This window comes from Eubacterium sp. BIOML-A2 (genome assembly GCF_009680135.1).
GTDB lineage: Bacteria > Bacillota > Clostridia > Lachnospirales > Lachnospiraceae > Faecalicatena > Faecalicatena contortus_B.
Genome location: NZ_WKZK01000030.1, coordinates 1 through 57,012 on the forward strand (window position 1 = coordinate 1; position 57,012 = coordinate 57,012).

The window sequence follows — 57,012 nt, forward strand, 5'->3', positions numbered from 1 at the left end:
AAATGCTTGCATTCTCTATTAATCATTATGGACTGAGTTTTAGGGCAACGCAATCCGTCGAATTATTTTGCGCTTACTATCAATATGCTCTCGCTTTATGATTTTATTCATATAATCATAGGCAGCCGAATGCTTACCCTTATAACCTTTTTGAGCAGATGACAATAGACATCTTTTCTGCTCACACTTGCGTTCAGCTCTTTTACGATATCATCGTAAAATCAATCCATACCGCTCCTAAAATCTCTATTGCATAGGGATTCATAGTCGCCATTAAGATACTTGTTGACTGTATTACGGCCACAATGCAAAATTTTAGCGATTTTTCTTTTACTATATCCGGCAGCGGCGTATTCTCGAATGCTGTTATATAGTTGTACACTTTTAGGATTATACTCTATTAAATTATCCACAGCCTCAGGCATTTTTTTACCTCTCTCCACAAGAGGAGCCGAAACTGCTGCTTCTGCATAAGTTAAAGAAGCATCTTTGGGAATTTTTATGTCCACTGGCACTGTTGAATTTATTACACTCTTTACTGCCTCCAGAAGATTTTGATGCAAGTGGAACCGGTCTGCACTCTGCATACAATCCGGCAAGATTTCTTCCACAGCCTTCGCAGATGCACGATCACGAGTTACTGTTGTTACCTGCTTATTATGAGTCAGCCATGCTTTTAGGGCAGATCCCTCCCGTCATACCAGAACAGCAACAGGAATATGGGAATTTTCATCGACAATAATCGTTCCATAAGTATGCCGTTTTTTTAAGCAAAATCATCCACACCAACATGGCTTCCACTTGGTATCTCCATCACTGAATGTTATATCAAATGTATTTCATAAATTCTTCTTAAGAGAATATAAAAATCTCATTGGCTTATTACCGAATATTGCTAAAACAATTAAAATCTTATTCACTATTTTTACATCGCCGTCTTTTATAACTTCTTTACCATATTTCTTCAAATTACTTTTTATTAATAAATATTCTTTTTTATACTTTCTTTTATCTGTAATCTGCATATAAACATGTAAGTTTGACCATAAAAAACGTGCTTTAGCGGCAGTTGAAATTTCGGGATAATTATTATCAACAAATCTATATAAACTGTATGTATTTTCAACATAGTCCATTTTACTTAAAGTAAATTTAGCCCTCACTATACCATTCTCGCGTTGATAATAGCAATATTTAATCCCCTTTCCAAATGCTATTGTATTAGCCTTGGAAAACACTAAATAAATTATTGCAATGTCTTCATATAATTTACCATATGGAAATCTTATGTCTTCAAAACATTTTACATTATATAATTTAGCGTATGCAGAAGATGTATAATCTTTTTGATAGCATAATTTTTTAATTGCTTCTTTGGAATCCATTATAACTATTTCATCATTTGTTTCACAAAACTTATAAGTTTCATCAGACGTTTCTTTACTAAGACATATAGATATTTCTGCATTATTATCTACAATAAGTTTATAGAGATATTCTATATAGTCATTTGCTATAAAATCATCACTATCTACAAAAGTTACATATACACCATGGCAACTATTTAGACCTTTATTTCTAGCATCAGACAAACCACCATTGGTTTTATGAATAACAAGGATTCTATCATCTTTCTTTTTATAAGCATCACAGATAACCCCGGAATTATCCGTTGATCCATCATCGATTATAACTATTTCTATATTTGTATATGTCTGTGATAAAATTGAATCTAAACATCGTTCAATATAAAGTTCAACATTATAAACAGGAACAATAATGGATATTAACGGTTTTAACTTTTTATCGTTCAATTTTATTAATTCCTCTCTTACTAATCATAATGATTTTGAAAAAATTCTCTAATTTTATCAGCAAGTATTTTGCTTGATCCTACAGGAACAAAGATATGCTTTGAATCTTCTTCAAATAATTCATGATTCGCAACTGTATCGCCTAATACCATTGGTTTATTCATAGCTTCATAAATATAAGCTTTGCCTGGTATTGTTCTTTTAGCCTTGTTTACATTTGCAGAAAAATGTCCTGCTAAACATAGATCAGAAAATGCAATATAATTTGCAAGTACATTCTGTTCCAACCATGGGATATATGTTACTGTATCGTAATCTACGGTTTTAACTTTATTTTGTACTGGTCCAATTATAATAAAATGTATTTGCTTTATATATCTAAGTTCAGAAATTGTATTCATTACAACGTCAATGCCCTGAACTGGAAGAATTGAACCGAAATATAATACAATTTTTTTTCCCTTCCACATAATCGGTTTTTCTATTTGCATTGGGTAATAAATATCTCTGTCTGCTTCTAAGTAATTAACGTAACAATTGTCTTTAACTGCTCCTAATTCTTTACAAAAATATAATGCATGAGCTACGGTATCAGTAATAATCCAATTAGATTTTTTTATTGTAATCATGTCTATTTTCTTTAGGATAAGTGCTATTAATGAATTTACTTTGATTTTTTTTCTATCATCTACTATAGTGTCATATATAGATATAAAAAAATCTGTTAATACATCTTTTTTATTCCATTTCCATGATAAAAAAGGAAGTATCATTTGAGCCATAAAACCCACAAAAACCATATCACAATCTTTAAAACTAGTTGTCAATATAGATTTATAGACCTTTAAAATACGACTAAAATATTTTTTGTCCGAATAGCATATAATTTTATATGATGAAGCTAATCTCTTAACCATTAGTATTTCTTCATTTATTCTTATATAATCACTATTCTTAGTAGCTATATAAACAATATTCTTATTTTTTATCATCTGTTGTAAATCATCTTTTTTCTTCATAAACTATACCTTATTGTTTGTTATTCGGATAAAGGACTTAATCCATCTTTTCATGTAACCATATTCAATTCCAAATCTAGATCCCTTTAATCGCTGTAATAAATTCCTTTTCTCTGGATAGCAATATTTTTCAATGACATACTCGTACCCCAGTTCAAAAAAGTCATTCCAAAATGCCTCTCTTAATTCAGGTTTTTCGAAACTTTTACTTAAACAAGTATTTCCAGCTACCGCTTCTTTTATATTTTTTTTATGTGAAACAAGTCCTTCAATTATTTCATTGTATAAACTTCTCCCCTTTTTTGAATTTATTATACACATAGAAATACCTTTATCATTATCTCTGGCTTTCCAGCTATCTCTTCTATATCCCCAAAAATCAGCAATTGTTAAATCTGATATTCTATCTACATTTGTGTATATACAATCATAGCAAGAATTCCTTAAATAAAGGTTTCGTAAAAACCCTCTAATGTAAACATCTTTATATGTAGATTCTTTATAAACCATTCCAGTACTAAACTGAATCTTCATACAAAATTCTTCCCAACCTTTTGTTTTATCTCGAAACCATAACCTTTGTGGAGTTCCTTTATACTTTTTCTCCATATACATAAGGTATTCTTTAAAAATTTTAGGTGAAGGGACTCCATGACAAACAAGATCACAACATATTAAATCCTCATAGTCTTTTCCTAGATAATTTCTTAAACCTGCAACTTGACATGGTGTACCAGTAAATAAAACTGGGGTTTGTCCTTCAAGATCCCTTTTCACTTGTTGAAAGCATGTCCCTATTTCACTTTGAACATATTTAGAACCTCGCATATTTTCTAAATCATTTAAACAAGTTCCTCTAAAATGTACAACCCTCCCATCCGCCTCTACTTTAGCGCCATACACCCTACCATTTTTCTCTAATATCTTAGTAGCTAATACTGTAAACACTCCTCCTGATGAGCTTTTAAATCTTATGCCTTCATCTTTACACCAACAAGCATAAACTTCTTTTGGAAAATTGTAAGGCTTTACCCTTTTTAAAATAGGGCATACATTTTGGCATGCTCCACATTTAATACAACTTTCCTTATTGATATTTGGATGTTTGAATCCTTCCTCATCATCCACTATACTTATTGCAGAAATCGGACATTTATTAAAACATGCCATACACCCTGTGCATTTACTTTTTTCACACAAATATGTCATTTAATTTCACTCCTAAATCTATTCCAATAATTTTTTTAGCTTGCTATAATAGTTTTCATCAAAATAATCTTCTAACTTATAATCATATTTCGTTTCGAGCATTTGTTCGGCATATTCATATGCCTCATTTAATGATCTTGCGAATTTTACATATGATGAAAACGACTCAGGAAACCATTTTACTCCCGACTCTAATTTATGATCAGTTGATGCTAGTACAATAACTGGCGTTCCAGCGACTAACGAAAAAATAGTTCCATGATATCTATCAGTTATTACCAACTTGTACCCAGCATAACTTGTCCAAAGTTCATTCAAAATTTCTTCTCTATTCATCCTAATTTTTCTTATAGGAATCTCTAACGTCGTATCTGTTATATCTGTCTCTTCCTTCTTTTCTATTTGTTTTCTCAACTGCTCTATTTCTTCTGAACTATATAGCCCTTCTTTGTCATTTCTCATACAAAAAAGAACTTTTTTGCGTTCTCCCCCCCAATATCTTTTACCTATTCTACTAGTAACAATATCTGGAAATAATAAAGTTTTGACCCTCGGAAAAATATCATTTGCTGTTTCATACGAAGTTATATCCCTACACAACATCACCAAATTATGATGACCATTATAGATTTTTTTTGCTTTTTCTAATTCTAACTCATTACTATAATAAATAGTTTGTGGAAATGCTATCAGCTTATTATTTCGAAATTCCTGGACTACTTTTCTCTGTAGTTTTTCTTCTAACATGTACAAATCCGTTGTATGATAACCACTGTGCAGAAATACTAAATCTTGCGAATGTATGTATCTTTTTACTATATTAACAAATTTAAAATCACATTTATTCGCCATTAATGTTTCTAAAATTATGATAGTATATTCAGGATAAGTTCTTTCTAGCCATTGTCTAATACACAGTGTCTGTGCCTGATCCCCCATATTAGAATGATATGGAGCTCCAAATACAAATATCTTCTTATTTTTTCTAGATTTTAAAATTTGAAAATAAGTTTTTAAATAAAACTGTATACTAAATATTTTCTCAAACATATTCTAACCTCTTACTTTTTCCTGATAAGCTCCAATATTGATTTTCTGTCCTTTTTACTAAATAATATAATAAAATTAATTGGCATTGTTATTATTACTGAAATACATGCAGAAAATATAAAATTCACCCAAGAATTACATATAATAAATTGTTTTATAATTATACATATTATGCACATAGTGATAGTGCAAAATATTCCTTTTATTATTGCAATATAAAAACTATACCATTTAATTTCTAAACATTTTGCTGCATAAAGTGGTGTAAATATTGTATTTCTAATTATTCCAACAAGTGCTGCCACTAAAGGTATTGCAAATATCCCCAAGTTTGTAAATCTTAATAATAAAAGTACCGCACTAACATTAAAAATTCCACTTACTAACAATACAAGTGCTGGCGTTTTCAACTTACCTGTCACAGTATACACATTAAAAATAGTGTTTACACTGCCTGTAATAATCATAGGAATAATAGTGAGCAATGATAATTTATGTAACAGTATAGCGTCTTCACCTGGCACCCACAGCATAAAAAATTCTTTTCCGTTTATCATCAAAAATGCAATAGGCAAAGTTATAAGCCACCCCATAATCTGCACGGAAAAATTTACGCGTTCTGAAAGTTTTTCTTTTTCATTCTTAGCATATAAAATAGTAAATTCTGGAATGAATATAGAGACTAAAACACCAACCAAGCTTTGTATTAATGTAGGTATATTTTTTGCAATCGAAAATTGTCCTCCTGCTGTTGCTCCCAAACAAACATTTGCTATTAATAAATCTAACGAAGTCAATAAAACTACACTTAATTGATTTATAGAATTCCAAACCCCTAACATCAAAAGCTCTTTTATGGCCGAGATCTTAAAAAACTTTCGCTTTATTTTAATCTCTGGCAATAATCTTTTAGTATAATATAAATTCCCCAGTGTCAGAATCGCTGTCGAAACTATAGCGCTCAGTGAGACATAATATAAGTGTGGCTTAAATAGCACAAACAAAACAATAATTAAAAGAACCCTAGCCAAATTCCCTTGTATTGTTTTAAGTGAACTTAAATACAACTTGTTTTTCGCAAATGTTGCTACTGAAAACACATTACCTATCAATGATATGACTAGATTAATCCCTACAAAGGTAAAAGTTATTTGCACATCTGAAAGAACCTCTATCGGTACATTTAAAATACTGTCTATATATAAAACCATCAAGATCCCGGGTATGGTTAAAAACATGGACAATACGGTATTCGCAATCAAAACCGATGTGAAATATTCATTTGCCCCGTGATTATTATTTTTTTGCAATTCAATAGTAATAAATCTACTAGCCATTGCATTTAACGCAGCTGTAAAAATACTTATATACTGGATAAAATTATTAGCTATTGGTATAAAACTATAAGCCTCACTACCTAGTTTAGCTATAATATATGGCGTAAGCAATAAATTTATCCCCAAATTTACCCCAAATGAAATCAATGATGATATCATATTAATAAAAAGCTGTTTGTTTTTCATAAAAATCCCTTATTAATTTATCTATTCATGCAATTGCATTACTTCTATCCCTAAATTTTCTATAATATCTAAATTTTCTTTGCCTTTTACATAAATATATTCGTTTTCATCAATCTGACCATAATATATATCTAAATCTCCTATTGCATTTGTATTATCCAGAAATTGCGAGAATAAAATAAATTCATCTGCATAATTAATATCTGTTTTAATTAAGCTTTCTTTTAAAAGGAATTGTAGTTCTTCCTTTAATGCTCTATCGCCTTGTACATAAATTTCTTTAATATTATTGCAGATATCTTTATGTTCATCTACAACTTTAGCAAATCCATTTATTGACTGATAATTATCCTTCTCTATATTTAAAACTGTAATTCCTGTATAAATATACTTATAAATAAAGAACAATGAAAATAGAAATATTATAGATTGGTATGATTTTTTGTAGTGTAAAACTATAATTACATATACAAATAGTATAATAGAAACTACAACTGCAGGAAAATATGTTCGCATGCCACTTGTAATATCAAATATACTTTGAAATGAAAAAGGTCTAAAACTTGATGCCGCCGTAACAGCTGATATGATGTATGGAAAAATAAACGCAAACCAAACTACACATAATAGTACTTTTGCCCATATAATATATGGGACATATTTTTTGTTTTCGTGCCACTTTTCTTTTAAATAAATAGATCCTAAAAGAAGCATAGGTCCTACATAAGACATATAATATCGTAAATATGTTACCCCTCTATATGCATCAGCATTGCTACTTCTTCTTTCCATAGCCTCTTTTACTCCTTGAAGCCAATTAACAGATTGCCCACCAATCGTAATCGCTACGCAAACTAAAGTAAACACGAACACTATAAACATAATCGTATCTTTTTCTGTTTTTTCACTCTTGCAAAATACTTTATAAATAAATACAACTGCTATTATAAAAAGGAAAATTAATAACCCTCCTGTAAAAACATCTCCAGTAAAAAGTTGACCTAAAATAATACTTATCCAGGCTTGCCAATATTCCGGTTTTAGGATATTTAATAGGCCACCGTTATAAACAGCAGTATTTCCTAAATTTTCAGAAGAGGTTATCCATAACCACTCAACTTGATGTTCTATAAATATATTAATAAGGATATATACTATTATCCCCATTATAGAGAATACTTTCCAATTGACTATCCATTTTCTATAAGCAATAAAATATAAAATTATAACAAATACTACAGCTATCCATAAAGTAATTGCCCTATTATGTATTAACATTGCATATGTTAATATAGTTAATAGTAAAACCGTATATAACATCACTTTTTTCTTGTTATCTTGATTTGCATCCAATAATAACAATAATAGTAAGACACACCAACATATAAGTACGTAAATATGCTCGTTATAGATATATGTTACTGGAAGTATAACAAAATATGAAGCGAGCACAGCCATAGGAATACGGAGGCCTCGCTTCTTTATATTGCTGAAGTTTATAAGTATAAAATATGCGATTATAGAAATAAGCGAATTCATAATTACACATATAAATAAAATAGAGCGGTATAAAACCACCGGACTATCGATCATTCTAAACAATGGGAAGAATAGAGAATAAAAACCCATACCATAATATCTTCCACCATCTAAAATTCCTGTCCAATCGAAACCTGCTATTTTGGCAGCGCTGGCCAAAGTCCAAATTTCATCTCCGATTATGTTAAAAGGGTATGCATAAAATACTAATACCAATTTAGGTATTATCGATAAGGCACTAATTAAAAGAATTTCATTAATCCGTTTATTACTATTTTGCATCTAACTAATCATCCTTTGTTTTAAAATAGAATATATTGGTTCAAAATAATAAAACATACTATATTTTAATTTCTTCTTTTTCGGCATAGGACTTAAATACACGTTTTCTTTTAGATATCCTTTATATACTTTTTTCAACTTCCTAGCCTCAACCTTTTTATTTATTGTCTTTAAACCCAAAATGTTTCTAGAGAGAGCACTCATCAAATACTGTAATGACTGAATATACAAAATTTCATTTTCTTTTTTAAAATAATTCATTCTTTCCTCAAATGCTTGGATTACATCTTTAGTTCTGATACTATAACCTTGTCCTATAATGCTTTCTTGTCTTTGGTAATAATAATAAGTTTTAGCTTTAGAATAAACACATCTAGACATTGCATACAAGATTTTATATGTTACATATTCATCTTCGTGTATACGTCCTTTTGGATACTTTAGATCTTGAAATACTGATTTCTTATATAATTTATTCCAAGCGACAACAATATCGATATAGTTATCTTTGTCTTGTTTGATTAATAATTCCTTACCAGATATTATCTCAATATCGTTATCTAATACACCCCATTTAAACTCTTCACAATATCCTTTAATATGTGAAGCGATTGAAATATCTGCATTATTTTCAACAAGGTTTTTATATAATAACAGTATTGTATTTGGATGTATATAATCATCAGAATCTAAAAGGTATATATATTCTCCCTTTGCAGCTTCAATACCTGCATTTCTGGCATCAGAAAGTCCGCCATTTTTTTTATGAATGACTCTTACCCTCAAATCCTTTTTTTTATAATTATCACATATTTGCCCACATCTGTCTAAACTTCCATCATCAACTAGAATTATTTCTAAATACGAATAACTCTGTTTCATTACAGAATTTATACAACGATCAATTTCTTTTTCTACCATATAAATTGGAATTATTACACTTATCAATTCCATAATACACCACCATAATTAATATATTATTTTTATTATTTTATCAATTATCCAAAAACAATGTCCTTTTGCTAAAATCCCCATAAAAATTAATTGAGGTTTTAAATTAAAAAGATTAGCCTTTTTAATACATTCCATAAAAGGTTCCGTATTTATTAACTTTTTTGCCTCTTTACTTCTTATACTATAAGATAATGTATTATTCTTATGAAAAATATCTAGTTTTAACGCATATAAATACTGGCGAACTCCCATTTTATAATACGCATCCATAACTTCTGGTTCATTAACTACTATTCTATGCATCATAGTCATAAGTTCTAACATTTGTTTACTCTTATTTGGTTTATATGAATTCATTATAGATTCATTATTTTTTCTATAATAGTATCCTATTGTTTCAACATACATAAGTTTGCTTACATATCCCAAAATTATATAATTGAAGTATATATCTTCCCCCCAACTAAGATTCTCTGGAAATCTAACATTATTAGAAATAATCACTTCTCTTTTATAAAACTTTGCAACAGGACCATGAAAAATAAAGCCTCTTTTTATATATTTATTAATATATGTACTATCACTATTAAGCAGCCCCATTTTGACCTTATATGGCAAAAATTCCCCACATGCTTTGCCGTCCTTATAATCCAGTATTTCTTTTTCCTCCTTTACATATTCCGATGTAAAGTAAAATATATCAATATCATCACTTACTTTTTCTAATACTTTAATATAGGTTTCACTACAAATCCAGTCATCGGCATCTACAAACGTTATCCACTTCCCTCTAGCAATTTCTATACCTCTATTTCTTGCTGAAGAAGGTCCACCATTTTTTTTGCTAATATATATATAACTACTATGTTTTTTTATATAATAATTACATATTTCTACCGATTGATCTGTTGACCCGTCATCAACCATAATAATTTCAGCTTTATCAGCTAATCCTTCCAAAGATTTAAGGCAATAATTTAAATATTTTTCTGCATTAAATATAGGTATAATTATAGATAATTGGATATCTTGCATTATACTTACCTCTCATTCTTTTTACATGCTTTAGCCTCTTCATGTCCTTTACCATAATCCATCTTACGCAACTCAAACTGTATTTCTTCTAGCAATTTTCTATTAGCTGAAATAACATCTCCTAATAATCCGATTACTCCACATAGAACAGCTATAATAATCAACATACTCCCTAGTATTAATGATTGTACATGTCCAGATCCAGCTCCCATACACATAAATACAATAAATCTAATTCCCAATGCTAATCCAGCAACTCCGAATACTGTTGCAATGCACGCGAAACAATATAAGGGCTTATACATCATTAATGCCCGTCCTATTGTTAGCATTGATTTTTTTACATATCCGAACATGCTACTAAAAAGTCTTGACGGTCTGAGCTCTGCATTCGTCCGTATTGGCACTGAGGTTACGGCCATTTTCTGCCTTCCTGCTTGTACAATAGTTTCTAGCGTATAAGTATACTCGTTTATAACATTCAATCTCATAGCAGTATGGCGACTGTAAGCTCTAAATCCACTTGGTGCATCTGGTATATCTGTTTTAGAAGCTTTCCGTACTACCCAACTTCCTAAATGCTGCAACCTCTTTTTTAGCGGTGAGAAATGTTCAGTTTTATCAATAGGACGTTCCCCCACTACCATCCCCGCCTCACCACGCAGAATAGGCTGAATCAATTTTTCAATATCCGCCCCACAATACTGGTTATCAGCATCCGTATTAACAATGATATCTGCACCATTCCTTAAACATGCATCGAGACCTGCCATGAAGCCCCTGGCAAGTCCCTTATTATTTCTGAAATTAACGACATAATTCACGCCCCAGTTTTTAGCGACTTCTACCGTATTGTCTGTGCTCCCATCATTAATAATCAAATATTCTATTATATCAACACCCTCGATATGTTTAGGCAGATCGTTTAATGCCACTTCTATTGTTTCCGCCTCGTTAAAACAAGGAATTTGAATAATCAATTTCATAGTTTTCCCCTCGTGTTTCATATATTTTTAAGTAATTCCTGATTTACAGCACTTCTGCCTATAGAATCATAAACTACTTTTGTATTCTTCATTTGTTCTAATGTGTAGCAGTTTCTTCCGTCCAGAACAATTGCCTTATTCATCAATGCCTCATATTTTCGGACATCAAACTGTTTCACTTCATCCCATTCCGTCAATATCAAACATAGATCCGCACCTAAAATAGCGTCTTCTATGCTATTGCAGTATTGAATCTTTTCCGGAAAATACTTTTTAAAATTCTCCATTCCAACTGGATCCCATACTCGTACATGCGCTCCATCTTCTAATAGCAACGGAACATTAACCAAAGAAGCCGCTTCCCTTAGATCATCAGTCCCTGGTTTAAATGTACATCCCAAAACAGCAACATTTAAAAACAGAAAATCATCATAATACTTTTTCGCCTTTTTTATCAGTTTAAACTTTTGATTTTCATTCACTTCTATTGCAGCACGAATGGTTCTTATTTCGTTATCATTAAAATTAGCAAGCCAATTCAAAGCCTTCGTATCTTTTGGAAAACAGGAGCCACCATAGCCAATGCCAGAATTCAAAAATTTATTTCCTATCCTGGCATCATAACCCATTCCATCAGTTACTTCTTCTATATCTGCCCCAACAATCTCGCACAGATTAGCAATCTCATTAACATAGGATATTTTCAAAGCAAGAAAATCATTAGATGCATACTTAATCATTTCCGCACTTCTTCTCTTCACAACAAGTTTAGGCGCATCAAACTCCTTATATACCTTCTTTAATATTTCCCCAGGGACTTTATCTTCTACGCCGATTACGATCCTGGCCGCATGTAAAGTGTCCCTCACAGCAGTTCCCTGAGAAAGAAATTCCGGATTAGATGCCACATAAATCTTCACATCATTTTTCTGTTTGTCGTGAATATAAGCTTCGATCTTATCATTCGTTCCAATCGGCACGGTCGACTTCACGACAACAACACAGTCCTGCTTCGCACTTTCTGCTATTTGCTTAGCAACTTTATATACATAGGATAGATTTGCTGAACCATCCTGCTTCTCTGGAGTCCCCACCCCTATAAAAATCACTTCGGCATCTTGATATGCCTCTTGATAATCTGTCGTAAATGTAAGATGCTCTAAGCTTTCCGTCATCAATTCCGACAACCCTGGCTCATAAATGGGAGAGTTTCCCGTTTGCATGATCTCCACCTTTTTTTTATCTATATCCACGCACGTAACATCATGTCCTTTACTAGCCAGACAAACTCCTGTAACAAGACCTACGTACCCAGTACCAGCAACCGCTATCTTCATTTCACCTTCCCCATTCTTCATTTGTTTTTTGGCAAATTTCGACATGCTCTTAAATAATATAACACACTTCCGTCATAATTTCTACCCTTAATAACCGGCTGTCAATGTTATACCAGTTTCTCCTATCTTTTCCTTTAGTTGATCTCCGAGCACATAAATGTATTCATGCTCTGCTATCTTACCACATAAATATCCCTCATCTATAAGTTTCGACCATTCCTTTGGATTCTGACACAAAAAGATAGCTTCCGTCTCATTTTTTGGCGGTTCAGCAGAAACTACAGGCTTGTCTAATAAATTGAATTGATATAGATATTTTGTCTGCTGTCCAATTCCTCCTACACGGCCATCCTCAACATATATCTTATCAGGTAAAACCGCTTCTTTCTTAAGGTCATTAAGAAGCTGTACGCTATCATCTACATAAGTATAATTTTTTTGCCCCCGGTATCCCTCATGATACAAAGCATTGAAACAATAACAATAAATAAGCATAATGCATAATAAACCTAGTATTATATGTGTTTTATTATACCTGTATAAAATATAACTGATAAGCAAAATAAGGAATACTATAAATGTACCTGGCAGATAAGTGCGAAGCCTAATCACATCTTCAAATCCTTTGGTTAATGAATAAGGTGCAAAATCCCAGCAGGAACCGTTAAACTCACTGATAAAAGGCAAGATACACACAACCCAATACCCCTGCAGCAATGCGGCAGTCACACAGACAACCGGATATAATTTGCCGAGTGCTTGTCTTTTATGATAAAAATAGGCGATACCTGCCATCAGCAACGGACCAACATAGGCCCCATAATAGCGGAAATAAGTTATTGCACGAAATGCATCAGGATCCCCCTCATAAAACATTGCACTCGTCACACCACCAAGCCAACTAATTGATTGTCCTCCGATTGTAACAATTACAGCAGCCATAAAAATACTTCCAACTACCATATATGGACTCATTTGATAAACTTCTGCCATATTACTTTTTGCTCTTATTAGGCCTCTCCACAAAAGAATCAGAATGGCAATGACCGCAAATATTGCCAAACCACCGGTTACAATAACAGCTTCGTTCAACTGTCCTATAATAATATTAACCCATGCCGGCCATGATTTTATGTCTTCCAGCAAATATCCTATTGAAAAAGAAACTCCTGTATTAGCAATACCAGAACTGGATGCTTTCACGAAATAATCTAACACAGCCTCCATCCCTTTTTGGCTAACAACAAAGGCTCCTGTCCCCATCACAAGGCACACTGGAATTGATACTAAAGTTTTCCGATAAGCCCACCCATAATAAACAACCCCAAATGCCACAGCCATCCAAACAGCCGTTGCGCGTGAATGTACAGTTGAAGCATAGAACAGAACCAAAACCAGAACAACTGTATATATAATCTTTTTCTTATAATCATCTACACATGAATTCATCCGCAGCAGCACCCAAGCCAGCAGCCACATTACCAGAACATAGATGAACTCTGGATAAGTATATACAGCTCTCACAGCTACCAGATAGGAACAGCATATAGAAGAAACGCATAATATTTTTTCATTGTCCACATGAAAATACTGCTTCATCAAATGATATGAGATTGGTGCACTGACGCTCTGAGCTAAAGCCATCAGTAAAACGATCATTCGATACAGTAAGATCGGATCATGTATCAATTTAAAAAATGGAACCAGCAGCACCGTATACCCATACCCATAATAGCGGTAGTCCTGCATAACCCCACTCCAGTCATATCCAACCAGCTTTGCCGCCGGCCCCATTGCAAAGATTTCATCCCCGCCAATAGATACTGGTACGGATTGAAGCACAAAAGGAAGCCTCGGTAAAAATGCTATGGCAAATGCCAGCCATATATATTTATTTCTGCAAATCGACTGAAGAGTTCTCTTGAACCATCCTTTATTATGCTGTTCCATTTTCTATCTCCTGTTCAGTTTATTCCTTATCATTTGATAACTGCTTTCTAATATCTCACATACAAAACTTTCCTTCTGCATTACGAGCATTCCCCCGTATATCCCGAAAAACACTACTGCCGATACGAACAGCTCCAAAAATAGATTCTTAATATTCAATAATTGTACAACCACACCACCAGCCATTGCAAGCGCAGACGCGACCAACACTTTCCGTATACTGATATCTTTTACAATTTTAGAAAGCGTATCCTTCAAATAGACGCATTGTACCAACAGCACGACAAATTCTGCCACGGTAGTTGCAATTGCTGCACCGTCTGACGCTATATAGGGGATCAACACTAAATTTAAAACAAAATCAGTTGCTGCACCGACAAGGATAGAATATAGGACTTTCTGTTCCCGCCCTGTAGGTATAAGCACCTGTATCCCCGTTATATTAGAAAGTCCAATTAAAATCACCGTAGGCATCAGATATTTCATGGGTGCAATAGCTCCGTAGAAATCTGTTCCGGCCAGCAGTAGGATAGACTCCTTTGCATACATCCAGAAATAAATAGTTACCCCAGTACCTAATAGTACAACAAAGTTACAGGCTTTTGCTATAATCTTGTAGAATTCTTCTTTATTTCCTGTTTCTGCATAGTAGGATAACCTGGGCAAAAGTACCGTCCCTAATGATGTAATGAGAGTGGTCAAAACTGTTTTCACTTTAATGCCTGCATTGTAATATCCTACATCTACATTTGTCTTCATCATCCACAGCATAACGGTATCCAGATTCGTGTATACACTGATTCCCGCTGAAGTGGCGAAAAAAATCATAATCGGTTTTAAGTGCTCTTTAAAACGGTAGCGCTGTGTCTTTTTTAAATCCACATATCTGCGTAAACGCAGGAAATTCAACACATAAGAACCGCCTCCCGCAAACACGCTGATAGCGCCGTAGACAATATAATCATCCGGGCTCTTTACCATCAGGAACATGAATACGATTGATATCACTTTAAAAATCAAAGTTCTGCTTGCAATGTACCCATACTCTTCCAATGCACTGTAAAGCCATGACACTCCTATAACATTAAGAAACAGCGATACACTGTTAATCAGAAGCAGTTCTCTTTCTGCTGCAAATTTAGGGACAACAGCCAGGAGAATTAAGAATGCAGCATACGTCAGCACCGTTGTTACCGTATTGATGATAAGAAGCTCCTGAACGGTTCTTGACAGTTCTTCCCTATTATCCCGTACTCTTGCACAGGCACGGATTCCATAAGTTGGGATCCCAAGCGATGCAAACATCGCGAAATATGTCAGCACCGATGCTGCCGACGATACCGCTCCGCTTCCTGCCGCTAAAAGTGTCCTGGATATATAAGGAAAGGTAATTAACGGAAATAAAATAGAAGATGCCGTCAGTATGAAATTCATAATGAAGTTAAACTTCACCGAATTTACCTTCAGGGCCATTATGCTTCCTCCATCCCGTTTCTCTTTTTCCCCATTTTCACTATCGTCTTATATCCCTTAAACCCCGTCCGCCGCAAAAGACTTAACGTTCCGCTCTCCTGCCCCGCCAGTCTGTATATCTCAGGATTTTTAGAGAGCAGTTCTTGGTCAAACTCTATAAACTTCTGCTTCATCTCCTCATTCTCAACCGGATAACTCATGAAGATCGTAATCTGCTCCCCTACCATCTCCGCAATCCGTTTTGATATATACTCTATTTTTTCTTTTTGGCTGCCCTCTTGTTTTGCATATTCCGTAACAAAATCTGTCAGATGCATGATCACATCTATATGATTCTGTATGTGCTTCTGATACCCCTGCATGCTGACACTCTGTGTCGCCTGAGCCAGACGGTACATATACACATAAATATCAAAAAAAGCAACCTTTTCCACATAAGGAACCGGATACAAAATATATTCTACATCAACATAGAAACAGTGCTCATCCAGCCGGATATGATGTTCCTTGAGAATTGCCGAACGGATTGCCAGCGAATGCATTGGGATCTGTGTCCTTGTAACAATCTCACTAAAATCCCAGTATTCCCCGCTGCCCTGTTCCCTTTGCAGCATTTTAAACTCACGCGGTGTCCTCTTTTTTGTCTGATCATCCACCTCGTAATAATTACATACAACATAGTCTGCGCTGCACGTTCTCAGTTTCTCCACCATACAGACAAATCCCTCTGTATCAACCCAGTCATCCCCATCGACGACTTTAAAATATGTCCCCCTGGATTCCTCTATCCCCCGGTTAATTGTAGAACCATGCCCGCCGTTTTTCTTCGAAATCAGGCGGAAGCTGTCCGGATATCTGTTCTCATATTCTTTTCCTATTGCAGCCGTACCGTCCGAAGAGCCGTCATCTACAATCAACACTTCTATATCCTTCAATATTCTTTTATCCAGAAAAGAATCCAGTGTCTGCCTTAAAAAACGTTCCACATTATATGATGGAATAACTACTGATAATACCTTATCCATTGTCTTTTCTCCTATCGTCTTCTCATCTTGTCCGACTGTTTTCTCGCCCAGGACAGTACATTCATCATCCAGAACTGCCGCTTTTCCAGTATCCAGAACTGTACTTTTTCTTTCCTGCCCATATTTTTTATATAAGGATTCTTTCGAAACCCGGGGAATAGTTTTACGGTCAAATCCCTGCACTTTTTCACATAGGGACTTTTCCTGGCATGATATATCATTTCCCTGGCAGGAATAAAATACATATTATAAAATGTCAGATACTCCAGTTCCCTGTGGAAAGTCTCAAACTGTCCTTTTTCCCGATAATAGTCCAGAACCCCCTCCACCATTTTTTTTCTATGGGAGTAATTCTTTTCGTCCTCCGTGCCGGTGGTAATAGAGCCTTCCCTTATCATATAATAATACAACGGTTCTCTTAAATATACAACACTGTCTGCCGTGAGAACTAATTTGGGAATCGTACCCAGATCCTCGTAGCGGTATCCTACCGGGAAAAACAATCCTGTTTTTGTAAAAAAGTCCCGGCGGAACAGTTTCGCACACACAGAAAGTGTCTGCAGCATCAGCTCCGGGTTCGTCTTAAGGCTGATAGGACACATCTCCGGGAGATTACAGTCACATACTTCAACATCCCCGTTTGGTTCCATCCGTTTATAATCAAAATATACGATGTCGCTGTCAAATTTTTCTGCTGCCCCCACCGCTTTTTCAACTAGCCTGCTGTCCACATAGTCATCACTGTCCAGGAAAAAAAGGTATTTTCCTGCCGCCAGTCCTGCCCCCACATTTCGCGCATCGCTCAGTCCCCCGTTTTTTTTATGGATCACCCGAATTCTGGAGTCTTCCTGTGCAAATTTGTCACACATCTCATTACTGCAATCCGTGGAGCCATCGTCCACCAGTATAATTTCCAACTCCTGATATGTCTGTGCTTTTATACTTTTTACACACTTTTCAAGAAAATCCTGCACATTATACACAGGAACTACAACACTTACCAATACCATGTGTATATTTCCTCACTTCCTGGCAGAGTTTATCACCAGTTTTTTATGGTTCTCAGCTGTTCAAATCCAGAAACAGCTGCCGCCATTCTATATATTAATCTGCGGCTTTTCCGCAGACCCGCCCGCAGGGCATGAGTTATGGGGTGCCCTTTGGGTATAATATTCCTCTCAGAACAGCCTTCTGGGCATTAAGGTCAAATAAACAGCTGTCCATATCTATTTTCACGTTATTTCGGTCATATTCCCTGTGAGCTAATATAAATTCTGCCCATTTATCAGCACCTGCGCTTAACGGAAGAAAATAACACTCCCTGCTGATCTTTGCCTCTTCGGGCACACCACTGCTTAATACACAGCGCAGCCCCGCAGCCTGTGCTTCCAGACTGATCATGGAAAGACCCTCAAAATGAGACGGAAGAACAAAAAAATCCATGCCCTGAAGGAGCCTGTCCACATCATTCCTCCAGCCTGTCAAACGCACCGCGCTTTCCAGCCCATACTGCCGCACTTTCTTTTTTATGATTTCCATTTCCTCTCCTGCTCCGATCAGCAGAAGAACGGCCTTGGAATCTTTTTTATAGATTTCCCGGAATACTTCCAGAAGAAATCCATGATTTTTCACATAGGTGAACGTACCAGCATGACCGACCACGAAAGAGTCCTCTATTTGTAGTTCCCTTCTCACGTCATCCCTGATGTGTTGATTAAATGTATATTTTTGGGTATCAATTCCACTCACTACTACATGAAAACGATTCGAATCCACGATTCTTTTCGGAAATGCCCACTCTCCGGCCAGTCTGGAAGCACCGTAGAACTCGGTGCCTGTCCGGTACAAAAACAGTCTGCATATTTTATGAATGCTGTTAAAGACCAGTCGTTTCAGTGAATTTGCACAGTCATTCCCACTGGCATGGCAATGCAGGACCCGTTTCTCTACCATGCACTTTCTTGCTGCCAGAGCTGCCACACAATCTATTGCCGTAGATATATTTAAATAAACGATATCATAGTGGTTATTCCGGATCAAATGGCACACCTTTGCATACTGTTTAAAAGGGTGGCGCAGGCTGGGAATCTCAAATAAACGGGAATGATACTTTTCGAGCCGCTGCCGCAGCCCCTCATCGATATGGTTGGTAAGGAAATCCATCTGCACATCCTCTTCCCCGGCGGTTTCCAGAAAATTAAGCAGATATCCATCAATCCCTCCGCCTGTACCATCCATAATAAATCCAATTAAAACCTTTTTCATTTTGCCTCTTCCTTATGCCCTGTTTGTAGCAGGGCAATGAAATATCCAAAGCACAGCCAAAAACAAAATGTCTCCGGTGAATTCACATAAAAGATCGTGGAAAGCACCGTGGCCGCCGCCGAAATAGAAACCATTACCGTGAAAACAGCCACCGCAGGTCTGAAGACATCAGGTGGCGCTCCCTTTACCTTTCTCTTCATATACAACAGCGTATTAACCATGAGCCATATAAGCGCTGCTATGCCCAAAGCGCCCTGTGCCGTAGCCGTATCCACCACCATGCTGTGCATAGAGTCATATTTGATTCCCAAAGAATTCTTCACAAGATATGTTTCCGGAAACCGGTCCTCTGCAAATTCCGTAATATTGCGGTAACTGGCGCCGTATACCGGAGATGCCTTTATGATCTCAAGACCGCTTTCCCAAATTCCCATTCTGCCATTACTCAGGTCATTTGCAAGATCAGCTTTCCGTCCGATCGCTTTCCGTCCTGAGATGCTCTTCTTTGGAATATTTTTCTTTTCCTTGTGGACTGCTTCTATTTTTTTATCTACCGTATTATAAATTTGTTTGAATCCCATGGTTCCCGCCACTGCTGCTAATCCGATCACCAGCGCCGCAGCGAACGCTGCCGCCGCCCTTCCTCTGCATTTTCCAAACCGGCGGTACAGACAGAGACCTGCCATTACAAACAGACCAGCAGCCAAAGCTACTTCCCCGGTTCTGGAATCGGAAAACACAAGAAACAGAAACTGCACAATGATACTGAAAACCCAGAATACTTTCCCGGCTTTCCTTTTGGATATCCAGAAAAGATAGACTGCCAGAAAAACTGCTGCCAGAGCAATAACAGATCCCCTATTCGGTTCGTCGTAGATTCCCCAAAGCCGCCCCCAGTTGAACCCTACAATATGCTCCGTCCCCAGAGGGTCTGTATATCCCATATTTCTGCCCCAATATACCATAGAAAGGCTGATTATATGAACAACGGTGCAGTAAACTACATATACCACCGCCGTAATTTTCAATTCCTTCAATACCTCTTCCCTACTATACGTACAGGTCGGTATATATATAATAAATAAAGAGATAAACATCCATACAAGGCCTTCTATATTCTCCAGATATCCATACCTTATATTCATAACCGCGCTGAATACCGCGCTCAGTAAGAACGCAGCCAGGGGCCAAAGATTCGGAACCTTTAGATACAGGCGGTAATCCTTCAGCATCCAGAGCCCCAGCACCGCTCCCAAGACCGCCGATAATATCGTCGCATATTTCATCCATACAGTGCCGTTTACAAAGGCATTGAAAGCCAGCAGTAAATAAATCATATAATACATCTTAAATATAAAAAGTACCTGTTTAAATCTCTTATTCTGTGTCATAATTCTCCTTGCAGTTATTTTTAAAACACATTAACGTCCTGATTTCACCCTCGAATAAACCATAGGCAGAAATCTCCTTACCATATAGATCCCCCTCCCCATCATCAAACATGGGATTGCTTTCTTCCAGCGGAACAGCATCAGTGCAGTCCGAAGTGTCACGCTTTCCTTTGCCCGTGCCATCGGAATCAATTCATTGAACAGGCCCTGGGCAAACACCCCTTTGCACCACTTATACCGCTGTGCATGATTCATGCCTGAACGTCTGTCACAGTTTCTTTCCAGAGCGGAAAGAATATACCTTGCATACAAGCTCCCCAGAACACTCCTGACTGCTTCCGTACAGATCCCCCAGTAGGAAAACTGGTCAAACAGCATCTCAATCCGCTGCCTGTGGAGTTTAAAATAATCCGGTACAAACTTATTCGTCAGGTTGGCTTCCATCCTTTTGCCGTAATGATACGGCACAATGGGCAGAATATTCATTCTTTCTATATCCATAAAATATTTAATATTAAAGACGATATCCTCGATCAGCCTGACATTTTCATAATCCAGCTTCAGCTCCCGGATATAGGAAAGCAGATAAAACTTGTTCCAAGCATACCCATACAGTGTCTGTTGTTCCAGCTCTATTATATGGGGACGGAATTCTTCAGCAGACCGGTAATAATGTTCTTCTGGGCAGATAGGGTGTGTATATTGGAGATGCCCCTTCTTATCATAGTATTCTTCAATATGACCGAACAGCACTACCTCCGCTGGATTTTTCCCGATAGAGGCATACACTTGCGCCAGCAGGGTATGATCCACATAATCATCCGGATCCATAAACCAGATGTACTCTCCGCGTGCCGCCCTGGTTCCGGTATTGCGTGCTGCGCTCAAGCCCCTGTTTACCTCATGGCGTATCACCTGGATGCGGGAGTCCTCCGAGGCGTATTTTTCTGCAATCCTTCCGCTTCCATCCTTAGTACAGTCATCTACCACCAGGATCTCCCAATTGCCAAATGTCTGATTCTGTATGCTTTGAATCGCTCTGTCTATATATTTCTCCACACCGTAGGCGGGCATAACGATAGAAAAATAAGGCGTTTTTGCCTCTTTTTTATCCATAAATGTACCTCTCAATTTACTTCTTTTCTGTCAGTTCCCTGATTAACTCTACTATCTTTCTGTATGATTTGGGCCTGTCAAACTGTTCTTCCGCAATCTTTCTTGCTTTTTTCCCCATTTCCAGGCGCTTTTCTTCATTCTCATACAAATCTTCGATGGCATCCGCCAGGATTTTGACATCCTCTGGTTCGATATTTACGCCAAAACCGTCCGCCTCAACTTTTCTTCTGAATTCAGGACTCATACATGTATTAATCATTGCCCTGCCGGCAGCAAGATAATCACCGATCTTGGTAACAATGCTTTGCGGAGCCTTTCTTACAAAAGAATTAACCAGAATATCCGACTTTTTCAGATAAGCAGCCATTTTATCATAGGGTGCGTAACCAACAAATTCTACATTGTAGATCTGGCGTTCCCGCGCCAGCGCTTCCAACTCATCTTTCATCGGTCCGCCGCCCAGTATCTTGATCCGGATATCCTGCCTGCCTCTTCCTGCCAATTCTTCCGCTGCCAGCACCATGGTACGGATGTCATAGCTGGTTCCGATTGTACCGGCATAACTCACCCAGAATTCACGTTCCGCCTTTGTAACCAGAGAGTCATTCTCCTCGGCGCCTTTATCAAATTCTGAGATCTCATTGCCTACATAAACCGTGGCCTTAGGCACTTCCCTCTTCTGGTTCTGAAACGGCCTGTCTCTATATTCATCCGATGTGCCGATGACTCCCGATACTAGGGAATAAACCTTTTCTGCATCTCTCTGCAGTGGATGGAATAAAATGGAACTGACCACGGGAATATCCAGCACCATCCGCATGGCCTCCGGCCAAAGGTCGTTTACATCCGCCACAAATGGAATCCCCCGCCGCTTTGCGTATTCGGCTGCCGCCAGCGCCACATCATTCGGGGGAATTTCCGTATAGAGAAGATCATAGTCCCCTTCTTTCTCCAACAGAGCCGTCAGATTCTTTGCTGCGATCTTATGGCTGCGGATTCTTTTCAGATCCACATTTTTCTTATATCCCGGCTCATATATAAACTTGATCCCGAACTGGTAATCCTCTTTTTTAATCTTTTCCATATCCCTCTGGGATTTTTCCCAATGCTGGAATGTGGTCGTTATCAAATCCACCTGATATCCCGCTTCTGTCAGAAAATCACAAAGGTAGCGAAACCGGGTATAGCCTTTTTCTCCGTCCAGTCTTACCCCCATTGTAATGACTGCTATCTTCTTCATCGTATATCCCCCTCTACTTTATCACTGCCAGTACTGTATCTATCATTACCCTGATATCTCCCCAGAAATGAAAGTTCCGGAGATACTGCAGGTTATATTTCATTTTCACGGGAAGTATATGATCCACATATACTTCGTCTACCGATTTTCCCGTCTCCCTCCGATATTTTTCCATCATCAAATCCTCATCCTTGAAGATAATACTGGTACGGGATGTGATCCCTGCGGGAAGGAGGAGCGTTGCCTTCATCTCTTCGGTATATTGCTCCACATACTTTCTTACTTCCGGCCTGGTTCCAACAAAAGACATGTCCCCGGTAAGTACATTAAAAAGCTGCGGCAGCTCATCCAGCCTGCATTTGCGGAGCATCTTTCCTGCCCTGGTAATGCGGCTGTCCGCCTTGCCGGTGACTAAAGGCCCCTTTTGATCCGCATCTGCGACCATAGTCCTGAACTTGAAAATACGATATGGTTTCCCATATCGTGTAATCCGCTCCTGTCTGTAAAAGACAGGCCCTCTGCTGTCCAATTTTATCCATAGTGCAAGCACAGCCATGACCGGCACTAAAACAACGGTCAAAACTAATGCAAAAAGAAGATCCATGATGCGTTTCATACACAGACTAATCTTCTTCTTTTTCAATTTATCATAATAAGGCCGGAGTGTCTTGTTCTTCATTGAATCCGGCAGCTGTTCCCATCTGATCATTCTTTTAACTCCTGATTGTAAGAATAACGGCTGCTTTGCCCTGTCATAACATTCTAATACATCCTTCATCATATCTCAAGTCCCGGAGGACTCTTCACATTGGATCTCTATTCTATCGTAATGCTATATCTGCGCTCATAGCAGCGCCCGAAATGTTTCGGACACATACTGCACCTGTTCATCAGTCAGGCATGTATGAAGCGGAAGCGTAATTTCATTCTCAAACTGTGCATAAGCATTCGGAAAGTCCTGCAAGTCAAATCCCATCCGCTTATAGGCGGTCAGCATCGGAAGTGGTTTGTAGTGGACATTGGATGCAATTCCAGCTTCTGCCAATTCTGTGATAATATTGTTACACTCTTCACGTGATTTGTCAAGCGCACGTACAAGATATAGGTGTCCGCTGGACTGATGATGCTCTCCATAGTGTGTCAGCACCTGCACCGGGCTCTGCCCCAGCCCTACATCGTACATGCCGATGATTTTTTTTCTTCTCTCCAGAATCTCCGGATACCGCTCCAGCTGCACCAGTCCTATAGCCGCCATAATATCCGTCATGTTGCACTTATAATAAGGCGCCACAACATCGTATTCCCAAGCACCTGCCTGTGTTTTTGCCAGAGCATCCTTGGACTGCCCGTGAAGGGAAAGAAGCATATATTCCCTGTATAGTCCTTCCGCGTCCAGACCTGCCTTCTGCAATGTATCGGACCAGGTCACCGCCCCGCCTTCGGCCGTAGTCAGGTTTTTAACTGCATGAAATGAAAAACAGGTGAAATCCGCAATCTCTCCGCACTTTTTGCCCTCCCTGCGCGCGCCAAATGCATGGGCGGCGTCTGCCATCACAAGAATACGGCCAAGCGCTTCCTGCCGCTCATTAGCCGGCCGGTAGATCTGTTTTTTTTCTTCGGCAATACGGAAGATTTCATCGTATCTGCTGTAAATAATGCCGGCCAGATCCACGCATATAATTGCTTTTGTGCGTTCCGTCACCGCCTCCGCCGCTTTCTCTGGATCCATTTCATAGGATCCGGGCAGCGTATCCACTAAAACAGGAACTGCCCCCACATGGCAGATACAGCTGCAGGTAGCCGTATACGTGTATGCAGTCGTAATCACTTCGTCTCCTGCTCCAATTCCCATCACGCGGAGTGTCATCTCCATACAGGCGGTAGCGGAATTCAGGCAGGCAGCCTTACGTGTACCGCAGTATTCCGCGATTCTGCGTTCGAATTCCTTGGTCCGCGGCCCGGTAGTGATCCAGCCGCTTTGCAGGGTCTTCGCAACCTCTGTAATTTCTTCTTCGGTAATATCCGGTGGTGAAAATGGTACCTTCATATTTTGTGCCTTCTTTCCTGTTATGATAGGTTTTTTCTGGATTTGGGACTGTCTGTCCGTATATCTGCATCCGCAATCCCTCTGTCCAAAAAAGCGCTGGGCAGTTTGGAACGGGTGTCTGAAAAATCTTTATTCCATCCGGCCTGTATCTGCTGATCCCTGATAATATCTGCATCCCGCAGATGATAGGTCGGAACAATCTTGTGGACAATATATTTCATACGGTCGGTCTCCGCATATGCCTCACGATATAAATCCTCCAGATCGTTTAAAAATTCTTCTTCATCAAATTCAATCGGCTTTCCGATGTGTATTTTTTCATTTTCCGTATTCTCCAGACCTTCTTCTGCCATCAGAAGTTCTTCATATAACTTCTCTCCCGGCCGCAGTCCGGTATACTTAATTTCAATATCCATTCCAAGTGTATAGCCCGACAGCCGGATCAGGTTCTTTGCCAGATCCACAATCTTCACCGGCTGGCCCATATCCAGCACAAAGATTTCTCCGCCCTTAGCGCTGGCCCCTGCCTGCAGAACCAGTGAGACGGCCTCCGGAATCGTCATGAAATAGCGGATAATATCCGGGTGGGTCACGGTAACCGGCCCACCTGCTTCAATTTGTTTCTTAAACAGCGGAATCACGCTTCCGTTGCTGCCCAGCACGTTTCCAAAACGCACTGCAACATACTCTGTCTTTGAACGGTTGTTAAAGGCCTGGATAATCATCTCGCACATCCGCTTGGAGGCGCCCATAATGTTTGTCGGATTAACCGCCTTATCCGTAGAAATAAGCACAAATTTATCAACACCGTACCTGTCCGCCGCAAGCGCTACCTTATAAGTTCCAAAGACGTTATTTTTGATCGCCTCATTGGGACTGTCCTCCATCAGCGGTACGTGCTTGTGCGCGGCCGCATGATAGACAATATCGGGACGGTACTGGGCAAAAACACTATTCACCTTTCTTCCGTTTCTGACCGATCCGATCAGCACCACAAGATCCAGATACGGAAATTTTGCTTTCAGTTCCTGCTGGATATCATAGGCATTGTTTTCGTAGATATCAAAAATAATCAGCTGTTTTACACCGTTTGCCGCTATCTGGCGGCACAGCTCGCTTCCAATGCTTCCGCCTCCGCCTGTCACCAGTACCACCTTGCCGGACACATACCGCCCGATTTTCTCCGTCGTAATTCGAATCGGATCTCTTCCCAACAAGTCTTCAATCTCTACATTGCGCAGTTTTGATACACTGACTTCTCCATTTACCAGCTGGTATACGCCGGGAAGAATCTTCAGCTCACAGTCCGGCACCTTCTGGCAGATATCCAGGATTTTCTGCCGCTCCCGCTTATCTGCGCTTGGGATTGCAATGATGATTTCATTAATCCGGTATTTTTCCGCACTGTGCAGGATCTCTTCCCTGCCGCCTACTACCTTAACTCCGTGGATAAATGTACCTCGTTTTCTTGGATTATCATCGATTACGCAGCAGATTTTTGCATCCAGCTCCGTACTAAGTTCCAGTTCTTTCATCACCACATTACAGGCCTCGCCGGCTCCGATAATCATGGTATTGCGCACATGCCTCCCGTGAATATTCCCCCGGTACAAGAGCCTTGCCAGCCTGTATGAAAACCGGCTCAGGCAGGTAAGCAGAAACAAGGCAACAACATAAAGAGGAAAATATCCCCTGTATATGGTCCTGTAAGTGAGATAATAGGCCAGAATATTAAACAAAACCGATGCCAGGCAGGCTTCAATCACATATACCAGTTCTTTGATACTCGCAAATCTCCAAAGGCTTGTATATAATCTGCAGGCAGCAAAGATCACAACGGTCACAATCGTATTAACTACGACCAGATCCAGCACAGAGGTGTAATATTCGGCAGGTATCTCACTGATCTGCATATTAAAGCGGATCCACAATGCCAGAAAGGAACTGGCATTGATAAATACGATATCCAAAACTACAAGCAATGCTTTATAGATAATCGAAAGATCCCACTTTTTTAACAGTTTCATCATATTCTTTTCCTCGGTATCTTAGAATTTTATTGTGCCACTTCAGAATCCGGCAGCGTTTCTCCTGCCTCCACTGCGTCGATGGCCTGTTTAATCTCGTTAATTGAATTCTGATCCGGCTGCGTTACATAGAGGATGCTTCCCGGTGAGGAATAGCATTCCTGATCATCTCCGGTTCCCGTTGCCGACATGGATTTGATATTCCATGCGGACGGCTGATTCAACTGGCTCTTAATGAGCTCCTGAATCTGCTCCTGGGACATATTCGTATCTACATTCCCGCTGATGCTGCTCAGAATTCCGTTTGCTCCTGTCAGGATTGCCGGTGATATCGCCTTCTTGATCATCGCAGTGATGACGGCCTGCTGATTTCTTCCTCTCTGGAAGTCCCCGCCGTCTACATTCTGTCTCTCTCTGGAGAAGGCCAGTGCCTGCTGTCCATTAAAATGATTAACTCCCTGGGCCACATACATTTCAAGGCCTGAATCATAACTGGTGTTGAATTCCTGTTCAGAAACGACATCCACACCGCCGAGTGCATCTACCATCTGTACCAGGGATGTAAAGTTCACTCTTGCATAAAAGTCGATATCCGTATCGTACAGCTTCGCCAGCGTTGCCATTGATGCATCTACCCCATAAATTCCTGCATGAGTTAGTTTATCCAGCTGTCCGCCCGAAATACCCGGAATCTCTACATAATAATCACGCGGCGTCGTTACAAGCAGGATCTGATGCGTCGTCGGATTGACAACCGCAATGATATTCACATCGCTTCGGCTGTTAGTCTCAATCGCGCCAAATACATCTATTCCACTTATATAAACCGTAAAGCAGTCATCATCTACTTTTACGTCAGCCGCAGTATTCTCCAGCTTGCTTGTTATTTCATGGGTGTAAATAATCTTAACACTGTCGCTGTATCCTGTAAATGCCTCTTCCAGAATAGCCGTATAGGCATCGTTGTAAATGATCGCTTCCACGGCGCCGTCATGCAGCGCCTGCGCCTGCTCATTCAGGCTGCTGTATTCTACCGTCGAGATGCTGCTGCCCACTTCCTTATTAATGATATCCACCGTAGATTTCACATCGTCGCCCTTCATCGCGTATTGCACGCCAAAGTCGTAGCCGGATGCATCCTTGATGTTTTCTGCCGGGTCTTCTGCCAGTACAGCAACAACCATCTTATCGACTTTTTTATTGCCGCCGCTAATGTCCTTTACAGTTCCGTTTGTCTTGAATATATAATAGGATCCCAGAATCAGCACGATGGACATCAGCACGCTCAGCACTTTTCCGGCAATTGCTTTTTTCTTAGATATCAACTGGCTTGACAGCGGAAGTACCCAGAGTAATACAAGAACCGCAATAATAATCCCCAGATATTTCATGGGCAGCATATTCAGCACAAACAATGCAGCTATAAACACCAGCGTTACAGCCAGCTGAACTGCGCAGAGTACGAGCCCTACCTGCCTGCTCACTTTGTTTGCCGCCGGACGCCTGCCGAAATCGCCTTTTTTGCCGTTTCCGCCTTTACCTGTGCCCCCGGAGGGTCTGCCGCTGTTTACCGCATTCCTGCTGCTGCCGTTGCTTCCCGGCCTTGCAGCTTTGTTCTTACCACCGCCGCTTTTGCCTCCTTTGGCCACAGATTTGGCCGGATTCCCCTGTACTGTCTTTTTCCGCTTTTCTTCCATCCTGCGGCGCTGTCTGGCCTGCTCTCTCCTGTATGCCTCTCTTTCGCTATCGCTCATTTTATTCTGGCCCATCGGTATGCCCCTTCCATTTCTTTATCTTATTTCAATAATTTATATGCTTTCTATATGCAAAACTAAGTTACATACCAAAACATAATAGCATTTTTCAACATTTTTCGCAACAGGATGGAAACTTATTAATATTATATTATGCAAATATTAAGATTTTTTCCGTTCCTTCCAGGTAACCCAGATCGCTCCGGCTACGCAGATTGAGGAATAGCAGCCGCTGATCATGCCGATCAGCATAGGAAGTGCAAATATTTTTATAGATTCTATATTATAAAAGATTGCAAACACCAGTACAATTGCCACACACAGCACCGTAGTAAACGCCGTATTAACAGAACGCCCTAATGTTTCCGTTATACTCCTGTTCACAAGCGGAACCAGGCCTTCTTTTGTGTGGCCGCTCATATGCTCCCGTATTCTGTCGTACAGTACGATCGTATCGTTAATAGAATACCCGATTATTGTCAAAGTTACTGATGCAAACGCATCATTTAAGGGTATTTTACAAACTCCGAATACCAGAAATACAATGAAAACGTCGTGCAGAAGAGCAATCACCCCCGACACTCCCGCAGAAAAGCCCGACAGCGCGGAAAAACGCAGCCTGATATACACAACAATAAACAGAGCGGCCAAAACGATGGCAATTGCAGAATTTTTCAGAGCCCTGGCTCCGATATACGGTTCCACCGCATAGGTTTCCGATGACTGATAGTTTAATTCCGGCTGAACTGCCTGCAATTGCTGCAGCACCTTTTCCTGCTCCTGGGGTGAAATACCCTGATTGCCTCCCAGATTCAAAACCAGCTTCTCCTGCCCAGACACAAAATCCTCTCCCGCCTGGGCGCTGACAGGACGATCTAATACGCCTTCGACTGCCTTGGCAGCTTTTTCCGTATCCGGCGTGCCCTCACAGGTATATTTTAAAATAACCCCGCCGGTAAACTGTGTATCCAGCGTTACACCCCTCACCGCGCTTATAATGCTTCCGGCCACCAGCACGGATACCGTAAATATCAGGATAGCTTTACGCTTGCCGAGAAAGTCGATCACTTTCCGTTCCTTTTTCACACGGAACAGTTTGAGCTTCTGGAATCCCGGATAAAGAATCACAGAACTCAGCATGACCCTGGAAAGCCATACGCCTGCTGCCAGATTGATCAGTACCCCCGTCAGCAGAGTATAGCCAAAACTCAGCATGGTACCCGAGCCAAAAATCATCAGGATCACCGCCACTGCCGCGGTCGTCACATTTCCGTCCAGTACGGAAGAAAAAGCATTCTTATAGCCGCGCCGCACTGCCGTCCGGATACTGGAGCCTTTCTGCAGCTCCTCCCCGATCCGCTCGCTGATGATCACATTTGCATCCACCGCCATTCCCAGGGACAGGATGAGCCCTGCAATCCCGGGCAGTGTTAAGGTATACTGGGGCACAGACAAAGCCAGAACCTGAAGGCTCATCTGAAATACCAGCGCCAGGCAGGCGATCATCCCCGGAAGCCGGTAATATAAAATCATAAAAATGCAGACCAGAATGAAGGCCGTGGCCGCAGCCGTTGTCATCGCTTTAAGGGCCCCGCTTCCCAACGTCGGGCTGATGGTATTATAGTTCGTCGTCTTCAAAGAGAACGGCAGCGCCCCCGCATTAATTTTTTCAGACAGCGTTTCCGCCTCTTCCTGAGAACCCATGCCATTGATCACGGCTTGCCCGCCTTTGATTGCTTCCCTGACCACTGGATTGGATATCTGTTCCTCATCCATATAAATGCCCATGGACTGTCCGACCAGCTTCTCCGTGGCATCTGCAAAGTCTTCTGCCCCCTGCTTATCAAATTCAAGAGACACTTCATACTCTCCTGTCTGCTTGTTCTTAACCACACTGCTGTCCGCAACATTTTTGCCTTCTACCAGAACATTCCCCTGTGAGTCCCTGAAGGTCAGCTTCGCAGTCTCACCCAGTTCAGCAATGGCAGCCTCCGGATTGAATGTTTTCTCATCCGACTTCCATGGAAACCGTACAATAATATTCCCATGCTCCTTGTCTGCAGTTACCTCCCTGTCCAAAATATTCTGCGCATCCAGCCGGTTTTCTATCACCGTTCTCGCCGCATCCAGATCCTCTGCAGACGGAGTCTCTGTCACACCCTCCGGCTCAAAGACCGCTTCCACACCGCCCCGTATATCAATCCCAAAACGCATATCTACCGCACCCTTAAAATCACTGCCCAGTCCGAAAATGGCAGCATAAAGAAACACTGCGGTTACACACAGCACAATCCATATATTTCGTTTATGTTCTTTCAAAGTATAAGCCTCCTCTTATTCAACCAGATGATCCCCTGAGGATCCTCCCTATTTTCACTTATGAACACTCATTATGAAAAAGAATAAGTAAGCCGGCCCTTTTTCCCGTCCCGCTGCTGGATAATATGAACCTGAAGCATGGCATAATTCTGAAAACCCATGCAAAAAGACTGAACCGCAGACCACGTCCTGCCATCCAGAAGAAATTGAAAAACACTTAATATAAGAAAGACTTCAACAAAAAACAAAGAAGGCTCCGTAGAATCCTCATCCATCCTGCCGCCGCGCATAAAAACCGTATCCTTCGCTTCCGAAGCAGGCATAAAATCCAAACTCCCCGTACGCAGGCTGTCTCCCCCGTCCATCCGCTGCCCCGCATACCCACATCCGCCAGCCCGGAATCCTTCTCCCAAACGCTCTGCACATGTATCGTTTCCCAAAACAGCTGCAGCAGACTGCAGCGCACCGCCCCCTTCGTTCCGACAGCCCGCCCGAAATCCGCCAACGCTCTCCAAAGCCGCAAAAAACACCATACAAACAATCAAAACAACCACAGCCGCTCTCTGATTCCTGTTCTTCACGATGCCCTTCCCGCCTTTCCCGCCGATTTCTGTCACAGCCCCATTATAACCTCCCTCCCCTTTTATCACAACACCAAATTTCTAAAAATACAAGTCCCTCACATATCATTTATCCCCTCCTCAGAAGACAAAGCAACACCAAAGAAACACACATATGCCTCTCCCGGATTTACTCCCTCCTTAGAAATTAAATCCTACCGCCCGGATGCACCAGCTGAGAAAAAGGGGAGGGAGGTTTCTGCCGGGGCTGTATATGCCGTTTCGGAAGCCTTAAAGTCCGTACTAGAATCCGTTGAAGAAAAAGCGGGAAAAACAGAGGGCGGAATTTGATGTCCGCATCAAATTCCGAGGCGGCCTAAGACCCGAAATTATCAAATTTCGGGTTGCATGCCGCTGATCCCTCTGTTTTTCCCGCTTTTTCTTCTACGGATTCTTAGCGGACGGCCGGTTTCCGAAACGGCATATACAGCCCCGGCAGAAACCTTCCTCCCCTTTTTCTCAGCGTCCCCCACCCGCGAATACTAAGATTTCTAAGCAATAAAATCTACACTTTTCCGCACATCAGTGTTATAATAAGGAAACACATAGACCCATAAGCCAAACCCAAGTGTATACACGAAGGAGGAAAAACTATGAAATTAATAATTACAATGAGCCGCCGTTTTGGTACCGGAGCAAGTATCATTGCAAATGAGCTGTCCCAGCGACTGAACATCCCGGTATACGACAAAGCCTACATTGAACATACAATAGATGACAAAATGTACGACTCAGAAGCCGAAGCAATCCGTGAACTTGCCAAAAGCCCCTGCATCATCCTCGGCCGCTGCGCATCCGACATTCTGAAAGACCGTCTAAACGTCCTGAATATTTTCGTCTGCGCAGACAAAGAAGACCGTATATCCCGCATCATGGAGCTGGAATCCCTCACCCACGAGGAAGCCAAAGAAAAAGTCGAGAGTACCGACAAAGAAAGAGCCGCCTACTACTACGAACACACCGGCAAAACCTGGGGTGATGTAAACGACTACCACATGATCCTGGACACCTCCGAACTAGGAGTAGAAAACTGCGCCGACATCCTGATGCATTACTTCGAAAAACTAGAGTACATATAAACAAAATGTTTAACCGCCTGAAAAAAGCTATCCATTATAGCTTCACAGCCCTGCCGAGTCCAGCACATCCCCCGTCCCCCAGTTCAATTCGCTTCTCCCACTCCCGCCAGGATGCACCAGCCCAGCGGACCGCAAGAGGAAGGATGCCCTGTGAGATGCGGGACGGAATGCGCGGCAAGGTCTGTGCTGTTTTGCAGGGCGTAGAGCAGGCTTACCAGCAGTAAGAGAAAAAAGACAGGATTGCAGAGATGGAAATTGCTCTCCAAAGCAATTTCCAAAGAGACCTGAGCCGCTTAAGCATCAGCTTAAGCGGTGAATGTCTCTGGTTCTCTGCAATCCTGTCTTTTTTCTCCTACTGCTGGTTCGCCTGCGGGTCGCCCTGCAAAACAGCACAGACCTTGCCGCGCATTCCGTCCCGCATCTCACAGGGCATCCTTCCTCTTGCGGTCCGCTGGGCGTCCCCCCTCCCTCTCGAAGACCTCTCTGCGCAGTTCTTTATTCTGATGTGCCACGATAGTTGTGCAAACCGCATCCCCCGTTATGTTAACCGCCGTTCTCGTCATATCCAGTATCCTGTCAATGCCCATGATCAGTGCAATTCCCTCTACCGGAAGCCCGACCGCATTGAACACCATGGAGAGTGTAATCAGCCCGACGCTCGGTACTCCCGCCGTTCCGATTGACGCCAATGTAGCGGTTGCGATCACCGTAATATAATCCGCCGGCGACAGGCTGATTCCAAAGGCCTGGGACACAAAAACGACAGCCACTCCCTGCATGATTGCTGTTCCATCCATATTGATCGTTGCTCCAAGCGGTATCGTAAAGGAGGATATCTTTTTGGACACTCCCATTTTTTTATCCAGCGTTTCTATGGATAGCGGTATAGTAGCATTGGACGTTGCCGTAGAGAATGCAAATCCCATAACCGGCAGGAACTTTTTTACGAATTTAACAGGGTTCAGCCCTGTAAATATTTTCAGCAGGATCTGGTATACACCGAACCCCTGCAGCAGCAGCGCTAAAAATACCGCCGCCATATATTTGAGCATGGGAATGAATGCATCGAATCCGATTCCGGCAAAGGTCTTTGCGATCAGGCAGAACACCCCGATCGGGGCGGCCTTCATCACCGCCATCGTCATATCCATCATCAGGTCATTGAACTGGGCAAAGAACTGAGAAACAGACGCTGCGCGCTCTCCTCTTTTCGCCAGCAGAATCCCCACAAATATAGCAAAGAATATAATCTGAAGCATATTCCCTTCCGCCAATCCCTGTATCGGATTTTTCGGAATTATTTCCAGGATAGTATCCGCAAAACTGACTGCCTCTGCAGCTGCTGTCTCTGTTTTTTCCACGCTGCTGATATCCAACCCCACTCCAGGATTGATCAGATTGCCGATCCCCAGTGCCAACGTGATCGCCGCTGCCGTAGTAAACAGATAAAAAATAATCGTCTTAACGCCCACCTTCCCGAGCGTCTTTGTATCCCCTATCGCCATACTGCCGCAGACAAGAGAGCAAAACACAAGCGGTACAACCAGCATCTGCATGGCCCTGAGAAATCCATTGCCGACCACATAAAAGATCCCGTTAATGATAACGGTATCTCTGGTATATCCTGCCGGCACCAGATAGTGGAGTATAATCCCTGCCGCCGCACCGAGCAGCAGACTGATGAAAATCAATGTCGTAAGACCAAATTTTTTCTTCTTTGTCTCTTCCATTAAATTTCCGCTCCTTCCTGCAGGTTAAGCTCCTGTAAATACTCTTTCAGTGCGGCTTGCCACGGTCCCGGCTCTTCAATTCCGCACATCCTAAGCATCATATTATCCAGAATGGTATACCTTATTCCGCAGTTTTCTGCGAATCCGCCCGAAGTGCATGAGTTGCTGGATGCACTTTGGATATACGTGCTTCCACAGTTCTCTGTATACCTGCAAGTCTCTTGCCCAGGTTCTTCCAGTTCTACCGGTTCCAGCTTAACATCCTGTCTGCCCATGATCCGCAGTATCTCTTGCGCCAGTTCATAGCGGCTGCAGGACCCGCTGCAGACTGCATGGTAGATTCCCTCCTGCTCTTCCTTGATCAGACGCAGGATTACCTTGCACAGCTCCCTTGCGCTGGTGGGACATGCATATTCATTGATGGCAGCCTCGATAATGCCGCCATGTTGAACCTGCTCTATAATGGAATTTACAAAGTTATGCCCTTCCTTTCCATATACCCAGGAGCTTCTGATTATCAGATGCTTAGGCGCCAGTTCTTTGACGAAATTTTCCCCGGCAAGCTTTGATTTTCCATAGACCGTTCTCGGATTTGGCGTATCAAACTCGTGAAAACTCCTGCAGCTGTTATCCCAGAAAATATCATCTGTTGATATTTGAATGATCCTTGCATCAATTTTTCTTGCAATGGCGCTTAGGTTTCTCGCACCCAATGCGTTTACCTTGTAGGCCTCTTCTATATTATCCTCACATTCCTGTACATCCGTCATTCCCGCACAGTTAATAATTGTGTTCGGACGATTTCTGCTGCCAAACAAATTCACATCAGCTGCACAAGTAATGTCCAGTTCCTCCACATCTGTCTCCAGGAGTTCAACATCCCGCATATCCAGCATATTGTGTATCATCGTACCTACACGTCCGGACGCGCCTGCAACCCAGATTTTCCCATAGTCGTATCCCATTCGCTCTTCTCCCTTCCGTAAAGTCCTCAATTGATTCCTCGCTGCACACTGTTCCTGTCATATCCACAACCCGTGTATTATATATGGGATTTCCCCAAATTTCAAGGTTTTACGGCCATTTTACAGAATTTTGCATATAATATAGGAAGAATCACTGTAGGATTTTGCGTATGTATCTTATCATCACTTCTTTCATTGTAATACTGCTCTTACTTTGCGCGTTTTTCTGCATCCGCAGAAAACGGAGCCTGACAAAGGTCCGGAAAATGTCCTGCACGAAAAAATGCAGTCTCCTAAATGAACTCGCGGAACCTTTCGGCTTCACATATCAGTTTGTACAGGATATTTTTACTACCAGTACGGACGCGTGGCAAAAAGAATCCGGCTGCGGAGAATTTTACGACCAGACAGCCCTGTCTGCAAACATGGTTTTTGACCGTGAGCCCGTCTACTTTAATTATCGGGGAAAGACCTGGCTGATCGAGTTCTGGAAGGGGCAGTATGGGATCAGTACTGGAGCCGAGGCTGGAATCTACCATGCAGATACCATCGTACCGCCTGCGCTGCGGCGCCAGACAATCTTTCCAGCCGCAGAACCGGATGAAATGCTGCCTGTCCGGCTCAGGCTGATGGGACCAGAATGCCCGTTTTTCAATCTGTCCCAGACTCACTGGCGGCCGGGGGGATTTGTCATGGGTACCTGTACGCAGCCGGAGGATCTGCTACTGGAGGCGGTACTGACTTTTCCGGAGGAATCTATGTGCCGCGCTTTTACCCGTGCCCTCATTGGGCTGGGCTATAAAGACAGTGAAATCCTGGTCTACGGCACTACCGTACAATTTCACCTCACTGACCCCAAGGTGCCGGGCGTCCCGTGGGATACCTGGGTACAAAGCTATGTATTGTGGAAATCCAGGTTTGCCTGCCGGCTGTACCTCTGGATAACCAGGCCATTTTACAGCACTGCTGACAGGCTTCTTTTCCTCTATTATCTGTCTCCTTTTCTATTTCGGAAGACACTTCGCATCCGCAGAATCGGAAAAAGAACCAGGAGGCACTTATGAGCTGGTATCAGAGGATTTCCCGTGCCTTTTCAGACGCATTGGAGATTCCCTTATACAGTACCTCCCGCTTTGTGCTCATCAGCGACTGTCATCGTGGCACCGGCGATCACAACGACAATTTTCTAAAGAATCAGAACCTCTATTTTGCGGCCCTAAATTACTATTATGAGAGGGGATTTTCATATATTGAACTGGGTGACGGAGATGAATTGTGGGAAAACAGGTCATTTTCCAGGATTATAGACATTCACAGCAATGTGTTCTGGCTGCTCCGGGAATTTAAAAACAAGGGGCGGCTGTATATGCTTTACGGAAACCATGATCAGAGCAAACGCCACTGCGGCTACTGCCGAAAGCACTGCTCCACATACCATGCCAGCGGACAGGCGGACGAAGTCCCTCTCTTTCCTGATATGTGCTATCTTCAGGGGATGATATTAAAAGATATGGAACATGGGAGAGATCTGTATCTGACCCACGGACACCAGGCTGATTTTCTGAACAGTACGGGCAGCGCGGCCGCAAGATTTCTCGTACGGTACCTCTGGAAACCGCTGGAGGCGCTTGGGGTCTCCGATCCAACGAGTGCCGCCAGGAATTATTCCAGGAAGAAAAAAGTAGAAAAGCGTCTCTCCGACTGGGCGCTCAGGGAACAGAAAGTACTCATAGCAGGCCATACACACCGCCCCATGACCGGATCGGATGCCTCTCCCTACTTCAATACCGGCAGCTGTGTACACCCCAGGTGCATCACCTGCATTGAAATTCAAAACCGGCGCCTGACGCTGGTAAAATGGACGCTGCGCACCAGAGAAGACCGCACCCTGTATGTTGCGCGAGAAAAGCTGGGGGAAAGCTGGGATTTCTGATTTACAGAACCCCCAGGTGCTCCAGCAGAATTTTCAATCCCAGCAGAATCAGAATTACGCCCCCCGCCAGCTCCGCTTTCGCCTTATACTTTGTTCCAAAGACATTTCCGATCTTCACGCCGGCTGCGGATAAAAGAAAGGTCGTCACTCCGATAAAGGAGACCGCTGATATCACATCTACATGAAGAAAAGCGAAAGTAATACCAACGGCCAGTGCATCTATACTGGTTGCAACAGCAAGAACGAACATCGTTTTGACATCCAGCTCATCACTGGCCGCCTCGCAGCCCGGGGACAGCGCCTCCCTGACCATATTAAATCCGATGATGCCCAGCAGAATAAAAGCGATCCAATGATCAATAGCCGTAATCTTATCTTTAAACTGCACCCCTAGAAAATAACCAACCAGCGGCATCAGCGCCTGAAATCCACCAAACCACACCCCTACCACGGAAGCCTTTTTCACGGTAATCTTCGGCATCGCCAGCCCCTTACAGACAGACACCGCAAAAGCATCCATTGATAAACCTACCGCCAATAAAAACAATTCAAGAATTCCCATCTGTCATCTTCCTCCTTTGTGAACCTTCCCACGTGCCAGCCTGCGCTGCAACATAAAAAGAGACACATGTACAGCAAATAAACTGTACATGAGTCTCATTAATTAAGATAAGCCAGACCTCCTCGGCCAGTATGTTGACTTACCACGTATGCACTACGCTAATTACTCCCTCACGAACTCTTAATATTCTACCATCACATCAAGAAAACTTCAAGTATAAAATGTTTTTTGATGGGGGGAAGCCTAGCGTTGAACGAGACGGGGACAGACAAAAGCATACCGAAGAAAACACGCTGCGCATAGCCAGTTCACATCCGCTGCTCCCGCCCAGAGGCCCCAAATGAATGTATATTATCCTCCCGATTGGATGAACCAGCTTCATGACAGGGCTGCCGGGAAGGTACTGGGGCTGTCATGAAGCGTCCCCATTTGCCAACAAGACGAAAACCCGTTACCTATTCATCCTCGCTCTGCATTATGGTCACACCCTGCTTTTCAAATTTTACTTTTTTCCATACTTTTTCATGTTCTGTTATCTTTGTATCTTTTCTCCACTGTTCCAGGAGGGAATCGTACTGTTCCTGCTTTCTTTCCTCCACGATGGATTCCTTCTTGGCGTCTGTGGCCTCTCTGTCCAGGTTGCTGGTCAGCTTTGCTACGTAGATTCCATTGTCAGATTCTACGATGCCGGTTACATCGCCTTCCTCCAGCGCATCTGTTGCCTTTACCAGGTCAGCCGTGGGCGATGTGGATTCGGAATCAAAGGTTGCTGTCTGTACTTCCAGACCGGCTTCGGATGCCGCTGCCTCCAAATCCCGACCGTCACTATCTTTTAGGTCTTCTGCAAACTCCTCTGCGGTTTCTTTCAGGGCCGACTTTTCATCGTCTGTCATGGCTTCTGAATTACCTTCCTCATCTGTCTTATTATAGGAGAACAGCACATACTGCATACTCTTCTGCGCCGCTTCTTCGTCGGAAACCTCTTCGTCCACGCCTTCTTTCATCGGAGCATTCATCTTTGCCTGAATGGTTGCCAGCTCCAGAAATGTCTTGACGTACTTCTCGTAACCGGAAACAACCTCTTTGTCCTCCAGCGTGTTGTCTTCCACAAAGGCTTCAGCGGCCTTCTTAATCGCCTTTTTATCATCGTCGGTCAGTTCCACTTGATAATCGGCCGCGTGCTGCTTCAGGAGATACATGTCCTCGATTGCTTTCAAGGTACTTTCCTTTGTCGTATCCTCATAGGTCTTGCCCTCTTCTACTTCCTGTGTCCACATGGCCTCGCCGGTGGTACCCATCATCCCGGCATAATATGTCTCATACTGCGCCTGCTGCATCCTTGCATAAAAATTGGCAACCCCCAGCACAATCTTGTCTTCTCCTACTTCGGCAACTACGGCATCATTATTCATAGAGCGGCTGCACCCAGCCAGGGAAGATACCGCGATAAGGCCCGCAGCAGCCATTATCATCACTCTTTTTCTGAACTGTCCCATAACATCCTCCTACGTACATTTTAACTTCATTATTATAGCTTGTTTTTCTTATTCTAACAAGCCTTTTATGTCATTTAACACCTTTTTCACCAATTCCAGCACGTTCTCATCCTTCTCCCGTCCGCTGCGTCCTTTCTTCTGGTACAGGAAGTACGGAGGATCATCTGCTTTGAACACCAGGCTCCCATGATAGGCCTGTAAAAGGCCCGGGATTTTCTGCGGCTGTACCTTCGCTTTTTCATACATGGTAAACTGATAAGCATCCCCTTTCTGCTCGACCGCGGTCACATAGGCGGAATGGGCAAGCGCTTTCAGACCTGCAATATTCAAAAGCTGCTGCACCTTCCTTGGAATATCCCCAAAACGGTCAATCAGTTCTTCTATCATATCATCCATCTCTTCCTCATTCTCAATGCTGGCAATCCGTTTATATATATCCAGTTTCTGATATTCGTTCGGGATATAGGATTCCGGAATATAAGCGTCAATATTGAGGTCCATCGTTGTGGTGTAAACATCCTCCTCCATCTCGCCTTTGAGCTGCTTCACCGCTTCATTGAGCATCTTACAGTACAGATCGTATCCAACTGCCTCCATATGGCCGTGCTGCTCTTCCCCGAGAAGGTTGCCCGCTCCGCGGATCTCCAGATCCCGCATCGCGATCTTAAACCCGGAACCCAGATCCGTAAATTCCCGGATGGCCGCAAGGCGTTTTTCTGCCACTTCTTTGAGCATCTTATCCCTTCTGTACAATAAAAATGCATAGGCCATCCGGCTGGACCGGCCCACGCGCCCCCGGAGCTGATACAGCTGTGACAGCCCCAGGCGGTCCGCATCGTGGATAATCATGGTGTTCACGTTGGAGATGTCCAGTCCGGTCTCGATGATCGTTGTGGATACCAGAACATCAATATCCCCGTTGATAAAATCATACATAATGTTTTCCAACTGGCGTTCATTCATCTGTCCATGCGCGAAGGAAACGGCTGCGTCCGGCACCAGCTTCTGAATTCTCCCCGCCACATCCGCGATATCACTAACCCGGTTGTAAACATAGTATACCTGCCCGTCCCTGGACAGTTCCCTCTCTATAGCCTCCCGGACCATCTCGTCATTGTATTCCATGACATAGGTCTGGATCGGCATTCTGTCCATAGGGGCCTCCTCCAGGACGCTCATATCCCGGATTCCGATCAGGCTCATATGGAGCGTCCTCGGGATCGGCGTTGCGGTCAGCGTCAGAACATCCACATTCTCCCGGAGCTTTTTGATCTTCTCTTTATGGGTAACACCAAAACGCTGTTCCTCATCGATCACGAGCAGCCCCAGGTCTTTAAACTGTACGTCCTTAGAAAGCACTCTGTGGGTGCCGATCACGATATCCACCAGCCCTTTTTTTAAATCCTCCACTGTCTTCTTTTGCTGAGCCGTTGTGCGGAACCGGCACAGAAGGTCTACCCTGACCGGAAAATCCCGCATCCGCTGCACAAAGGTATTGTAGTGCTGCTGGGCCAGAATCGTAGTCGGTACCAGATAGACCACCTGTTTTCCTTCCTGTACCGCCTTGAAAGCCGCCCGGATCGCGATCTCCGTCTTTCCGTAGCCCACATCCCCGCAGATCAGCCGGTCCATGATCTTTTTGCTTTCCATGTCCCGCTTTGTGTCCGCAATCGCCTGCAGCTGGTCATCAGTCTCTTCGAAAGGAAACATCTCCTCGAATTCCTTCTGCCACACGGTATCCGGTTCATATACAAATCCCTGGGACTCCTGTCTTGCCGCATAAAGCTCCACCAGATCCTTTGCCACTGCCCTGACGGCCCTGCGCACCTGGCTCTTTGTTTTTGTCCACTGGCTGGTGCCCAGCTTGTTCAGCTTCGGTTTTTTCGCATCCGCACCGGCATACTTCTGGATCAGATCCAGCTGGGTAGCCAGAATATACAGCGCCCCACCGCCTGCATAAGAAATCTTCATATAATCCTTTGTTACTTTGTCGACTTCGATCTTCTCAATCCCCTGGTAGATCCCCAGACCGTGATTTTCATGGACGACATAGTCGCCTACCTTGAGTTCGGAAAAATTCTGGATTTTCTGGCCTTCATAGGTCCTGCGCCGTTTTTTGCGCTTCTGCTTTCCGAAAATATCCGTCTCGGATATCACCATAAACTTCAGCATCGGGTACTCGTACCCCTCCGCAACATGTCCGTAGGCAGCCATGATCTCCCCCGGCTGCACTTCCCGGTGCATATCCTCGCTGTAAAAACTACTCAGATCATAATCCCGCAGATCCTCGGCGAGCCGTCTTGCACGGGTCCGGGAACCGGAAAGCAGTATCACCCGGTAACCGCTCCTTTTCAGGCGCTTCAGGTCTCTTGTTAGCATCTCGAAGCTGTTGTTGTACGGATTGACCCCTTTCGTCTGCAGACTGTAGGTATCCCGCACATGAAACCCGCCGCATTTAGATTCCAGCGTTGTCAGGCCGATGCCGTAATACTGATTCATCTTTTCTACAATCACCTTCGTAGAAAAAATTTCCGGTTCCTCTTCCTCCTGCATTCCGGCTTCTTCCCTGTTTTTCCGGCTGTTCAGATACTCCTCTGCGGTCTCATCCGCATGTTCTGCCAGACGCAGAGGCTCATCCAAAAACAACAGACTCTTTTCCTTTGGGAAATAATCCAGGAAAGAGACGCTTTTCCCGCGCTCTCCAAGGAATTCCGCTGCTGGATAAATGTCCACATCATCCAGGTTCTCGATCGACCGCTGGCTTTCCACATCAAAAGTCCGGATGGAATCCACCTCGTCCCCCCACAGTTCAATGCGGACCGGTAGCTCCTCCGTCAGAGGGAACACATCCAGTATACCTCCCCTGACCGCATACTGCCCGGGGCCTTCGATCTCAACCTCCCGTTCGTAACCGATTGCGGAAAGCTTTTCCTGCAGCTTTATTAAATCCAGTGTCCCCGTCCCTTCCACATGAATCCTGCGTTTTGCAATTTCCCGCAGAGGAGGCATACCATCCAAAAAAGCGTCCATCGTTGTGATAACCGTGATTCCGCCCTTCCCCCGGCTCTCCATTTCCTCCGCCTCAAGTATGGCACGCACCACCTCCATCCGCTGCTTAATCAGGTACTTTCCCTTGATGTCCGCATGGTAAAACAGAAGGTCCTTCGCCGGATACAGATACACATTATCATCCAGGAACCGGTATTCCTCATAAGCCTTCTTTGCCTTTTCATCACTGGAAAAAGCGATGATTTTATAATAACAACCATCGCTCAGTGCATACATTAAATGTGTTTTCTGGGAATTGACGCAGCCTGTAATCTGCAGAACCCCGCTGTTTTTCTTTCGTCTGCCGAATATCTCCTTGTACTCCGCCAGCTCGGCAAGCGGCGCTAAAAAAGCCTGCATATTCTCTACTCTTCCTTCTTTTTCCGGTTATACTCATTCATTGCAGCCTGAATCTCACCGGATATTATCATCTCTATGGCATGAACCGCATTCCCATAACCTTCCTCCATCAACTCGTGCTCCGCCTTGGTAAAATGTCCAAGTACATAGTCCGCCAGATCATATTTGGGCGGTTTCTCACCAACTCCTATTTTAATCCTGGGAAATACCTCACTTCCAAGATGAGCGATGATATTTTTGATTCCATTGTGGCCGCCGGCACTGCCTTTTGCACGGATGCGGAGCTTCCCGACCCCCAGGCTGACATCATCGTATATTACGATCAGTTCCTGTTCTTCATCAATCTTATAATATTCCACAAGGCTGATAATGCTCTCTCCACTCAGGTTCATATATGTCTGCGGTTTTGCCAGAATTACCTTCTGCCCGCCTATCACACCCTTGCCAATGAAGGCTCTATGTTTTTTCGTGTCCACTGCTATATTATATTTCGAAGCAATGGTATCTATCACTTCGAATCCCACATTATGTCTCGTACCTTCATATTGTCTGTCCGGATTTCCCAGACCTGCTATGATATACATCCTTTTCACCTCTTCATTCTTATCCATTTTACAGGATGCCATTCTATTTGTCACGCAAAAGACGCGAATATTTTTTCCCTTCACGTCATACACTTATAAAAAGCGCAATGGACAGTTTTCCTTACCTGCCCATTACAGGGAAGTAAAATTGACTAACACGGGAGGTCTCTTCAATGGGTTCCAAAACAAAAATTATTGTTCTGCATATGAAAGAAATCATCTATACGGCAGTCTTCGCGGCACTTGGCATTCTTCTGATCATACTGCTGATTGTCATGTTCCGTCCCGGCGGAAAAGATAAGAGTGCAGATGCGAAAAAGCAGTATACTCCGGGAGTCTATACCTCGACGCTGACGTTAAACAATACAAATCTAGAAGTGGAAGTATCCGTAGATGAATCCCATATCAATTCTATCCGATTTTCCAATCTGGATGAGGCAATGACCACCATGTTTCCTCTGATTCAGCCGGCAATCGAAGATATAGCAGATCAGGTCTATGAGAAGCAGTCCCTGGAGGATATCTCACTGTCAGACGACACCCCCTATACATCCCAGGTTATTCTGGATGCCATAAAAGAGGCCACAGAAAAAGCCGCAGTGAAATGATGCTGCGGCTTTTGTGTTTCATTGCTTTAAGTATTCGGATTAACCTTCCACAATCAAATATTGTCCGTTCGGAAGTGCAAAGACCTCGGACGCCTCTTCCAGTTCTTCGTCCGACATTCCATCCACGTCAATCCCGCTTTCCTCAAAATATTCCCTCACCTCATCAAGGGAATCCACGACTGCGGCCATGCAGTCCTCCAGGAAAGCCTCCGCTGCCTCGATGGTCTCTGCCACCGGCTCATCAAATAGCTGAGACTGCTTCTTTAGAAATGTAAGCAGACACTCATCATCATATTCATACATGATTCTTTTCCCTCCCTTTTAAGTAATCAAATTCAGAATCTCCTCCGGAGAATCTACAACATGCACGGCTCCCGCCTCTGCAAGCGCAGCTCTTCCCCGAAAGCCCCAGGACACTCCTATGGTCTTCATCCCGGCTGCCCTGCCGGTTGCAATGTCCACTTCCGAATCGCCTACATACAGTGACTCTTCCGGCTCAGCCCCAAACCTCCCGGCAATCTGCAGGGCGGCATAAGGATCCGGCTTTCTGGGTATGCCTTCTTTCTGGCCCTGAATCCATTGAAACGTATCCTTACCGAATATCTCTTCCACCACATGCACGGTCTGCCTGTCAGGTTTGTTGGACAGCACTGCCAGACAGATACCGCGCGCCTTCATGCCCTCCAGGAGCTTTAAGATACCGTCATATGGTATTACATGATATGTGCAGTTAGCGTCAAATATACGGCCGTATATCTCCATTGCCTCGTCCAGCCTTTCCGGACCAGCCTTGGCGCTTTCCCACAACGCCTTCTCCATCAATACCCTTGCTCCATTTCCCACAAACATGCGGCACTGTTCACTGGTGATCGGGGAAAGCCCCATCTCCTTCAATGTCTCATTCACAGAAAAAGTCAGAGAATCCAACGTATCCGTTAAAGTTCCGTCTAAATCAAAAATGCATAGTTTATACATGGTTCCTCTCCATACCCTCCTTTAGTCTACGTTTATAATAGTATGAAGTCATGGAAATTTCAACCATAAAATACAGGGATTCTATATATTTTTGTTTCAGTGCAGGGCCCTGGTATGCATAGCAGTTATTTTAGCCCAGCAGATACTGTTTCATGACCTTGAGCGCATTTTTCTCCAGCCGGCTCACCTGAGCCTGGGATATTTTAATCTCCTCTGCGACTTCCATCTGCGTTTTTCCCTCGAAAAACCTTAAGGTAATGATATAGCGTTCCCTTTCATTCAGGCGTTCCATAGCAGCCTCAAGGGACAGCTCCTCCACCCAGTTTTCTTCTTTATTTTTTTTGTCACTGACCTGATCCATCACGTAAAGCGTGTCGCCGCCATCGCTATATACCGGTTCATGCAGGCTCATCGGCATCTGAATCGCGTCCAGTGCAAAGACGATATCCTCTTTTGAGATTCCGATCTCCTCGGCAATCTCCTGCACGGTAGGTTCTTTCAGATGTTTCTTCATGTAGCCTTCCTTTGCGTAAATTGCTTTATAGGCCGTATCACGCAGGGAGCGGCTGACCCGGATGGAATTATTATCCCGCAGATATCTCCTGATTTCTCCGATAATCATGGGCACCGCATAAGTAGAGAACTTCACCAGTCTGTCCGGGTCAAAATGATCCACCGCCTTCATCAGCCCCACGCAGCCAATCTGAAACAGGTCATCCGCATTTTCGTTGCTGTTGGAAAACCGCTTGATCACACTCAAAACGAGGCGGAGATTGCCCTTAATATATTCCTCACGGGCCTCCTCATCTCCTGCCTTGATTCTCACAAACAAAGCTTCTTTTTCTTCTTCCTTTAAGAGCGGAAGCTTCGCCGTATTAACCCCACACAATTCAACTTTATTCAGTGCCATAATATAAACCCTCCTAGATGAAAATTTGAATCTAGTAAAATCATTCTCAATCTGAAGGCGGGTTATTCGAAGATGCGCAAATTAAAAAAAGTTTTAGACCTTGACAAATGAAAGAGGGAATTGATGAAGGGGGCGCGAAATGAAGGGAGAGACGAAAGCCTCCCAAGTGCACATATGCCGTTTCGATATGCGGACGCGGACCTAAGAAATTCTAGGAAGCCGGCAGCCAAAAAAGCAGGGCACCGGCGGCACATCACGAGAAATCCGATGATTTCTCGCGCTGGGCCGCCTAATTTTGTGATTCGGTGATCACAAAATTTCCCTACTTTTTCGGCTGCCGGCTTCCAAGAATTTCTAAGATCCGCTTTAGCACCTCGAAACGGCATATGTGCACTTGGGAGGCTTTCGTCTCTCCCTTCATTTCGCTGAGTGCATCCAATCGGTAGTTATGATTGTCAACTCGGGAGGCTCGGAACCGGGGCAGCGTATTGATTCGCTTGGTGGAACCAAAAATCTGCATTCATTTATCAATGGAAAGGACGAATTCATACACTGCCCCCGTTTGGAGCCCTCCTGAAGAACTGTTCTTGCCTGCCGATTGGATGCACGCAGCACTGTAAAGGGATAGCCGGGCATATACTCTTCCGGCGCTTCCCGGCTATCCCTTTACGGTGCGCCCCCCATCCGTCAACGAGACTAAAGCTCGTCAACTCCAATACCACTCTGGCCTCCGATCCCTGAAAAGCCCCCATTCCAGCCTTTCTCTTCTGATCTTCTCGAAATCAAACCGGGCGCACAGCACGTTTTCCGTATCTTTGCCCGCCTGGCACAGAACTGCTCCTGTTTCATCGGTTATAAAACTGCTGCCATAGAACACCAGGCTGGAACTCTGGCCCGCATTTTCCGGACATGGCTCTACTTTTTCCAGCCCGAACCTGTTGGCAGCCGCCACCGGCACGATATTGACCGCCGCGTGGCCCTGCATAGCTCTTCTCCAATGTCCCGAGCTGTCACAGTCCAGAATCGGTTCACTGCCTATGGCAGTCGGATACAGGATCACATCCGCTCCTTTCAACGCCAGGCTTCTAGCCGTCTCCGGAAACCACTGATCCCAGCAGATCCCGACTCCAATCCGGCCATATCTTGTATCCCACACGGTAAATCCGGTGTCTCCCGGTGTAAAATAAAATTTTTCCTGATAAAAATGATCATCCGGAATATGTGTCTTCCGGTACACTCCCAGCAGGCTGCCGTCTGCATCCACCACAGCAGCAGAGTTATACAGTGTGTTCTGCGCCCGCTCATAAAAGCTGACCACAATCACAAGCCCCAGCTCACCTGCCAGGTTCTGCATTGCACGCACCGCAGGATTGTCCTCTGTCGGAAGCGCATAGCTATAGTATTCATATCGCCGTTCCTGGCAGAAATACTGCCGCTCGAACAGTTCCGGAAGCAGAATCACCTGACCGCCCTGCTCTGCCGCCTGCCTGACCAGCCGTTCTGCTGTTTTCATATTCTGCTGTACATCTGCAGTACACTGCATCTGAATCACAGCAACCGTAACCTCACTCATTTCCTCCTCCTTCTGGAATCTGCTGGGTAATACAGTGGATATTGCCGCCTCCAAGCAAAATCGCCCTGCTGTCTATCCCTGTCACCCTGCGTCCCGGACACAGGGGCCGCAGTATTTCCAGCGCACGCCTGTCACTTTCTTCATTGTCACCGCCGAACTGAGGCACCAGCACGGCATCGTTGGTAAAATAAAAATTCACATAACTGGCGGCCAGCCGTTCCCCGGCTTCCCGCATATCTTCTCCGGCTTCAAACACAAACTGCTCCACTTCTTCTCGTGTGACCCTCACGGGTACATCAGGTATAGGCAGCCTGTGCACGGTCAGCCGGCGGCCTTTTGCATCCGTCTGTTTTTCCAGATAATCCAGGCAGGCCCTGGAAAGCTCATACTGGGGATCCTCACGGTCATCTGTCCAGGCAAGCACAACCTCTCCTGGAGCAGTAAACGCACAGACGTTATCCACATGTTCATTCGTCTCATCCATATAGATTCCCCTGGGCAGCCACAATATCTTTTCGGCTCCCAGATATTGCTTTAATTTATCCTCAATCTGCAGCTTTGACAGCCGCGGATTCCTGCCGGGGCTGAGCAGGCAGCTCCTTGTTGTCAATATGGTTCCCTCCCCATCAGAATGGATAGAACCGCCCTCCAGCACAAAATCTCCGGCATCATAGCAGAAATAACCCAGTTTGTCCAGAAGCACACCTGCAACCGCATCGTCTTTATCCCAGGAGGCATACAAGCCGTCTGTGCTGCCGCCCCAGGCATTAAAACGCCAGCTGATGCCCCTGACATCCCTTCCATTGGTTACGAAGGTGGGGGCCACGTCCCTGGCCCAGGCATCATCGCTCCCCACTGCCAGAATTTCCGCAAACCTGCCTGCCGCGCGTACCGCCTCTTCCTTATGTTCCCGGTCTGCCAGTAAATATACTTTTTCACTCCGGGATGCCTCTCGTATAATCTCTAAAAATGCCTTCCTTGCCCTCTCAGGATTCTTTCCCCAGCTTCCCGGCCGCACCGGCCAGATTAAAATAACAGCCTCGTGAGGCGCAAATTCTGCAGGCATAAAATAGCCGTCTTCCCGCGGCGTTGTCAACTTATTCATCAGGATAAACGCTCCTTAAAATCTTGATAGCCAAACCGTTTTACAACCTCGCACATCCCGTCTTTTCTGAGAAGCGCAATGTCCGGCAGCGGCATACCGTTAAAAGTATTATTTTTCACCATCGTGTAGATTGCCATATCTTCAAACACCAGGCGTTCCCCGATTCTGGGCATCTCGTCAAAGCTGTAATCTCCAATTACATCCCCTGCCAGACAGGTTCTGCAGCCAAGAGTGCATGTAACCGCCTTTTCCCCCGGTTTACCGCTATCCCTCAGAGGCGGGCGGTAAGGCATCTCCAGCACATCCGGCATATGGCAGGCTGCGGATGCATCGAGTATCAAAACCGGAGGTACATTCTCCACAATATCCATCACTTCCGTGATCAGATATCCTGCACTCAGTGCAACCGCTTCCCCTGGCTCCAGATAAATCTGTACATGGTAGGTATCCCGTATCCGGCAGAGCAGGTCCTTCAATACAGCAATATCATATCCCGGCCTTGTGATGTGGTGTCCGCCTCCGAGATTAAGCCATCGAATCTGGTGAAGGTATTCCCCGAACTTCTCCTCCACCGCCTCGAACGTCTCCACAAGCGGGGCCGCATCCTGCTCACAGAGTGTATGGACATGCAGGCCTTCCACCCCTGCCGGAAGCCGCTCCGGAAACTGATCCCGCCGGATTCCAAGCCTCGATCCCGGCGCACAGGGATCATAAATGGCAGGCCCCTCCTGAGTAGAGTACTCCGGGTTAATCCGAAGCCCTGCACTGATCCCCTTCGTTTCCCACAATGGCCGGTGGCGCTCAAGCTGTGCAATCGAATTGAAGCTGATATGGCTGCAAATCCTGCAGAGCTTCTCCATCTCTTCTGCGGTATACGCAGGAGAAAATACGTGATTCTCTCCGCCCATCTCCTCCGCAGCCAGCCTCGCCTCATACAGTCCGCTTGCGGTAGCGCCCGCAAGATAATGCCGGATCATCGGATACACCCGATACATGGAAAATGCTTTCTGAGCCAGAAGTATTCTGCATCCTGTCTCCTCCTGCACGCTTTCAAGTATCTCCAGATTATGCTCCAGTTTTGCTTCATCCACAAGATAAACCGGTGTCCTAAGGTCTTCTGTTCTTAATAAGTTTTCTTTCACTACTCTTTCCTCGCTTGTTCATGATTATGCGGCCTGCCGTACCTCCTGCCGGATGTGGGTTCCCCTACTCCACGGTTTCAGGATTTTCATCCACCACCCAGGGAAGGCCGTACTGGTTCAGCATATCCATAAACGGATCCGGATCCAGTTCTTCCAGGTTCACAGCACCCCTTTTATTCCAAATACCCGAAGCAACCAATGCAGTCCCGATCATCGCCGGTACCCCTGTGGTATAACTGATAGCCTGGCTTTCCACCTCCCGGTAGCATTCCTCGTGATCGCACACGTTATAGATATAGATGGTTTTCTCCTGTCCATCCTTCACGCCTGTATAAATACATCCAATATTCGTCTTTCCCTTTGTGCGCGGTCCGAGTGTGGCAGGATCCGGAAGCAGCGCTTTCAGAAACTGGATGGGGACAATTTCCTTTCCCTCAAAAACAATCGGGCTGGTGGAGAGCATCCCTACATTTTCCAGGCATTTCATATGGGTGAGATAGCTCTCTCCAAAGGTCATGAAGAAACGGATACGCTTCACTCCCGGAACATGCACGGCCAGAGATTCGATCTCCTCATGGTGCAGAAGATACATCTCTTTTGGCCCCACCTGTGGAAAATCATAGGTGCGCTTTATTTCCATCGGTTCAGTCTCTACCCAGTGGCCGTCCTCCCAGTAGCTCCCGTTTGCAGACACCTCTCTCAGATTGATCTCCGGGTTAAAATTGGTTGCAAACGGATAGCCATGGTCCCCGCCGTTGCAATCCAGTATATCAATCGTATGGATCTCGTCAAAATAATGTTTCATTGCATAGGCGGTAAATACACTTGTCACCCCGGGGTCAAATCCGGATCCAAGCAGCGCGGTGAGATTCTTTTCCCGAAATTTTTCATTGTACTCCCACTGCCAGCTGTAATCAAAATATGCGGTAAATCCTTTCTCCCTGCAGCGTTTTTCATAGACTGCACGCCACGCGGGATCATCCGTATCCTCCGGCTCGTAGTTCGCGGAATCGATGTAATGGACGCCGCACTCCAGACAGGCTTCCATGATAGAGAGATCCTGATATGGCAGCGCCAGATTCAAAACCGCATCCGGCTGATAACTGCGGATCAATGCCGCAGCCTCCGATACATGGTCTGCGTCCACCTGTGCGGTTGTGATTTTTACGGATGTTTTCCCTTCCAGCTTTTCCCTAAGTGCATCGCACTTCGCTTTTGTCCTGCTTGCAATACAAAGTTCCGTAAATACTTTCTCATTCTGACAGCATTTTCTGATGGCAACCGAAGCAACGCCTCCACAACCGATCACTAATATTCTGCTCATATCAAACTTCCTCCTCTTCTAATAAATCCTCCACATATCTGGGGAGCATAAATGCCCCTGTATGCAGGTTTGTCGTGTAATATCTCGTCTGTATTTCCCGTTCTCTCCATCTCTTAGCGTCCAGGTTTCTGAGTGGATGGTACTTTTTCGATGCAAAGCCGAACAGCCAGTAGCCTGCAGGGCAGGTGGGGATATGGGCCTGATAGACCCTGTTTACGGGAAAACTGCGGTATGCTTTTCTGTGCATGATCCGGCAGCTTTCCTCGTCCTCAGCATAGAAAGGACTTCCATGCTGATACACCATGATCCCGTCCTCATGCAGCGCCTGGAAACAGCTTCCGTAAAATTCCTTGGTGAACAGCCCCGCTGCATGCCCCAGGGGATCCGTACAGTCATTAATGATCAGGTCATAGGCGTCCTGTCTGGAGCGCAGGAACTTCAGTCCGTCCTCATAATACATAGACACCCTGTCGTCATCCAGCCCGTTTGCATCCTCCGGAAAATGTTCCCGGCACGCATAGACAAACAGCTGGTCCGCCTCGACTACATCAATATGCTCTATCTCCTCATAATACGACAGCTCTCTCGCCACTCCGCCGTCCCCGCCGCCCAGCACCAGTACATTTTTGACATGAGGATGCACCGCCATAGGCACATGGACAATCATTTCATCGTAAATAAATTCATCCTTCTCCGTAAATATCACATTTCCGTTCGAGGTCAGTACTTTTCCGAATTCAGGCGTCTCGAAAATATCCAGCCGCTGAAATTCGCTCTGCGCGCTAAACAGCTGCCTCTCTGCACGAATCGAGATCTTTACATTATTGGTATGCATCTCACTTACCCAAAAATCCATCAACCATCCTCCTTTAGCACATTCAGCCTTGAAAGATCCAGGCTCTCCGGCCCCTGCATAGAACATCCCTTATCCTGTGCAAACCGGATATAGTGGATCAGTTTTTCCGTAATCTGCTCGCCCGGAGCCAGAATTGGGATTCCCGGAGGATAACACATAACAAATTCCCCGCAGACCCTTCCCGCGGTCTCCTCAATCGGCAGGCTCTCCTTCTCCGCATAAAATGCCTGCTGCGGCGTTGTTACCACAACCGGGGCGATATATTCCGCCAGAAAAACATTCTTCTTTGGCTCCCGGTACAGCCGCTTGATATCCGCCAGAGCCCCCACAAGCCGCTCTATGTCCTGCAGCCGGTCCCCGATAGATATATAGGCCAATATATTACTGATATCCCCGAATTCAATCTGTATGTCATACTCATCACGCAGCAGGTCATAAACCTCAATCCCGGCCAGCCCGATGTCCCGCGTATAGACAGCCAGCTTGGTCACATCGAAATCAAAGATACTGCCGCCGTTCTTTAGTTCGGAACCATAGGCATAATACCCCCCGATCCCATTGATCTCCTCTCTGGCGTATTCCGCCATCTGCGCTACCTTCTGGAAAGTCTCCTCGCCTCTTAACGCCAGGTTCCTCCTCGAGATGTCCAGGCTTGCCATTAACAGATAGGAAGCACTGGTCGTCTGCGTAAGGTTCACGATCTGGGAGACATAGCGCTCGTTCATGCCCGGTCCCAGAAGCAGCAGGGAACTCTGCGTCAGGCTCCCTCCGGATTTATGCATACTGACTGCGGCCATATCTGCCCCCGCCTCCATACCAGAACAGGGCAGACCCTGGCCGAAATAAAGATGCGTCCCGTGAGCCTCGTCTGCCAGCACCAGCATTCCCTTGCTGTGCGCCAGCTCCACAATGCTCCTGATATCAGAACAGATTCCATAATAAGTCGGATTATTAACAAAGACCGCGGAGGCATCGGGATGCTCTTCAATCGCACTGCGTACGTCCTCCAGCTCCATCCCCAGCGGAATCCCCAGCAGCTGGTCTACTTTCGGGTCAATATATACCGGAACGGCTCCGCAAAGCACCAGCGCATTGATCACGCTTTTATGTACATTTCTGGGCAGTATAATCTTATCCCCCGCTTTGCACGCGGAGAGAACCATGCTCTGCACAGAGGAGGTCGTTCCGCCCACCATCAGAAAGGCATGTGCCGCGCCAAACGCATCCGCCGCCAGTTCCTCCGCCTCCTTGATTACAGAAACCGGATGGCAGAGATTATCCAGCGGTTTCATGGAATTCACATCGATTCCGACGCATTTTTCCCCCAGCAGTTCCACCAGCTCCGGATTCCCTCTGCCTCTTTTATGGCCCGGCACGTCAAAAGGTACGACCCGCTGCTTGCGGAAGCGCTCCAGAGCGCTGTAAATCGGTGCCTGTAATTGTCGCTTTTTATCCATTCTTCTTTCTCCTGTGTATCTGTGATTTCGTTAAGTTTTGCAGAAATAAAACACAAAACAGAAAACATTCGCAATAGGAAATTTCAGAATAATTTCCTATATCAAAAAAGGCAGTGTGCAAAAGCAACACTACCTGTCATATACATTATGGGTTATAAAGTCCGCCTTTCCTCCGGAAAGATAGAATATCCGCACAGCGTATACAATCAATTTGTCCTCTTATCAGAGTCTATACAGCAAATATACTTTTACTACTCCTCTATTGAACATTTCACAAGTGGTATGCATTTGCAGGTTATAAAGTAACCAACTTATAAAACTGAGCTTTTAACTCGATCAATAAATGTGGCGCTATCGCCACCCGCGGCAGCGGCCAGCCCTGTCCGATGAGCTTTTCACAGAAAAAACTGTCAGGCCTATATTTGCATGATAGAACGATTGTATCTATGCATGTCACGATAATTTTAGCATATCACACCTAAAAGTCAATAGTTTTTGGCGAATGAGTTTGTGAAAGAATGGATGGGGGGATGCCCTGCAGCGGCCTCCCCATCTCTATTCCCAGCTATCCCACTTGTCTGCGAGGTTGTTGATTTGGTTTTCGAATTTAGCCTTATCTTTGTTGGCAATGCCTTGATTTCTGTATATAACATCCAGAAGTCTTTTGCCTGCCGCAAGCAGTCTTTCGAATGCTGCGTCTGCTTTCTTCTGGGTTGGTTTCTTCGCCTTTACTGGGATTTTGACGCCCTCGTCGAGGATTTCGTTGGTTAACAGGTCGACTTCACAGCTTGGGAATGGCGCCCAGGTTGGGTGCCCCAGCTTCTCCTGTATCGTTTCTGCAAATTCTTCTGTTACTTTGTCTGATCCATGTACAACAAAAACTCTCTCCAGAGGTGTTTTGAATCCTCCCAGCCAGTCCAGAAGGCCGTTCATATCAGCATGGCCGCTGACCCCGTGAAGACTCTCTATCCGGGCACGCACTTCGATTGGCTCACCAAAGATCTTGACATTCTTGTCTCCATCCAGCAGCCTTCTTCCCAAAGTACCGTTTGCCTGATATCCTACAAATAAAATGGTACACTCCGGCCTCCACAAGTTGTGTTTGAGATGATGCCTGATGCGGCCGGCATCACACATACCAGAGGCCGATATGATTACTTTTGGCTTTTCAATAAAATTAATCATTCTGGAATCATCACTGGTTGTCGAGGTTTTTAATCCTGGAAAAACCAGGGGGTTGATTCCTTCATTTACCAGCTTAATTGCTTCCTCATCAAAGCATTCCCGCATGTTTTTGGTAAAGACTTTTGTAGCCTCAATGGCAAGCGGACTGTCCAGATAAACCTCAAAATCGGGATATTCCTTCAGCAGCTTCCGCTCTTTGATCTCTCGGATAAAATACAGCATCTCCTGCGTTCTGCCGACTGCAAAGGATGGAATAACCACGTTGCCGCCCCGCTCAAATGTTTCCCGCAGAACCATTGTGAAATCCTTCAGGTAATCGATCTTCTCTGTAGAATGGACACGGTTCCCGTAGGTGGATTCAATCACGACATAGTCCGCCGATTCGGTATAACTTGGATCTTTGATGATAGGCTGATTTGTATTGCCTACATCTCCGGAAAATACAATCTTCTTTGTAGTATCTCCCTCCGCAATCCATACCTCGATGCTCGCAGATCCCAGCAGATGCCCCACGTCTGTAAAACGTACTTCAATGCCATCACAGATCCGGATACGTTCCTGATATTGACAGGGTACAATCAGCTCTATCGCATCCAGCGCATCTTGAAGTATATAGATGGGTTCATACACCGGCTGCCCTGCACGCCTGCCCTTTCTGTTGCGCCATTCCGCCTCAAATTCCTGAATATGCGCACTGTCACGAAGCATAATGTTACACAGATCTGCTGTTGCATAAGTTGTGATAATCTGGCCTTTAAACCCATTTTTCGTAAGTAAAGGCAGCATGCCCGAATGGTCAATATGCGCATGGGTTAAAAACACATAGTCGATATCTGTCTCCGGAATCGGAAGCCCCGGATTCTCATACAGATCCGGGCCCTGTTCCATGCCGCAGTCAACCAGAATGTTTTTACCTGCCGCCTGCAGCAGATGACAACTTCCCGTCACTTCATGGGCTGCTCCAATAAATGTCAGTTTCATAAGCTTCACCAACCCTTTTCTTTTCATTGTATCATCTTTTGCCCAAAACTAGTAGTCCGTACTTTTGGAAAATAGATGGGGCAGAAAGCGGTACGCAACAGTTCAGATAAGCCAGAACGGTTACAGCGGTGCGCCTTTTGGAGCTGGCTTCTTTATCAGTTATATTTCTATATTAAACTTTTCCTTTATCAATGGTTCTATTTCTTCTAATTGCTCACTGATTTTTTCTGTAACAAGGCCTTTTGTTGTTACCTCTTTATATATATCGTCTCTTATCGACCGATACCCTCCGTCGATTCTAAGGTTAAAGACTCTGTGGGCACAGAATAAAGACTCTTTTTTAGTCGATTTATAGTAGTTTAAGAAGTTGAAGTCTGTGTCAAAGCATGCGATGTCGGAAATAACCACTTCTATTCTTTCGGTCTGCGGTGCTTTTCCCGGTTCGGCTTCTTGTTTGATACGGGTTTTGCGATGGATTGCTAACCAGCCTCTCATGCAGGGAAGGACACGGAATGACTCATCTCCAAAGGTCTGCCATTCTTCGGTTTCGATGTTTAGTGCGCCTGACGGCATTGGCCCGCCAAGGCCGACGTCGCAAAAGTATTCTGCACCGTCTAGCTTTACCAGAGTTCCCCTGTGGTCAATTGGCCATCTCAGGTCATTTTTTCCCAATAAAACTCTTGTAAAACATGGCCTTGCATCATATCCAAGGCTGACCACCAGACGGTAAAATAAGCCGTTTAATTCCAGACAGTAGCCGCCTCTTGTACCCTGAATAATTTTCTGGAACAAATAATCTCCATCCAGGCATACTTCCTTATGGAAGTCGTAGCTGTCTAAGTTTTCAAATGCAATCGTGCACTGATGGCGATAGATCAGCTCGTCTAATACTTCTCTGGTAGGTCCCTTCACCGGAGGCATTCCTATACGATCCAGATATTGCTTGATTTGTTCGGGAGAAAATTTTTTGATTATATCTCTCACTTCTTCCATATTCTGACACCAATCCTTTCTCTTCTATTCCTCTTTTATTATAAATGGTCGTTCCCCATTTATTTTCCTCCTCAGCTTTCCTGCCCTACAGCAACAGATACACCAGGATCAGGATCATCCCAATCCCCGCCAGCTGCAGCCCATATGAAAGGCTGTAACGGATCATATCCC

Annotated in this window: 46 protein-coding genes; 4 read left to right on the top strand and 42 right to left on the bottom strand. The window is 43.8% G+C overall.

Translation table 11 applies throughout. The annotated features are described in order from the left end of the window. Nucleotides 1–221: 221 nt before the first annotated feature. The 25 genes from GKG43_RS11945 to GKG43_RS12065 form a co-directional block, all read right to left on the bottom strand. Entirely contained in the window at nucleotides 222–668 is a 447-nt protein-coding gene (locus GKG43_RS11945) for a helix-turn-helix domain-containing protein (RefSeq protein WP_129879133.1), read from the bottom strand. 171 nt (nucleotides 669–839) lie between these two features. Next, on the bottom strand, nucleotides 840–1,814 hold the full coding sequence (locus GKG43_RS11950) for a glycosyltransferase family 2 protein (protein ID WP_055154240.1): 975 nt from the start codon (nucleotides 1,812–1,814) through the stop codon (nucleotides 840–842). 20 nt (nucleotides 1,815–1,834) lie between these two features. Then, nucleotides 1,835–2,833 carry a glycosyltransferase gene (locus GKG43_RS11955; RefSeq protein WP_129879134.1) on the bottom strand — a complete coding sequence of 333 codons (999 nt, stop codon included), beginning with the start codon at nucleotides 2,831–2,833 and terminating at the stop codon, nucleotides 1,835–1,837. 3 nt (nucleotides 2,834–2,836) lie between these two features. Further along, the gene (locus tag GKG43_RS11960) at nucleotides 2,837–4,042 is read right to left on the bottom strand and encodes a Coenzyme F420 hydrogenase/dehydrogenase, beta subunit C-terminal domain (RefSeq protein ID WP_055154236.1); all 1,206 of its coding nucleotides are present in this window, start codon (nucleotides 4,040–4,042) and stop codon (nucleotides 2,837–2,839) included. Between the two features lie 18 nt (nucleotides 4,043–4,060). Next, entirely contained in the window at nucleotides 4,061–5,092 is a 1,032-nt protein-coding gene (locus GKG43_RS11965; protein WP_129879135.1) for a polysaccharide pyruvyl transferase family protein, read from the bottom strand. Between the two features lie 11 nt (nucleotides 5,093–5,103). Then, the gene (locus GKG43_RS11970) at nucleotides 5,104–6,615 is read right to left on the bottom strand and encodes an MATE family efflux transporter (RefSeq protein ID WP_055154232.1); all 1,512 of its coding nucleotides are present in this window, start codon (nucleotides 6,613–6,615) and stop codon (nucleotides 5,104–5,106) included. Nucleotides 6,616–6,636: 21 nt separating this feature from the next. Continuing rightward, nucleotides 6,637–8,436, bottom strand: a complete 1,800-nt coding sequence (locus GKG43_RS11975) for a hypothetical protein (protein WP_129879136.1) — start codon at nucleotides 8,434–8,436, stop codon at nucleotides 6,637–6,639. Then, on the bottom strand, nucleotides 8,437–9,390 hold the full coding sequence (locus GKG43_RS11980) for a glycosyltransferase family 2 protein (protein ID WP_055154228.1): 954 nt from the start codon (nucleotides 9,388–9,390) through the stop codon (nucleotides 8,437–8,439). A gap of 15 nt (nucleotides 9,391–9,405) precedes the next feature. Continuing rightward, nucleotides 9,406–10,425 carry a glycosyltransferase gene (locus GKG43_RS11985; protein ID WP_055154226.1) on the bottom strand — a complete coding sequence of 340 codons (1,020 nt, stop codon included), beginning with the start codon at nucleotides 10,423–10,425 and terminating at the stop codon, nucleotides 9,406–9,408. A 5-nt stretch (nucleotides 10,426–10,430) separates the two neighbouring features. Then, nucleotides 10,431–11,411, bottom strand: coding sequence for a glycosyltransferase family 2 protein (locus GKG43_RS11990; protein ID WP_055154256.1), 981 nt, complete (start codon nucleotides 11,409–11,411; stop codon nucleotides 10,431–10,433). Between the two features lie 17 nt (nucleotides 11,412–11,428). After that, nucleotides 11,429–12,748 carry a UDP-glucose/GDP-mannose dehydrogenase family protein gene (locus tag GKG43_RS11995; RefSeq protein WP_055154254.1) on the bottom strand — a complete coding sequence of 440 codons (1,320 nt, stop codon included), beginning with the start codon at nucleotides 12,746–12,748 and terminating at the stop codon, nucleotides 11,429–11,431. Between the two features lie 87 nt (nucleotides 12,749–12,835). Next, nucleotides 12,836–14,698, bottom strand: coding sequence for a hypothetical protein (locus tag GKG43_RS12000; protein WP_055154224.1), 1,863 nt, complete (start codon nucleotides 14,696–14,698; stop codon nucleotides 12,836–12,838). 3 nt (nucleotides 14,699–14,701) lie between these two features. Then, a complete protein-coding gene (locus GKG43_RS12005; RefSeq protein WP_330377712.1) occupies nucleotides 14,702–16,171 on the bottom strand; it encodes a flippase in 1,470 nt (489 codons plus the stop codon). Then, entirely contained in the window at nucleotides 16,171–17,196 is a 1,026-nt protein-coding gene (locus GKG43_RS12010; RefSeq protein WP_129879137.1) for a glycosyltransferase family A protein, read from the bottom strand. Before GKG43_RS12010 ends, GKG43_RS12005 begins: the two co-directional genes overlap by 1 nt. A gap of 11 nt (nucleotides 17,197–17,207) precedes the next feature. Further along, the gene (locus GKG43_RS12015) at nucleotides 17,208–18,206 is read right to left on the bottom strand and encodes a glycosyltransferase (RefSeq protein WP_129879138.1); all 999 of its coding nucleotides are present in this window, start codon (nucleotides 18,204–18,206) and stop codon (nucleotides 17,208–17,210) included. Nucleotides 18,207–18,342: 136 nt separating this feature from the next. Further along, nucleotides 18,343–19,461, bottom strand: a complete 1,119-nt coding sequence (locus GKG43_RS12020; protein ID WP_129879139.1) for a glycosyltransferase — start codon at nucleotides 19,459–19,461, stop codon at nucleotides 18,343–18,345. Continuing rightward, nucleotides 19,458–20,852, bottom strand: a complete 1,395-nt coding sequence (locus tag GKG43_RS12025; RefSeq protein ID WP_129879140.1) for an O-antigen ligase family protein — start codon at nucleotides 20,850–20,852, stop codon at nucleotides 19,458–19,460. The genes GKG43_RS12020 and GKG43_RS12025 overlap by 4 nt, the downstream gene beginning before the upstream one ends. A gap of 30 nt (nucleotides 20,853–20,882) precedes the next feature. Continuing rightward, complete coding sequence (locus tag GKG43_RS12030) at nucleotides 20,883–21,968, bottom strand: glycosyltransferase family 2 protein (protein WP_129879141.1); 1,086 nt, start codon at nucleotides 21,966–21,968, stop codon at nucleotides 20,883–20,885. Nucleotides 21,969–21,984: 16 nt separating this feature from the next. Continuing rightward, nucleotides 21,985–23,208, bottom strand: coding sequence for a glycosyltransferase family 4 protein (locus tag GKG43_RS12035; RefSeq protein WP_129879142.1), 1,224 nt, complete (start codon nucleotides 23,206–23,208; stop codon nucleotides 21,985–21,987). A gap of 13 nt (nucleotides 23,209–23,221) precedes the next feature. Further along, a complete protein-coding gene (locus GKG43_RS12040) occupies nucleotides 23,222–23,917 on the bottom strand; it encodes a sugar transferase (protein ID WP_129879143.1) in 696 nt (231 codons plus the stop codon). Nucleotides 23,918–24,052: 135 nt separating this feature from the next. Beyond that, entirely contained in the window at nucleotides 24,053–25,255 is a 1,203-nt protein-coding gene (locus GKG43_RS12045; protein ID WP_129879144.1) for a DegT/DnrJ/EryC1/StrS aminotransferase family protein, read from the bottom strand. A gap of 20 nt (nucleotides 25,256–25,275) precedes the next feature. Then, entirely contained in the window at nucleotides 25,276–27,282 is a 2,007-nt protein-coding gene (locus GKG43_RS12050; protein ID WP_347562031.1) for a nucleoside-diphosphate sugar epimerase/dehydratase, read from the bottom strand. A gap of 29 nt (nucleotides 27,283–27,311) precedes the next feature. Further along, on the bottom strand, nucleotides 27,312–29,051 hold the full coding sequence (locus GKG43_RS12055; RefSeq protein WP_243125851.1) for an LCP family protein: 1,740 nt from the start codon (nucleotides 29,049–29,051) through the stop codon (nucleotides 27,312–27,314). Nucleotides 29,052–29,198: 147 nt separating this feature from the next. Next, nucleotides 29,199–31,355: a protein translocase subunit SecD gene (gene secD, locus GKG43_RS12060; protein WP_129879145.1), complete on the bottom strand. Its 2,157-nt coding sequence runs from the start codon at nucleotides 31,353–31,355 to the stop codon at nucleotides 29,199–29,201. Between the two features lie 71 nt (nucleotides 31,356–31,426). After that, nucleotides 31,427–31,972: a hypothetical protein gene (locus GKG43_RS12065; RefSeq protein WP_129879146.1), complete on the bottom strand. Its 546-nt coding sequence runs from the start codon at nucleotides 31,970–31,972 to the stop codon at nucleotides 31,427–31,429. A 596-nt stretch (nucleotides 31,973–32,568) separates the two neighbouring features. Between GKG43_RS12065 and GKG43_RS12070 the strand changes: the two genes are divergently transcribed. Continuing rightward, entirely contained in the window at nucleotides 32,569–33,054 is a 486-nt protein-coding gene (locus GKG43_RS12070; protein ID WP_050642652.1) for a cytidylate kinase-like family protein, read from the top strand. Between the two features lie 422 nt (nucleotides 33,055–33,476). Here GKG43_RS12070 and GKG43_RS12075 read toward each other — a convergent pair whose 3' ends face one another. After that, entirely contained in the window at nucleotides 33,477–34,784 is a 1,308-nt protein-coding gene (locus GKG43_RS12075; RefSeq protein ID WP_129879147.1) for a dicarboxylate/amino acid:cation symporter, read from the bottom strand. Then, nucleotides 34,784–35,749, bottom strand: coding sequence for an SDR family oxidoreductase (locus tag GKG43_RS12080; RefSeq protein ID WP_243125852.1), 966 nt, complete (start codon nucleotides 35,747–35,749; stop codon nucleotides 34,784–34,786). Before GKG43_RS12080 ends, GKG43_RS12075 begins: the two co-directional genes overlap by 1 nt. Before the next feature lie 170 nt (nucleotides 35,750–35,919). Here GKG43_RS12080 and GKG43_RS12085 point away from each other — a divergent pair, with 170 nt between their 5' ends. Together GKG43_RS12085 and GKG43_RS12090 are read left to right on the top strand one after the other, a co-directional pair. Beyond that, nucleotides 35,920–36,813 (top strand): DUF4474 domain-containing protein, encoded by an 894-nt coding sequence (locus tag GKG43_RS12085; protein ID WP_243125853.1) that lies wholly within the window; start codon nucleotides 35,920–35,922, stop codon nucleotides 36,811–36,813. Further along, nucleotides 36,810–37,682, top strand: coding sequence for a metallophosphoesterase (locus tag GKG43_RS12090; protein ID WP_117441146.1), 873 nt, complete (start codon nucleotides 36,810–36,812; stop codon nucleotides 37,680–37,682). Before GKG43_RS12085 ends, GKG43_RS12090 begins: the two co-directional genes overlap by 4 nt. Nucleotide 37,683: 1 nt before the next feature. Here the strand turns inward: GKG43_RS12090 and GKG43_RS12095 are convergent, their stop codons facing one another. The 4 genes from GKG43_RS12095 to pth all read right to left on the bottom strand — a co-directional run bounded on the left by GKG43_RS12095 (nucleotide 37,684) and on the right by pth (nucleotide 43,732). Then, nucleotides 37,684–38,244, bottom strand: a complete 561-nt coding sequence (locus GKG43_RS12095) for a manganese efflux pump MntP family protein (RefSeq protein WP_025657839.1) — start codon at nucleotides 38,242–38,244, stop codon at nucleotides 37,684–37,686. A gap of 455 nt (nucleotides 38,245–38,699) precedes the next feature. Further along, a complete protein-coding gene (locus GKG43_RS12100) occupies nucleotides 38,700–39,740 on the bottom strand; it encodes a peptidylprolyl isomerase (protein ID WP_129879149.1) in 1,041 nt (346 codons plus the stop codon). A gap of 48 nt (nucleotides 39,741–39,788) precedes the next feature. Continuing rightward, nucleotides 39,789–43,148, bottom strand: a complete 3,360-nt coding sequence (mfd, locus tag GKG43_RS12105; RefSeq protein WP_025657841.1) for a transcription-repair coupling factor — start codon at nucleotides 43,146–43,148, stop codon at nucleotides 39,789–39,791. A 5-nt stretch (nucleotides 43,149–43,153) separates the two neighbouring features. Continuing rightward, nucleotides 43,154–43,732, bottom strand: coding sequence for an aminoacyl-tRNA hydrolase (gene pth, locus GKG43_RS12110; protein ID WP_025657842.1), 579 nt, complete (start codon nucleotides 43,730–43,732; stop codon nucleotides 43,154–43,156). A 173-nt stretch (nucleotides 43,733–43,905) separates the two neighbouring features. Between pth and GKG43_RS12115 the strand changes: the two genes are divergently transcribed. After that, nucleotides 43,906–44,340: a hypothetical protein gene (locus GKG43_RS12115; protein ID WP_025657843.1), complete on the top strand. Its 435-nt coding sequence runs from the start codon at nucleotides 43,906–43,908 to the stop codon at nucleotides 44,338–44,340. A 39-nt stretch (nucleotides 44,341–44,379) separates the two neighbouring features. Here the strand turns inward: GKG43_RS12115 and GKG43_RS12120 are convergent, their stop codons facing one another. From GKG43_RS12120 to GKG43_RS12170, 11 genes are all read right to left on the bottom strand, one after another. Continuing rightward, complete coding sequence (locus tag GKG43_RS12120; RefSeq protein ID WP_025657844.1) at nucleotides 44,380–44,643, bottom strand: glyoxalase; 264 nt, start codon at nucleotides 44,641–44,643, stop codon at nucleotides 44,380–44,382. A gap of 18 nt (nucleotides 44,644–44,661) precedes the next feature. Beyond that, on the bottom strand, nucleotides 44,662–45,315 hold the full coding sequence (locus GKG43_RS12125; protein ID WP_025657845.1) for an HAD-IA family hydrolase: 654 nt from the start codon (nucleotides 45,313–45,315) through the stop codon (nucleotides 44,662–44,664). Between the two features lie 130 nt (nucleotides 45,316–45,445). After that, a complete protein-coding gene (gene sigG / locus GKG43_RS12130) occupies nucleotides 45,446–46,225 on the bottom strand; it encodes an RNA polymerase sporulation sigma factor SigG (protein WP_025657846.1) in 780 nt (259 codons plus the stop codon). Between the two features lie 706 nt (nucleotides 46,226–46,931). Next, nucleotides 46,932–47,798: an N-carbamoylputrescine amidase gene (aguB, locus tag GKG43_RS12135; RefSeq protein WP_129879150.1), complete on the bottom strand. Its 867-nt coding sequence runs from the start codon at nucleotides 47,796–47,798 to the stop codon at nucleotides 46,932–46,934. Continuing rightward, nucleotides 47,791–48,903, bottom strand: coding sequence for an agmatine deiminase (gene aguA, locus GKG43_RS12140; RefSeq protein ID WP_129879151.1), 1,113 nt, complete (start codon nucleotides 48,901–48,903; stop codon nucleotides 47,791–47,793). Before aguA ends, aguB begins: the two co-directional genes overlap by 8 nt. After that, nucleotides 48,903–50,045: a carboxynorspermidine decarboxylase gene (gene nspC / locus GKG43_RS12145; RefSeq protein ID WP_129879152.1), complete on the bottom strand. Its 1,143-nt coding sequence runs from the start codon at nucleotides 50,043–50,045 to the stop codon at nucleotides 48,903–48,905. The genes aguA and nspC overlap by 1 nt, the downstream gene beginning before the upstream one ends. Before the next feature lie 64 nt (nucleotides 50,046–50,109). Further along, nucleotides 50,110–51,369 carry a saccharopine dehydrogenase family protein gene (locus GKG43_RS12150; protein WP_129879153.1) on the bottom strand — a complete coding sequence of 420 codons (1,260 nt, stop codon included), beginning with the start codon at nucleotides 51,367–51,369 and terminating at the stop codon, nucleotides 50,110–50,112. Between the two features lies 1 nt (nucleotide 51,370). Continuing rightward, entirely contained in the window at nucleotides 51,371–52,225 is an 855-nt protein-coding gene (gene speE / locus GKG43_RS12155) for a polyamine aminopropyltransferase (RefSeq protein ID WP_025657850.1), read from the bottom strand. Continuing rightward, a complete protein-coding gene (locus GKG43_RS12160) occupies nucleotides 52,225–53,682 on the bottom strand; it encodes an aminotransferase class I/II-fold pyridoxal phosphate-dependent enzyme (RefSeq protein WP_025657851.1) in 1,458 nt (485 codons plus the stop codon). Before GKG43_RS12160 ends, speE begins: the two co-directional genes overlap by 1 nt. 555 nt (nucleotides 53,683–54,237) lie before the next feature. Then, on the bottom strand, nucleotides 54,238–55,848 hold the full coding sequence (locus tag GKG43_RS12165) for an MBL fold metallo-hydrolase (RefSeq protein WP_025657856.1): 1,611 nt from the start codon (nucleotides 55,846–55,848) through the stop codon (nucleotides 54,238–54,240). A 159-nt stretch (nucleotides 55,849–56,007) separates the two neighbouring features. Further along, nucleotides 56,008–56,841 (bottom strand): arylamine N-acetyltransferase, encoded by an 834-nt coding sequence (locus GKG43_RS12170; protein ID WP_154253329.1) that lies wholly within the window; start codon nucleotides 56,839–56,841, stop codon nucleotides 56,008–56,010. Nucleotides 56,842–57,012 lie beyond the last annotated feature (171 nt).

What these genes read in the sequence shown, in the direction of transcription:
- GKG43_RS11955 (WP_129879134.1), bottom strand. Translation starts at nt 2,833, where the DNA reads ATGAAGAAAAAAGATGATTTACAACAGATGATAAAAAATAAGAATATT.
- GKG43_RS11960 (WP_055154236.1), bottom strand. Translation starts at nt 4,042, where the DNA reads ATGACATATTTGTGTGAAAAAAGTAAATGCACAGGGTGTATGGCATGT.
- GKG43_RS11965 (WP_129879135.1), bottom strand. Translation starts at nt 5,092, where the DNA reads ATGTTTGAGAAAATATTTAGTATACAGTTTTATTTAAAAACTTATTTT.
- GKG43_RS11970 (WP_055154232.1), bottom strand. Translation starts at nt 6,615, where the DNA reads ATGAAAAACAAACAGCTTTTTATTAATATGATATCATCATTGATTTCA.
- GKG43_RS11975 (WP_129879136.1), bottom strand. Translation starts at nt 8,436, where the DNA reads ATGCAAAATAGTAATAAACGGATTAATGAAATTCTTTTAATTAGTGCC.
- GKG43_RS11980 (WP_055154228.1), bottom strand. Translation starts at nt 9,390, where the DNA reads ATGGAATTGATAAGTGTAATAATTCCAATTTATATGGTAGAAAAAGAA.
- GKG43_RS11985 (WP_055154226.1), bottom strand. Translation starts at nt 10,425, where the DNA reads ATGCAAGATATCCAATTATCTATAATTATACCTATATTTAATGCAGAA.
- GKG43_RS11990 (WP_055154256.1), bottom strand. Translation starts at nt 11,411, where the DNA reads ATGAAATTGATTATTCAAATTCCTTGTTTTAACGAGGCGGAAACAATA.
- GKG43_RS11995 (WP_055154254.1), bottom strand. Translation starts at nt 12,748, where the DNA reads ATGAAGATAGCGGTTGCTGGTACTGGGTACGTAGGTCTTGTTACAGGA.
- GKG43_RS12000 (WP_055154224.1), bottom strand. Translation starts at nt 14,698, where the DNA reads ATGGAACAGCATAATAAAGGATGGTTCAAGAGAACTCTTCAGTCGATT.
- GKG43_RS12005 (WP_330377712.1), bottom strand. Translation starts at nt 16,171, where the DNA reads ATGGCCCTGAAGGTAAATTCGGTGAAGTTTAACTTCATTATGAATTTC.
- GKG43_RS12010 (WP_129879137.1), bottom strand. Translation starts at nt 17,196, where the DNA reads ATGGATAAGGTATTATCAGTAGTTATTCCATCATATAATGTGGAACGT.
- GKG43_RS12015 (WP_129879138.1), bottom strand. Translation starts at nt 18,206, where the DNA reads ATGGTATTGGTAAGTGTTGTAGTTCCTGTGTATAATGTGCAGGATTTT.
- GKG43_RS12020 (WP_129879139.1), bottom strand. Translation starts at nt 19,461, where the DNA reads ATGAAAAAGGTTTTAATTGGATTTATTATGGATGGTACAGGCGGAGGG.
- GKG43_RS12025 (WP_129879140.1), bottom strand. Translation starts at nt 20,852, where the DNA reads ATGACACAGAATAAGAGATTTAAACAGGTACTTTTTATATTTAAGATG.
- GKG43_RS12030 (WP_129879141.1), bottom strand. Translation starts at nt 21,968, where the DNA reads ATGGATAAAAAAGAGGCAAAAACGCCTTATTTTTCTATCGTTATGCCC.
- GKG43_RS12035 (WP_129879142.1), bottom strand. Translation starts at nt 23,208, where the DNA reads ATGAAGAAGATAGCAGTCATTACAATGGGGGTAAGACTGGACGGAGAA.
- GKG43_RS12040 (WP_129879143.1), bottom strand. Translation starts at nt 23,917, where the DNA reads ATGATCAGATGGGAACAGCTGCCGGATTCAATGAAGAACAAGACACTC.
- GKG43_RS12045 (WP_129879144.1), bottom strand. Translation starts at nt 25,255, where the DNA reads ATGAAGGTACCATTTTCACCACCGGATATTACCGAAGAAGAAATTACA.
- GKG43_RS12050 (WP_347562031.1), bottom strand. Translation starts at nt 27,282, where the DNA reads ATGAAACTGTTAAAAAAGTGGGATCTTTCGATTATCTATAAAGCATTG.
- GKG43_RS12055 (WP_243125851.1), bottom strand. Translation starts at nt 29,051, where the DNA reads ATGGGCCAGAATAAAATGAGCGATAGCGAAAGAGAGGCATACAGGAGA.
- GKG43_RS12070 (WP_050642652.1), top strand. Translation starts at nt 32,569, where the DNA reads ATGAAATTAATAATTACAATGAGCCGCCGTTTTGGTACCGGAGCAAGT.
- GKG43_RS12075 (WP_129879147.1), bottom strand. Translation starts at nt 34,784, where the DNA reads ATGGAAGAGACAAAGAAGAAAAAATTTGGTCTTACGACATTGATTTTC.
- GKG43_RS12080 (WP_243125852.1), bottom strand. Translation starts at nt 35,749, where the DNA reads ATGGGATACGACTATGGGAAAATCTGGGTTGCAGGCGCGTCCGGACGT.
- GKG43_RS12085 (WP_243125853.1), top strand. Translation starts at nt 35,920, where the DNA reads ATGTATCTTATCATCACTTCTTTCATTGTAATACTGCTCTTACTTTGC.
- GKG43_RS12090 (WP_117441146.1), top strand. Translation starts at nt 36,810, where the DNA reads ATGAGCTGGTATCAGAGGATTTCCCGTGCCTTTTCAGACGCATTGGAG.
- GKG43_RS12095 (WP_025657839.1), bottom strand. Translation starts at nt 38,244, where the DNA reads ATGGGAATTCTTGAATTGTTTTTATTGGCGGTAGGTTTATCAATGGAT.
- GKG43_RS12100 (WP_129879149.1), bottom strand. Translation starts at nt 39,740, where the DNA reads ATGGGACAGTTCAGAAAAAGAGTGATGATAATGGCTGCTGCGGGCCTT.
- mfd (WP_025657841.1), bottom strand. Translation starts at nt 43,148, where the DNA reads ATGCAGGCTTTTTTAGCGCCGCTTGCCGAGCTGGCGGAGTACAAGGAG.
- pth (WP_025657842.1), bottom strand. Translation starts at nt 43,732, where the DNA reads ATGTATATCATAGCAGGTCTGGGAAATCCGGACAGACAATATGAAGGT.
- GKG43_RS12115 (WP_025657843.1), top strand. Translation starts at nt 43,906, where the DNA reads ATGGGTTCCAAAACAAAAATTATTGTTCTGCATATGAAAGAAATCATC.
- GKG43_RS12120 (WP_025657844.1), bottom strand. Translation starts at nt 44,643, where the DNA reads ATGTATGAATATGATGATGAGTGTCTGCTTACATTTCTAAAGAAGCAG.
- GKG43_RS12125 (WP_025657845.1), bottom strand. Translation starts at nt 45,315, where the DNA reads ATGTATAAACTATGCATTTTTGATTTAGACGGAACTTTAACGGATACG.
- sigG (WP_025657846.1), bottom strand. Translation starts at nt 46,225, where the DNA reads ATGGCACTGAATAAAGTTGAATTGTGTGGGGTTAATACGGCGAAGCTT.
- aguB (WP_129879150.1), bottom strand. Translation starts at nt 47,798, where the DNA reads ATGAGTGAGGTTACGGTTGCTGTGATTCAGATGCAGTGTACTGCAGAT.
- aguA (WP_129879151.1), bottom strand. Translation starts at nt 48,903, where the DNA reads ATGAATAAGTTGACAACGCCGCGGGAAGACGGCTATTTTATGCCTGCA.
- GKG43_RS12150 (WP_129879153.1), bottom strand. Translation starts at nt 51,369, where the DNA reads ATGAGCAGAATATTAGTGATCGGTTGTGGAGGCGTTGCTTCGGTTGCC.
- speE (WP_025657850.1), bottom strand. Translation starts at nt 52,225, where the DNA reads ATGGATTTTTGGGTAAGTGAGATGCATACCAATAATGTAAAGATCTCG.
- GKG43_RS12160 (WP_025657851.1), bottom strand. Translation starts at nt 53,682, where the DNA reads ATGGATAAAAAGCGACAATTACAGGCACCGATTTACAGCGCTCTGGAG.
- GKG43_RS12165 (WP_025657856.1), bottom strand. Translation starts at nt 55,848, where the DNA reads ATGAAACTGACATTTATTGGAGCAGCCCATGAAGTGACGGGAAGTTGT.
- GKG43_RS12170 (WP_154253329.1), bottom strand. Translation starts at nt 56,841, where the DNA reads ATGGAAGAAGTGAGAGATATAATCAAAAAATTTTCTCCCGAACAAATC.